This window comes from Vibrio sp. 10N.261.51.A3, from assembly GCF_041471965.1.
In the GTDB taxonomy this organism is placed as follows: Bacteria; Pseudomonadota; Gammaproteobacteria; order Enterobacterales; family Vibrionaceae; genus Vibrio; species Vibrio crassostreae_C.
Window position 1 is genome coordinate 1 of record NZ_JBFRPK010000048.1, and the last position, 57,671, is coordinate 57,671.

Annotated in this window: 31 protein-coding genes; 15 read left to right on the plus strand and 16 right to left on the minus strand. The window is 44.0% G+C overall.

Translation table 11 applies throughout. From position 1 onward, the window contains the following. Nucleotides 1-12,948, plus strand: a 12,948-nt coding sequence (locus AB4371_RS12360) for a cadherin-like domain-containing protein (protein ID WP_372149863.1), incomplete at its 5' end; no start/stop codon positions are given. Nucleotides 12,949-13,023: 75 nt separating this feature from the next. Here the strand turns inward: AB4371_RS12360 and AB4371_RS12365 are convergent. The 5 genes from AB4371_RS12365 to AB4371_RS12385 form a co-directional block, all read right to left on the minus strand. Next, nucleotides 13,024-13,788, minus strand: a complete 765-nt coding sequence (locus AB4371_RS12365) for a transporter substrate-binding domain-containing protein (protein ID WP_017061488.1) — start codon at nt 13,786-13,788, stop codon at nt 13,024-13,026. Between the two features lie 255 nt (nt 13,789-14,043). Then, complete coding sequence (locus tag AB4371_RS12370) at nt 14,044-15,810, minus strand: sodium:solute symporter family protein (RefSeq protein WP_017061487.1); 1,767 nt, start codon at nt 15,808-15,810, stop codon at nt 14,044-14,046. 851 nt (nt 15,811-16,661) lie between these two features. Next, the gene (locus AB4371_RS12375; RefSeq protein ID WP_017069898.1) at nt 16,662-17,288 is read right to left on the minus strand and encodes a bifunctional 4-hydroxy-2-oxoglutarate aldolase/2-dehydro-3-deoxy-phosphogluconate aldolase; all 627 of its coding nucleotides are present in this window, start codon (nt 17,286-17,288) and stop codon (nt 16,662-16,664) included. A gap of 73 nt (nt 17,289-17,361) precedes the next feature. Further along, entirely contained in the window at nt 17,362-18,294 is a 933-nt protein-coding gene (locus AB4371_RS12380; protein WP_017061485.1) for a sugar kinase, read from the minus strand. Between the two features lie 34 nt (nt 18,295-18,328). Further along, the gene (locus AB4371_RS12385) at nt 18,329-18,664 is read right to left on the minus strand and encodes a cupin domain-containing protein (RefSeq protein WP_009846518.1); all 336 of its coding nucleotides are present in this window, start codon (nt 18,662-18,664) and stop codon (nt 18,329-18,331) included. A gap of 333 nt (nt 18,665-18,997) precedes the next feature. Between AB4371_RS12385 and AB4371_RS12390 the strand changes: the two genes are divergently transcribed. The 3 genes from AB4371_RS12390 to AB4371_RS12400 all read left to right on the plus strand — a co-directional run bounded on the left by AB4371_RS12390 (nt 18,998) and on the right by AB4371_RS12400 (nt 24,474). Then, nucleotides 18,998-21,196 (plus strand): heparinase II/III family protein, encoded by a 2,199-nt coding sequence (locus tag AB4371_RS12390; RefSeq protein WP_372149866.1) that lies wholly within the window; start codon nt 18,998-19,000, stop codon nt 21,194-21,196. A 2-nt stretch (nt 21,197-21,198) separates the two neighbouring features. Beyond that, entirely contained in the window at nt 21,199-23,352 is a 2,154-nt protein-coding gene (locus AB4371_RS12395; protein WP_372149868.1) for a heparinase II/III family protein, read from the plus strand. Nucleotides 23,353-23,676: 324 nt separating this feature from the next. Beyond that, complete coding sequence (locus tag AB4371_RS12400; protein ID WP_372104975.1) at nt 23,677-24,474, plus strand: fumarylacetoacetate hydrolase family protein; 798 nt, start codon at nt 23,677-23,679, stop codon at nt 24,472-24,474. 98 nt (nt 24,475-24,572) lie between these two features. Here AB4371_RS12400 and phnE (AB4371_RS12405) read toward each other — a convergent pair whose 3' ends face one another. The 4 genes from phnE (AB4371_RS12405) to phnD all read right to left on the minus strand — a co-directional run bounded on the left by phnE (AB4371_RS12405) (nt 24,573) and on the right by phnD (nt 28,183). Beyond that, nucleotides 24,573-25,403 (minus strand): phosphonate ABC transporter, permease protein PhnE, encoded by an 831-nt coding sequence (gene phnE, locus AB4371_RS12405; RefSeq protein WP_371721129.1) that lies wholly within the window; start codon nt 25,401-25,403, stop codon nt 24,573-24,575. 10 nt (nt 25,404-25,413) lie between these two features. Beyond that, the gene (gene phnE, locus AB4371_RS12410; RefSeq protein WP_052878558.1) at nt 25,414-26,268 is read right to left on the minus strand and encodes a phosphonate ABC transporter, permease protein PhnE; all 855 of its coding nucleotides are present in this window, start codon (nt 26,266-26,268) and stop codon (nt 25,414-25,416) included. Then, the gene (gene phnC / locus AB4371_RS12415; RefSeq protein WP_372149870.1) at nt 26,265-27,083 is read right to left on the minus strand and encodes a phosphonate ABC transporter ATP-binding protein; all 819 of its coding nucleotides are present in this window, start codon (nt 27,081-27,083) and stop codon (nt 26,265-26,267) included. Before phnC ends, phnE (AB4371_RS12410) begins: the two co-directional genes overlap by 4 nt. Nucleotides 27,084-27,226: 143 nt before the next feature. Continuing rightward, nucleotides 27,227-28,183 (minus strand): phosphate/phosphite/phosphonate ABC transporter substrate-binding protein, encoded by a 957-nt coding sequence (gene phnD / locus AB4371_RS12420; protein ID WP_136981711.1) that lies wholly within the window; start codon nt 28,181-28,183, stop codon nt 27,227-27,229. A gap of 266 nt (nt 28,184-28,449) precedes the next feature. Here phnD and AB4371_RS12425 point away from each other — a divergent pair, with 266 nt between their 5' ends. The 7 genes from AB4371_RS12425 to AB4371_RS12455 all read left to right on the plus strand — a co-directional run bounded on the left by AB4371_RS12425 (nt 28,450) and on the right by AB4371_RS12455 (nt 42,308). Beyond that, nucleotides 28,450-29,169: a FadR/GntR family transcriptional regulator gene (locus tag AB4371_RS12425; protein ID WP_017069949.1), complete on the plus strand. Its 720-nt coding sequence runs from the start codon at nt 28,450-28,452 to the stop codon at nt 29,167-29,169. A gap of 726 nt (nt 29,170-29,895) precedes the next feature. Continuing rightward, a complete protein-coding gene (locus AB4371_RS12430) occupies nt 29,896-31,674 on the plus strand; it encodes a sodium:solute symporter family transporter (protein WP_017061477.1) in 1,779 nt (592 codons plus the stop codon). Between the two features lie 218 nt (nt 31,675-31,892). Next, nucleotides 31,893-33,971 (plus strand): DUF4962 domain-containing protein, encoded by a 2,079-nt coding sequence (locus AB4371_RS12435; RefSeq protein WP_102320523.1) that lies wholly within the window; start codon nt 31,893-31,895, stop codon nt 33,969-33,971. 541 nt (nt 33,972-34,512) lie between these two features. Then, a complete protein-coding gene (locus AB4371_RS12440; protein ID WP_048607064.1) occupies nt 34,513-35,394 on the plus strand; it encodes an NAD(P)-dependent oxidoreductase in 882 nt (293 codons plus the stop codon). Between the two features lie 1,067 nt (nt 35,395-36,461). Then, nucleotides 36,462-38,333 (plus strand): methyl-accepting chemotaxis protein, encoded by a 1,872-nt coding sequence (locus tag AB4371_RS12445; RefSeq protein WP_017069950.1) that lies wholly within the window; start codon nt 36,462-36,464, stop codon nt 38,331-38,333. A gap of 237 nt (nt 38,334-38,570) precedes the next feature. Next, complete coding sequence (locus AB4371_RS12450; RefSeq protein WP_136981710.1) at nt 38,571-40,313, plus strand: polysaccharide lyase family 7 protein; 1,743 nt, start codon at nt 38,571-38,573, stop codon at nt 40,311-40,313. A gap of 426 nt (nt 40,314-40,739) precedes the next feature. Beyond that, complete coding sequence (locus tag AB4371_RS12455) at nt 40,740-42,308, plus strand: polysaccharide lyase family 7 protein (protein ID WP_017069952.1); 1,569 nt, start codon at nt 40,740-40,742, stop codon at nt 42,306-42,308. 968 nt (nt 42,309-43,276) lie between these two features. Here the strand turns inward: AB4371_RS12455 and AB4371_RS12460 are convergent. Together AB4371_RS12460 and AB4371_RS12465 are read right to left on the minus strand one after the other, a co-directional pair. Then, the gene (locus tag AB4371_RS12460; protein ID WP_136981709.1) at nt 43,277-45,109 is read right to left on the minus strand and encodes a hypothetical protein; all 1,833 of its coding nucleotides are present in this window, start codon (nt 45,107-45,109) and stop codon (nt 43,277-43,279) included. A 190-nt stretch (nt 45,110-45,299) separates the two neighbouring features. Further along, nucleotides 45,300-46,160 (minus strand): oligogalacturonate-specific porin KdgM family protein, encoded by an 861-nt coding sequence (locus AB4371_RS12465; RefSeq protein WP_017072468.1) that lies wholly within the window; start codon nt 46,158-46,160, stop codon nt 45,300-45,302. Nucleotides 46,161-46,698: 538 nt separating this feature from the next. Between AB4371_RS12465 and AB4371_RS12470 the strand changes: the two genes are divergently transcribed. Continuing rightward, a complete protein-coding gene (locus AB4371_RS12470; protein ID WP_017061470.1) occupies nt 46,699-47,736 on the plus strand; it encodes a polysaccharide lyase family 7 protein in 1,038 nt (345 codons plus the stop codon). Between the two features lie 230 nt (nt 47,737-47,966). On the opposite strand, the gene AB4371_RS12475 is transcribed toward AB4371_RS12470, so the two are convergent. From AB4371_RS12475 to AB4371_RS12485, 3 genes are all read right to left on the minus strand, one after another. Next, nucleotides 47,967-49,334 carry an MATE family efflux transporter gene (locus AB4371_RS12475; RefSeq protein WP_080582237.1) on the minus strand — a complete coding sequence of 456 codons (1,368 nt, stop codon included), beginning with the start codon at nt 49,332-49,334 and terminating at the stop codon, nt 47,967-47,969. 147 nt (nt 49,335-49,481) lie between these two features. Beyond that, entirely contained in the window at nt 49,482-50,204 is a 723-nt protein-coding gene (locus AB4371_RS12480; RefSeq protein ID WP_048613964.1) for a FadR/GntR family transcriptional regulator, read from the minus strand. Between the two features lie 174 nt (nt 50,205-50,378). Further along, nucleotides 50,379-51,155: an SDR family NAD(P)-dependent oxidoreductase gene (locus tag AB4371_RS12485; RefSeq protein ID WP_048607046.1), complete on the minus strand. Its 777-nt coding sequence runs from the start codon at nt 51,153-51,155 to the stop codon at nt 50,379-50,381. Nucleotides 51,156-51,497: 342 nt separating this feature from the next. Here AB4371_RS12485 and AB4371_RS12490 point away from each other — a divergent pair, with 342 nt between their 5' ends. The 3 genes from AB4371_RS12490 to AB4371_RS12500 all read left to right on the plus strand — a co-directional run bounded on the left by AB4371_RS12490 (nt 51,498) and on the right by AB4371_RS12500 (nt 55,079). Further along, nucleotides 51,498-52,217, plus strand: coding sequence for a FadR/GntR family transcriptional regulator (locus AB4371_RS12490; RefSeq protein WP_136981708.1), 720 nt, complete (start codon nt 51,498-51,500; stop codon nt 52,215-52,217). 283 nt (nt 52,218-52,500) lie between these two features. Then, complete coding sequence (locus tag AB4371_RS12495) at nt 52,501-54,363, plus strand: DUF294 nucleotidyltransferase-like domain-containing protein (protein WP_017069961.1); 1,863 nt, start codon at nt 52,501-52,503, stop codon at nt 54,361-54,363. Further along, nucleotides 54,363-55,079 (plus strand): 3'-5' exonuclease, encoded by a 717-nt coding sequence (locus AB4371_RS12500; RefSeq protein ID WP_136981706.1) that lies wholly within the window; start codon nt 54,363-54,365, stop codon nt 55,077-55,079. The genes AB4371_RS12495 and AB4371_RS12500 overlap by 1 nt, the downstream gene beginning before the upstream one ends. Nucleotides 55,080-55,213: 134 nt before the next feature. Here the strand turns inward: AB4371_RS12500 and AB4371_RS12505 are convergent, their stop codons facing one another. Together AB4371_RS12505 and AB4371_RS12510 are read right to left on the minus strand one after the other, a co-directional pair. Further along, nucleotides 55,214-55,963, minus strand: a complete 750-nt coding sequence (locus AB4371_RS12505; RefSeq protein ID WP_017069963.1) for an oligogalacturonate-specific porin KdgM family protein — start codon at nt 55,961-55,963, stop codon at nt 55,214-55,216. A 1,047-nt stretch (nt 55,964-57,010) separates the two neighbouring features. Continuing rightward, a complete protein-coding gene (locus tag AB4371_RS12510) occupies nt 57,011-57,622 on the minus strand; it encodes a toxin-antitoxin system YwqK family antitoxin (RefSeq protein WP_017061462.1) in 612 nt (203 codons plus the stop codon). Nucleotides 57,623-57,671 lie beyond the last annotated feature (49 nt).

The following is a 57,671-nucleotide window of genomic DNA, read 5'->3' on the forward strand; positions in this document are numbered from 1 at the left end:
TCGATTGTGGTGACCTCAAGTGATTTAGATAACGATGTGGTGACGTCAACGGTCACACTGACGATTACCGATGGTGATATCCCAACCATCGATGCCGTGCCAAGCGTTACTCTATCTGAAACTAACCTTAGCGATGGCTCTAGCCCGAGCGGCAGCGCAGTAAGTCAAACCGAGACGATTACTTTCACTAACCAAAGTGATGATGTGACGAGTTTCCGCATTGAACCAACTGAGTTTAATGTCGGTGGTGTACTGAAATCGAATGGGTTTGCGGTCGAGATAAAAGAAGATTCTGCTAATCCGGGCACTTACATAGGCTTTATTACCAACGGTTCGAGCGCTGAAGTCCCCGTGTTTACCATTAGCTTCTCTTCAGCCACGTTAGGTGAATACACTTTCACTCTACTTGAAGCGCTAGACCATGTTGCTGGCCTAGCGAACAATGATCTGAGCTTTGATCTGCCTGTTTATGCGGTAGACAGTGATGGTGATGATTCACTGGTATCGCAGCTTAATGTAACGATTGATGATGATGTTCAAATCATGCAAGGTGGTGCGCTCAATATTACCGAGCCGACCGTCGCTGATTTAGCGGCTGGTACACCGACCACGGCTACTTTTGATGTCATGCCAAACCAAAGTGCTGACGGCGCGACCATCACTCAGTTCACTTATGATGGCGTCGTAAACACCCTCGATCAAAATATTGCAGGCGAACAGCAGTTTATCTTCGCAGAAGGCAAACTGTACATTACCCTCGAAGGTGAAGTTCGCTTTGAGCCTAATCGAGATCTTGACCATACGGCCGGCGATATTGTTAAGTCGATAGTGGTGACCTCAAGCGATTTCGACAAAGACTCAGTCACGTCAACCGTTACGTTAACGATCACCGATGGTGATATTCCAACCATTGATGTTATTCCAACGGTTAGCTTATCTGAAACGAAACTGACGGATGGTTCAGCCCCAAGTGGCAGTGCGGTAAGTCAAACCGAAACCATCACCTTCACTAATCAAAGTGATGATGTGGTCCGCTTCCGCCTTGAACCAACAGAGTTCAATACCAATGATGCACTCACATCGAATGGTTTAGCTGTTGAATTACGTGAAGATCCGCAAGGGTCGGGCAACTACATCGGATTTACAACCAGCTCGTCGAATGCGGTAACCACAGTATTTACGTTGAGTTTTTCTGGGACAACCTTAGGTGAATACACCTTTACCTTAATCGAAGCCTTGGATCATCAAGATGCACGTGGCAACAACGACCTGAGTTTTGATCTGCCTGTGTATGCGGTGGATAGTGACGGCGACGATTCGTTAGTCTCTCAGCTTGGCGTGACTATTGGTGATGATGTGCAGTTGATGCAAGGCGGCACAATAACCAGTCGTGAGCCTGCTGGAGTCGTCGAAACATCGAATACTCTGGACGTGATGCCAAATCAGAGCGCAGATGGAGCAAAAATCACTTCATTTGTGTTTGATGGAAACAGTGCAGAAAGCCTTGATCTCAATGTGAATGGCGAGCAAGAGTTTGTGTTCACTGAAGGTTCTGTATTTATTACCACAGAAGGTGAGATACGATTCGAGCCTGTGCGAAATCAAGATCACACGAGTGGTGATATTACTAAGACGATTGTTGTTACATCTACTGACCTTGATGGTGATATCGTCTCATCTACCGTGACATTGAAGATTACCGATGGTGATCTTCCAACGATCGATTTGGTCCCTGGAATTACGCTCTCAGAAGTGGATCTCGCTGATGGTTCTTCGCCAACCGGCAATCCAGTGGCGATGACTCAAGTTATTACCTACACAGCGGGTAGTGACGACGTAAGCCATTTCAGAATTGACCCTACGCAGTTCAATACTTCAGGGGCTTTGAAATCGAACGGCCTAGATGTCGAAATAAAAGAGCAGCCAGCTAATTCTGGTAATTACATTGGCTTCGTCAAAGACGGTTCTAACGTAGAAACCAACGTCTTCACGATCAGCTTCTCGACGAGCAATTTAGGGCAATACACGTTCACACTGCTTGAAGCGTTAGATCATGTAGATGGATTACAAAACAATATACTAAGCTTCGATGTCCCTGTTTTAGCGGTTGATGCGGATGGTGATGATTCTGCAATGTCGCCAATGACCGTGGTGATCACCGATGATGTACAAGGCGTTCAAGATGGGGCGTTAAGTATCACTGAGCCTTCACTTGCTGATATAGCAGCAGGTACGCCAACCACGCCAACAATCGACGTTATGCCGACACAGAGTGCTGATGGCGCGAAAGTGACTCAGTTTATCTACGATGGTGGCACGGCTGTTACGTTAGACCCAACTGTGTCTACAGAACAAGTTTTTACCGTAACCGATGGCTTACTGTACATCACGATTGAAGGTGAGGTGCGCTTTGAACCAAGTAGAAATCTAGACCATTCATCTGGCGATATCGTGAGAACGATAGTCGTGACGACCAGTGATTTTGATAACGATACCGATACCGCGGATGTCACGTTGACGATCAAAGACGGAATTGATCCGGTTATCGATGTAGTGCCAGATATTAACCTATCGGAAGTTGGTCTTGCTGATGGCTCTATGCCGAGTGGTTCTCCGGTAAGTTCGACTCATACAATCACTTACACCGAAGGAAGTGATGATTTTAGTCACTTTAGAATTGCGACCAACGAATTCAATCCTGGCGATCTGTTGAAATCAAGTGGTCTTGTTGTTCAACTAAAAGAAGATCCTTCTTCTGCTGGTGACTACATTGGTTATACCGATGATGGTATGGGTAACGTTACCGATGTATTTACCATTAGCTTTGATAGTGCAAACAAAGCTCAGTTTACACTTACCTTGATTGAGGCGCTTGATCACCTTGATGGCGTGCTCAACAACGACCTTACTTTCCGCTTACCTATCTATGCTGTTGATACCGATGATTCTGAGTCAACAAAGCGCGATGTGGTGGTTACGATAGAAGATGACATCCAGCAAATGCAAGATGGCTTCTTAACCATTACCGAGCCAAATTCTGGTACTCCAACAACAACTACCGTTGATGTGATGCCAATACCAAGTGCAGACGGCGCGAACATTACGCAGTTCACGTATGACGGTGGTTCTCCAATTACTCTGAATCAGAACATCAGTGGCGAACAAGAGTTTGTTTTCATTGAAGGTTCATTGTTTGTGACATTAGATGGTGATGTAAGGTTTGAGCCAAATCGAAACCTTGATCACTCTGCAGGGAACATTGTTAAGTCAATCGTGTTCACGTCTTCAGACTTTGATAACGATATCTTTTCGTCGACGGTTACGCTCACCATTGTTGATGGTGATGGACCAACAATCGACGTTGTGCCGGGTGTGGTATTGTCAGAAAGCTTACTTGCGGATGGTTCGACACCTAGCGGAACGCCTGTCAGTGTGACTCAGACTATCACCTCGCTAGCGAGCAGTGATGACATTGGAAAAATAGTCGTTGAAGCTGGGCTGTTCAATACCAACGGCGCGTTGAAGTCGGATGGTTTGTCACTGAGTTTACGTGAAGATCCTGCAAACTCTGGCGACTACATTGCCTTTACCACTGATGGAATGGGTGTGGAGAAAACCATATTCACTCTAGATTTTGATGACACGAACCCAAGCCAATATACGTTTACTTTGCTTGAACGTTTAGATCATGTTGATGGTTTAGGAAATAACGATCTGAGCTTTGATCTTTCTGTTTATGCAGAAGATACCGATGGTGATATTTCAGCGTCTAAACCGCTGACTGTCACCATCACCGATGATGTTCAGCTGATGCAATCAGGTGCGCTCAACATCACAGAGCCAAGTACGGGAACACCAACTACAACAGTCTTTGATGTGATGCCTGCACAAAGTGCAGATGGCGCCACAATCACTAAGTTTGTGTATGACAATCAAGCTGAAAAAGCATTGGTACAAACGAATACTGGCGAGCAAGAGTTTGTATTCACTGAAGGGTCTTTGTTTATCAATCTTGAAGGGGATGTGCGTTTCGAGCCTAACAGAAATCTAGACCATTCTGGTGGTGATATAGTCAAGACCATTACGGTGACATCGGAAGACAAAGATGGCGATGTTGTTACTTCGACAGTAACGCTAACCATCGCGGATGGCGCGCCACCAACTATCAATACTTTACCAACCATCGCTTTAGCTGAAGCCAATTTGGTTGATGGCTCTTCACCGGGCTTACCTGTGAGCCAAACTGAAACCATTATTTTCACAGCAGGAAGTGATGATGTGAGCCACTTCCGTATTGATTCGGCTCAATTCAACACATCAGGCGATCTGAAAGCTGATGGCTTGGTGGTTCAGTTAAAAGAAGATCCTCTGAACAGCGATAATTATATTGGTTATGTTGAAAGCGGCGGTGTCCAAACGGATATTTTCACTATCACTTTTGATAGCTCGGTGCTTGGCCGATATACCTTCATATTGTTAGAAGAGTTAGATCATCTGCCGGTACAAGGTAATAACAACCAAATCTTCACCTTGCCAGTGATCGCAGTCGACAAAGACGACACTGATTCAGCGATGAAACCTCTTACGGTGACCATTACCGATGATGTTCCAACCATCACTGATACTACTGTCGCCAGTACGTTTGTGGTTGATGAAGATGATTTAGGAGCTGTTGTGACTCAGGCTACAGGCTCGTTTGTGACCATAGAAGGTGCAGATAAAGTTGAGGCTTATGAGATACGTAATATATCTGACCTAGAAGATGATCTGACATCAGGTAACGAAGCGATTTCGATCACAGAGGTCACCGGGGCTGCGAACACAACCACCTATCAAGGAACCACCACAAGTGGAACACCGATTTTTACTCTTGCTTTGGGTAACGATGGGTCATACACCTTTACCTTGCTTGGTCCTCTAGACCATGAGCCTAGCTCAGAGGCGAGAAATAAGCTGCCTATCTTCTTTGATGTAGTGGCTGTTGATAGTGATGGCGATGATTCCAACCAGTATCAATTACCAATTCAAGTCATTGATGATGTTCCGGAAATGACGCCGCCGACGGGCGAAACGGTTGTCGATGAAGACGATCTTACAGGCATAGGTTCGGATCAATCTGAAGATACCGTTATTAATGGACTGTTCACGGTCGATGAAGGTGCTGATGGTGTTGTTAAGTACGAATTAGTCGATGAAGATTTGGTTCTGACTGGCTTAACTTCCGATGGGGAAAATTTAGAGTGGCTGCCTGTTTCTATCTCAGGAAGCACGTTTACCTATGTTGCTCAAACGGTGACCAGCAATGAGGCCGTGTTCGAGATTATTTTCGATACCTCGGATAACAGCTATCAGTTTGAATTGTTTAAACCTCTTAAACACCCTGATGGTGCCGATGAAAACAACATCGAACTTGGTTTCTCGGTCGTGGCTGAAGATTTTGACCAAGACCAATCAAACGCAATCAATCTGACAATCACAGTGACGGATGATGTTCCATTAGTGACAACTCAGTCGATTACTCGTATTGAAGGTCAGAACTATAATGGTTCTAAAGTCGATATGTTTGCTGATGCGACTGATGTGGGTTCTGATGGCGCAGTACTGAGCAAAATTGAGGCCTTTGACGGAAGTGGAATTGTTTTCCGAGCTGAGAACAGTGGGCCTTACAGTAGTGACTTCGATTTAAACATTGGCAGCCAACAGGTTCGCGTTTACGAGCAAACGGATGATGGTAATGGAGGCGTTGATACTCGACAGCTTGGTCGACTTCGTATTAACTCAAATGGCGAGGTTGAATTCAGAGCTAACGGTTATCTCGATCATGACGGTCTTGACACCATCGACTTCTCGATTAACGTGATTGCGACGGACGGCGATTTAGATACCTCTGAAACACCGTTAGATATCACGATTACAGATAGGGACTCTACAAGAATCGCGCTGAAAGTGACTACCTTCGAGGATGCGGGTAGAGATTTAACGATACCTTACGCAACGGGTGATGAACCGACTCTTGAGAACGTTCAAGATAACCAAAATGGTTTGCCTAATGCACCAGCTCAAGTTGCGCTGCAAGTTAGTCTGTATGACCAAGATAATGCTGAATCTATTGGGCAGTTGACGATTAAAAGCCCGAACGGAGGTGATAGTCACCAAGGTACTTTTTATTACTTTGATGGTGCTGATTACATTGAATTGGTACCTGAGTCAAATGGAAGCATTATATTTGGTTCTCCTGAACTTGAACAAAGCTTTGCTCCAAACCCGAGTGAACCAAGACAAACTATCGCGACGATAGACAACCTGTTCTTTGTTCCGGACCAACACGCTAGTTCGGATGAAACTGGTGGGCGAGTTCGTTATGAGCTTGAAATTGAGAAAAATGGCTCCACGGATCACACCATCAACTCAAACTTCAGAATCGAGATTGAAGCGGTGGCTGATATAGCGACTTGGGATGATTCCAACAGCACTTATCATTATCAAGTGAACGAAGATGAAGACAACGTTACTTTGCAGCTGAACGCAGAGTCGCAAGATAACAGTAATACTGAGACGATTACCTATGAACTTGAGGCTGTTCAAGGTGATGGGAAGTTCGAGCTGCTTGATAAGAACGGCAATGTGCTTACGCTGACGACGGATGGTGTATATGAAATAGCGGCAGAAGACATTAACAGCACCGTAGTTAACCCGATCGATAACTTCTCTGGTCAGATTGAATTCAAAGCAATAGCGGTTACAAAGGAAACACTGAACCCTTATGAAGATACCGCCAATGGCGGAGCAAATGATAAAACTCAAGCTCGTTCTGTAGAGCAAAACATCATTATTGATGTCACTGCTGACGCCGACCCAGGAAAATTCAGTGTGAGTCGTATCAAGATCAACGAAGACAATATCGATGACCCTGATTACATTGGCCCTTTGGACAACAAAGACGCATTCACGTTAGACGAAGTCATTACCATGACAGGGTCGGTGGACACAGATGGCTCTGAAGAACTGTTTGTCCGTATCAGTAATATCACAGAAGGCGCAGTGCTTTACTTTGTAGGTACAACCACGGTAGTTCCTACCGTTAATGGTACCAATTATCAAGAAATCGCATATTCCGATTTGGCTAATGTTGAGGTTGTTCCAACTAAACACAGTAATGTAGATTTCACCTTTGATGTTACCGGTGTAGTCAAAGATACTGCAAACCTGTCAACCAACCCTCAACAAGTTGATGAAGAAATTCTGGGTACTAAGACGGTCAACGTCGAGGTTAAAGGTGTTGCAGATGTTCCGTATGGTGGGACGAATGGTACCGATTGGACCTCAATTACAGATGGTACTGCAAGCGGCGTTCAAACTACGATTCAAGAGAGTCAAAACGGCGACAGCTTTGCAGAGCTTGATTTCACGGTGTTGTCTGGTGAACGTAAACCTGATGATCTCGCGGATTCTCCTTTAACAGGAGATGGGTCTGAAGCAATCACTGTAATCCTTTCGGGTATCCCTGACGGGGTCATCCTCGAAGATGGCGATGGTACAGTGATTGACCTTAATTTTGTTGGTTATGAAACCGGTCCGGGTGGTAGCCCTGATCTGTCTAAACCTATCTACGAAGCTAACATCACTGACGCAGGTAAAACCTCAGGAATTCGCATCAGACCTGTCGATTCTTCAACTGAGAATATTCATATTCAGGGTAAAGTGATCGTGACTGAGAATGACGGTCATACGCTTACGTTTGACCAAGAAGTGCGCGTGCTTGTTATACCTAGAATCGACACATCAGCAACTTATGTCAATACGACTAACGGTGATGAAGATACGGCTATCAACATTGATTGGCACCCCGAAGGTGCAGACTATATTGATTCTGATGAGCATTTCACTTCGATTACGATTTCCGGTATTCCATCGGGTGTCACACCTACCGTAAATGGTGATGTTACTGTTGTAAATGATGGTGCAGGTACGTTAACTATTACTCCTAAAGACGCTAGTCAAACACCGGAGCAATTTACTCAAATTGCATTAGCGAATAACTTCATTCAAATGACGCCCCCGGCTGATTCTAGTGCAGATTTTACGTTGACCACCGAACTTAAAATGGAAGAGCGAGATCATGAGTATACGCCTAGCGGCTTAGAGGATGAAGATGGTGGTTATGTCGAAGCCGATCCAGATATAACCGGAATCATTAACGTTCAAGTGCGACCTGTGGTTGAGCCTGAAGATGCGAGCAACAAGCTTATCGTCGATGATGTGCTGGGTACTGGAGCACTAGCAACCGTAGTTGCTGATGCAAACACTGGCGTGCTTAAGTTCACTACCAATAGCGATAATACATCGGTTACGGATGAGTTCGTCATTCGATATCAAGAAACAGATGCTTCGTCCGTTATCGAAGAAGTGGATCAGTTAGTTATTCAATTAACAAATGTGGACGACTCGGCTCTATCAGATGCTGTACTCAATCAACTGCTCGTTATTGGCGCTGCTTATGAAGGCAATGGGCGCTGGGTTGTAACGAATGAAGACATATTTAGCATAAGTGCACCGAACGGCCTTGTTCTTCCTTCAGGAAACAGCGGGGCTGGAGGGTTCAATGACATCAAGATGGACATCTTTAGTACGGTGATAGACCGAGGTGATGGTGCTGAGGTTGAGTCATCTACGGCCGCTCGTAGGGACGGAGAAGTCACTCTGTCATTTCCTCAAGTGGTGGTTGGGAGTAACAAGGTTGCTGCCGATATTGATATTACACCAAACAGTGTTGTTGATGCGATTGAGGACACCCAGTTAGATCTGGGGACGGCATTGAATGGTCTAATTACGTTCTCGGGCGAAGACGACTCAACTGATCAAGTGACCATCATTATTGATGACAGTGTGACCATTAATCTAGGAGCGGCGAACGAAGTCACCTTCCCAATTAGTTTATCGGGAAGCAGCGACCTCGACTTTGTTAACGGGAAATATGTATTCCAGACTACCGTTGATCAAGGGGTCTCGACTGACTTCTCTGGACTACTACTTAACTTACCAGCCGACTACTCCGGCGACTTTAGGTTGCCGTTGACGATAGTAACTAAAGACGTATTGTCGGGTGATGAGAAAACTTTAGTGACAGAAGTAGTCATTAAAGTTGCTCCTGATGTTGAAGGTAACCCAGATATTGACGTTACTGTCGTTGGTTCGCTTGACGATTCGTTTAACCCTGTCGATACCGACGGTCAAACAGGGCAAGATCCAGTCGGCTACGAAGATACCTATATCCAACTGGATTTCAGCTCGACCATTACAGATCAAGTAAGTGGAGTTGAAGGTGGTGATGAAAAATTCACCTCTATCACACTGACTTTGAATGACACGAGTGTCGGGGCTTTCTATACCAGCGCAGGTGTATCGCTTGGCACATCGGTGACCTTTAATGAAGCTGAAATTAGTGCAGGCGCTCTGGACAACGTCTTGTTCCGTCCTGCACCTAATTACCCGACAGGTAACGACATTAATCAGGTGCAAGTGAATGTCAGCGGCACGATTACCGATACGGCTACTTACAATGACGCCTCGTCTCCAATAGGTACAGCAACAGATACTGATACGTTTAATACCAATGTTAGCTTTGAAGTGATTCCAGTCGTGGACGATGTGCTCGTAACAGGACCAGGTAGCGATCCTGATGTTATCGAGATTACGGGTACTGAAGACCAGCTCATTTCTTTGTCGGGTACAGGGCCTGTTTCGATTGCACTGACTGACCTGGATGGCTCAGAACAGTTTGTGTCGATTAAGTTTACAGACGTACCTGATGGCTTCCAAATGCGTGCAGACGCAACCTCGGCATATACCGTCAAGAATAATGGTGGTGGTGAGTGGAGTGTTCAACTGCCTCAAGCGTCAGGACTGTCATTTGACTTGAGTGAGATTTCGATTTTACCGCCTAAAGACTTCAGTGGTACGGCTGAATTTGGTGTTGCCGTATTTACTCAAGAATCTTTGTTGGGTGTGCCTACTGCAGCATCAAATCTGCCAAGCTTTAAGCTGCATGTGGTACCTGTGGGTGATGATGTTGATACTAATCCAACAGATTCTGTGACAGGTAACGAAGGTCAAAACATTGATATCGAAATCAATGCGACGATTTTGGATAAAGAGCTATCTGCAACGGGCAACGGCACTTATACCGAGAATGCACCAGAGACACTTCGAGTAGAAGTTGCGGGCGTTCCTCAAGATGCCTCTATCTATTATCCAGACGGCACAACCTTGGCTAGTTATGATCCAGTTACGCAGCTTTGGACACTTGATGTTCCTGCACAGTCGCTCGATAAGATCGTATTCAATTCAGGTGAACACAATAGCGATACGGGTAATGTATTAGGCATTAATGGCCCGCTGCAGATTACCGTTCGCTCTGTGGATACTGACGCTGATAACACCGAATATTTGGGGACGCCAACCAGCTTCGATGTTGATCTGGTGATTGATCCTATTAACGATCAACCGATCTTTGTGAACGTAACGAATATTGAAACATCGGAAGACATTAGTGTTGCTATCGACAACTTTAGTATCTACGACGTTGATGCTAACTTTGATAATCCAGACGCTCCGTATGTTCTTACGTTGCAAGTCGATCAAACACTTCCGGGAGCGCAAGGTGTGTTTGAGTTTACGAGCTCACCTGACGTGACGTTTGTATTGCAACCTGGTGGCTCATTGGTGATTACCGGTAAAGAAGCCGACATCAATACCGCATTGACCAATGGAGCAGTGACGTTCAAACCCGATCCAGACCAGAATTACCTCAACCAGAGTGGTTTAGTCACGATCAATGCAACGCTCGATGATGGTGGTAATAACGGCTTGATTGACGCGGGTGATCCGAATACGGCTCAAACTAATCAAACTACGTTCACCATTAAGGTGACGGAAGTGAACGATGCGCCTGTCGCGACAGATGTTGATTTAGGTTCGATTGCCGAGGAAGGCCAGCTTGTTATCGTTGAAGGTGACTTAATTGCAGCAAGCTCTGACCCAGAAAACCACAACTTAACAGTAACTGGTGTAACTCTGACTCAGGGACAAGGCCAACTAACCCGCTTTGAAAATGCAGGTGGCGCCGATGACGCGGCGATTACCGGACCATTCTGGCTATTTGTAGCGGACAACGACTTTAACGGTGACGTTAAGTTCACTTATACCGTAGAAGACGATGGTACAACTAACGGCGTAAATGATTTCTTAACGGATACCGCTGAAATAAGCGTTGCGGTAACGGAAGTGAATGATCAGCCAGTGGCAACGGACATCGACTTGGGCACCATCCTTGAAGAAGGTCAGTTGATCATCAAAGAGGGCGATTTAATTGCTGCGACGAGCGATCCGGAAAACGACACGATTACCGTGACTAATCTGGCGCTCGATGAAGGCCAAGGTCAACTACAACGCTTCGAGAACGTAGGTGGTGCTGATGATGCTACGATCACTGGCCCATACTGGGTATTTACGGCAGCTGATGAATACAACGGCAACGTTAAGTTTACCTATACCGTAGAGGATGATGGTACAACCAACGGCGCTAATGACTTCCTAACGGATACAGCGGAGATCACCGCGATTGTCGATGGAGTGAACGATACACCGGTCGTTAATGGTGACAGTGTCACTACGGTTATTGACGAGGATGCTGGTCAACTGTTGAGTGGTATCAATGTCAGTGACCCTGATTATGTAGATACATTTTCTGATGATCTGATGACCGTCACGCTGACGGTGGATTACGGTACATTGAATGTATCACTTCCAGCAGTGACGACGGTTGTTGTTAACGGCAACAACACGGGTTCAGTCATCTTAGTGGGGACATTGAGTGACCTGAATGCGTTGATTGATACGCCAACCAGTCCAAATGGTGTTTTCCTTGATGCGAGCCTGTCTCCAACCAATAGCATTGGATTAGAAGTTGTTGCCAAAGACAGCGGCAACCCTTCAGGTATTGCGATAGAGACAGCACCTGTGGTTTACAACATCGCGGTGACGCCAGTGGCGAATGCACCAACCCTGTCTATCGATAGTGCGACTAACTACGTGAGAAACATTACTGCGAGTCAGTCTGTGAGTGCGAGTGGCATTCCTTTAGTTGGGATTATCGCAGCCTTAACGGACATTACAGAAGAGCTAACGCTGCATATCAGTGATGTACCTGCTGGCGCTCAAATCACCAGTGCTGCGGGTTCTGTGACGGATCTTGGCGGTGGTGTTTGGGTAGCAACGGCAGATGCAATTGAAAGCTTGCAAGCGGTTGGGCTTTCTCAAACTCCAGGTAACTACACACTGAAAGTCGAGGCGGTTTCTGAAGAGACTGACAACAACGATACAGCAACCTCTGCATCGATTGACCTTAACTTGAACATTGTGTCTAACGCAGTTGATATTAACTTGGCTTCGGAAACCGATGATGTTCAGTTACTGGCTGGTGCTAATGCGACTGACTTAACGGGTGGTTCAGGGAATGATCGACTTGAAGGTGGCGCAGGTGACGATACGCTTGTTGGCGGTGACGGTAACGACACCCTGATTGGCGGCGGAGGCTCAGACATTCTGACTGGTGGTGATGGTATGGACTCGTTCGTATGGCTTAACATCGAAGATGGTGTTGAAGATACGATTACCGACTTTGATTTGTCGGAAGGGGACAGCATTGACTTGAGAGAAGTGTTGCCGGAGCTTAAAAATACATCTCCAGACATGACCGCGTTGCTACAACAAATAGACGCGAAAGTGGACGGGGATGATATTGAGCTTACGATCAACCCGGATGGCTTAGGTACTACGGAACAGGTGATTGTGGTTGAAGACCTTGCGCCACAGCTAACCTTAAGTAGCACCATGCCTTCGGACATTCTGGATGCATTGGTACAGCAGAATGTGATAACTCACGGTTAAAGCGAACCATTGAACCATAACGAAAGAGGCCAGCATTGCTGGCCTCTTTTTTGTTACGGTATAAATTGAAAAGAGTTACTTAAGGGAGTTGTGGATCAGGAACTCTTCTTCAACACCTTTCAATTTCATCTCATCCATAATGAAGTTCACCGTGTTCAACAAACGTTGTTCACCTTTAGGAATCAGGTAGCCGAACTGACTGTTGGTGAACGGGGTTTCGCAGCGGGCCGCTTCAAGACGTTCGTCAGTTACCTGATAGAACAGACCTTCAGGGGTTTCTGTCACCATCACATCAACTTTGCCTTCCGCTACTGCTTTTGGTACGTCGAGGTTGTTCTCGTAGCGTGTGAAGCTTGCGTTCTGCAAGTTCGCGTCGGCAAAGATCTCGTTAGTGCCGCCAATGTTCACGCCCACACGAACAGAAGAGTGGTTCACTTTCTCAATGCTGTCGTACTGTTCTGCGGTGCCTTTCGCAACCAAGAAACACTTACCAAAGGTCATGTAGCCTTGAGTTTGTTCCGCGTTTAACTGACGCTGCATTTTACGCGTAATGCCGCCCATCGCGATGTCGTACTTATCGTCGTCTAGGTCGGTCAGTAGATCTTTCCATGTGGTACGAACAATCTTCAATTCAACGCCTAATTGTTCCGCGATGTGCTGTGCAACATCGATATCGTAGCCAGAGTAGCTTTTACCATCGAAGTAAGAGAAAGGCTTGTAGTCGCCAGTAGTGCCCACACGCAAAGTGCCTGATTTTTGAATGTCTTCTAGCTGGTCAGCTTGTGCGACACCAGAAAGTGCCAGAGCAATGGAGGCAAGTAATAGTGATGTTTTTTTCATTGTAATTGTCTGTTGTGTTTGTGTTGTCATTCAAAGTAACAGAAACAATCAGAGAAAGAGATCAAACCATTGGAAAGGTTGGAAAAGAAGATAAAACGAGGGCAGGAGATAGGTATTTCTACGCTTTATGCGCATTAATCGAGATGCGTTTCATATTCTATTTTGATAAACCGAAGACAAACAAAAAGCCCATGTTATCGAATAACATGGGCTTCATTTTGGTTTAACTTGTTAGCTGCTTATTTAGCTGTTTAGCTATTTGGCAACTGACTCGTTGTTCATCTTAGCCGGAGCTTTAGATGCGTTAACCAGCAGGATACCAACGGTTAGTACCATCGAACCACATAGTAGGAACAATAAGCGTCCTGTTGGTTCGTTTGGAATCAGAGCCATTGCTAGGATACCGAAACCTGCTGTGCTGATAAGCTTACCAAGCATTGAACGCTGTTTAGTATCTAGGTTTTGTTGCTCTTCACCTTCCGCTACAAGCGGCGTGTTCCAGTTAGTGAATAGTTGGTCAACTTCTTTCTCACGCTCTGGCGATAGGCCTTTGTAGAAGCGAGAAGTCATGATGAAGTAACCACCTGTGAACACTACGTGAGCAGCTAAGCTAAGACCTACTTTCAAGTCGCTCCATTCACGGCCTGTAAGCGCTGTTTCTAGACCAAATAGGTTCTCGATGTCTTCTGCTTGCAGAGAGATACCGAAGATGTAAGAAACGAAACCACCAACCACTAGAGTAGACCAACCAGCCCAGTCAGGTGTCTTACGAATCCACATACCTAGTAGGACAGGGATAAGCATTGGGAAGCCAATCAACGCACCTACGTTCATTACGATATCGAACAAGCTTAAGTGACGCAGAGAGTTAATGAATAGACCAATCGCAATGATGAAAATACCCATCATGATAGTCGTTATCTTACTTACAATAACCAGCTCTTTCTGAGTCGCATTTTTACGAAGAATCGGGCTGTAGAAGTTCATTACAAAGATACCAGCGTTACGGTTCAAACCTGAATCCATAGAAGACATCGTTGCAGCGAACATTGCTGACATAAGAAGACCAACCATACCTGCTGGCATTACGTTTTGTACGAATGCTAGGTAAGCAGCATCACCGGCTTTGTCGCCCATTGATGTGTATTGCTCAGCGAACTCAGGCATGAATGCACTAACGTACCAAGGTGGTAGGAACCAAATTAGTGGACCAACAACCATAAGGATACATGCTAGGCCTGCCGCTTTACGTGCGTTTTCACTGTCTTTTGCACATAGGTAACGGTATGCGTTGATGCTGTTGTTCATTACACCGAACTGCTTCACGAAGATGAATACAACCCAAAGGATGAAGATGCTCATGTAGTTTAGGTTGTTACCTAACATGAAGTCGCCGTCGAAGTTAGCAACAATGTTAGTTAAGCCGCCACCGTGGAAGTAAGCTGCTACCGCACAAGTGATTGTCACGGCCATGATTACAAGCATTTGCATGAAGTCAGAAGCAACAACCGCCCAAGAGCCGCCGGTTACTGCCATCAATACTAGAACCATACCCGTTACCACAATGGTAGCTTCCATTGGGATGTTGAATACCGCTGCTACAAAGATAGCTAGACCGTTTAGCCAGATACCTGCAGAGATAAGGCTGTCCGGCATACCTGCCCATGTGAAGAACTGTTCAGACGTTTTACCAAAGCGCTGACGAATAGCTTCGATCGCCGTTACCACACGAAGTTGGCGGAACTTTGGAGCGAAGTACATATAGTTCATGAAGTAGCCAAAAGCATTGGCTAAGAATAGGATTACAATAACGAAACCGTCATTGAATGCGCGTCCTGCGGCACCTGTAAACGTCCATGCTGAAAATTGTGTCATGAAGGCAGTTGCACCAACCATCCACCACAACATTTTGCCGCCCCCTCTGAAGTAATCACTTGTAGAGGTGGTGAACTTACGGAACATCCAACCAATCGCGATTAAAAAGAAGAAGTAGGCGAGAACAACAAAAGTATCAATAGTCATCTTTTCAGCCTTTTAAATATCATAATTAACTGGGCTTAGATTAACGCGTCCCAAGGTTTATTTGTACTACAATATGTCTTTAGTATGATCTAGGTCGCATTGATTTTTCGGTCTCTAACACGTGGTTATATAAGTATTTGTTTTAATTGAATTTAAATGTGAGTGTATTTTGTTTGAGATCTAAAATAAATTGAGGGTTAAATGTTTATATGTATTACAATATAAACAAAAGCGCTTACTTTGCCGTATCTATAAGATTTTAATTATAACCGTAACAAATGTGCTACAAATTGGTGTGTTGTGCGACGACATTCACGTTAATTTGGAACCCTATACTGAAAATTTTTGTATTGAGATTTCAAGTGTAGCTCATTGTTTTCACTTCGCTATTTTCTGTTTATCTGCGGCCATGAAGCCTTTCTATGCTATTTATTCATCATAGAGGTGCGTATTTGGAATTTTTGTCACTGAGTGGGCGTTAAACTCGATGACGGGACACATTTTGCGGCGCACTTTGTCTATTGTGGCCATCAGTGCATGCGATGAGAGATGTTTGACGACGTATCGAAAAGGAACATTGCTGGATAAAGGGCTGGGTAAAAGGGGGTAGATAGGCAGTAGGGACACCAGTAACGCTTCGTTAGATGCATACTGACGTAGATTGAAAGCCTTACATTACTCGTTCTTGCCCGTCTTAGTCGTGGAGCTGTACGAGGCCATAGGGAGAAAGGCGATAGGGTGTGGGGGAAACACAACGTTGATTTAGCGTGTTTACGGTTAGTCAGCGCAATAAACGCCAGATAACAAAAAGCCCCACCGAGGTGAGGCTTCATCACTCAATCTAAAATAGATTAAGCGTTAACGTGATCAACTGCATCACGAACAAGCTTGCCTAGTTCGTCCCACTTACCTTCGTCGATAAGGTTAGTTGGAACCATCCAAGTACCGCCACACGCAAGTACAGAAGGAATCGATAGGTATTCATCAACATTCTTCAAGCTTACGCCACCAGTAGGCATAAATTTAACAGGGTAAACCGCTGTTAGTGCTTTAAGCATACCAGTACCGCCAGAAGGTTCAGCAGGGAAGAACTTCAACGTGCGAAGGCCCATTTCCATTGCTTGTTCAACTAGGCTTGGGTTGTTAACACCCGGTACGATTGCAACGCCTTTATCGATACAGTATTGAACAGTGCGCGGGTTGAAACCTGGGCTTACGATGAAATCAACGCCAGCTTCGATAGATGCGTCAACTTGCTCGTTAGTCAGTACAGTACCTGAACCAATTAGCATGTCTGGGAATTCTTTACGCATGATGCGAATCGCTTCGATTGCACATTCTGTACGTAGCGTGATTTCTGCACATGGCATGCCGTTTTCAACAAGTGCTTTACCTAGAGGGATAGCGTCTTCAGCACGGTTGATAGCGATTACAGGAATTACTTTTAGGTTTGCTAGTTGTTCATTTAATGTAGTCATGAATTCTTTCTCACGTTAAATGTGGGCTTGCTTTCAACTAAGCAAACCCTTGATTAATAGTTAAAGTGCGTAATTATAGAGACAGATCAGGCGTCGCTTCTAGAGGAATGATAGCACCTGGATGCTGAATCACAGTCCCTGCCACAATATGACCTGCTAACGCTGCATCACGTGCATTGCCACCGCTTAAGCGCTTAGCTAGGAAGCCCGCGCTGAACGAGTCGCCAGCCGCTGTAGTATCAACAATGTTGTCTACTGGGTTTGGAGCAACGTACTGAGCGCTTTGGCTTTCAACTACTAAGCAGTCTTTAGCACCACGTTTAATGATGATCTCTTTCACACCAGATTCAGACGTACGTGCAATACACTGTTCAATGCTTTCGTCGCCGTACAACTCTTGCTCGTCATCGAACGTCAGTAGAGCCGTGTCAGTGTACTTAAGCATCTTCAAGTACCAAGAAATCGCTTCTTGTTGACTTTCCCAAAGTTTTGGACGGAAGTTATTGTCGAAGAATACTTGGCCGCCTTGCGCTTTAAATTTGTCTAAGAAGTTGAATAGCTGCGTGCGTCCATTCTCTGTCAAGATAGCAAGCGTAATACCACTTAGGTAAACCGCATCAAAAGAGAATAGCTTATCAAGTAGAGCAGGCGTGTCTTCCTGGTCAAACATGAACTTTGCTGCAGCATCATTACGCCAGTAGTGGAAACTGCGTTCACCAGTTTCATCGGTCTCGATGTAGTAAAGCCCTGGTTGTTTGTGATCAAGCTGAGCAATTAAGCTAGTGTCGATACCTTCCGCTTGCCACTTTTCTAACATGTCGGTACTGAATGGGTCAGTGCCTAGCGCTGTTACGTAGCTCGTGTTGATATCTTGCTCTTTTGTTAAGCGAGACAAGTAAAGTGCAGTATTTAGTGTATCGCCACCGAAACTTTGCTTAAGCCCGTCTTGTTTCTTTTGTAGCTCAACCATGCACTCGCCAATGACCGCGATGTTTAATGATTTCATATGCTTACCTTAGCAACTGAGGTTGCGCTGTTTATTATTTTAGGAAATCTTCACGCGCAGGGTTGAAGATATCAAGAAGGATGCTGTCTTGCTCTAGTGCAACTGCACCGTGCATCATGTGTTTACGAGCGAAGTAAGCATCGCCTTCTTTAAGGACTTTCTTTTCGCCTTCAATCTCAGCTTCGAAGCTACCACGAACTACGTAACCGATTTGGTCATGGATTTCGTGAGTATGAGGGTGGCCAATCGCGCCCTTATCAAAACATAGGTGTACTGCCATTAGATCGTCAGTGTAAGCAACGATTTTACGCTTAATGCCGCCACCAAGTTCTTCCCATGGGTTTTCATCTAGGATAAAGAAAGAGTTCATTGTGTATCTCCTAATCTGTTTAAATCTTTTAAGTGTTACTTAACTTGCATCCATCATAAGGGAATGAGCCTAATTGTAATACAATATATCTAAATTTGTGTGATATTGATCAAGCGATACTTTATATAGCGTAAATAAATCAACAACTTAATAAATGGCTAATATTTACCATTAGCCAGCTACATCAATGACTTATGGCTAATTATGTGACTCTACTCATCATTTAGCGACGAATAGGTATAATTAAAGCTCATATTGTATTACTTTATATGGAGTTTGAAAATTTAATCAAAGTTTAAGCAGATAAACTCTTTATTGAGGGTGACAAAGAATATGACGACTAAACCAGTATTGTTGACTGAAGCAGAAATAGAGCAACTTCACCTTGAAGTGGGCCGTTCTAGCTTAATGGGCAAAACCATTGCAGCGAACGCGAAAGATCTAGAAGCATTCATGCGTTTACCTATTGATGTCCCAGGTCATGGTGAGGCTGGTGGTTACGAACATAACCGCCATAAGCAAAATTACACGTACATGAATCTAGCTGGTCGCATGTTCTTGATCACTAAAGAGCAAAAGTACGCTGACTTTGTTACAGAATTACTAGAAGAGTACGCAGACAAATACCTAACGTTTGATTACCACGTACAGAAAAACACTAACCCTACAGGTCGTTTGTTCCACCAAATCCTGAACGAACACTGCTGGTTAATGTTCTCAAGCTTAGCTTACTCTTGTGTTGCTTCAACCCTGACACAAGAACAACGCGACAATATTGAGTCTCGTATTTTTGAACCAATGTTAGAAATGTTCACGGTTAAATACGCACACGACTTCGACCGAATTCACAATCACGGTATTTGGGCAGTAGCGGCTGTCGGTATTTGTGGTCTTGCTCTTGGCAAGCGTGAGTACCTTGAAATGTCGGTGTACGGCATTGACCGTAACGACACTGGCGGCTTCCTAGCGCAAGTTTCTCAGCTGTTTGCACCGTCTGGCTACTACATGGAAGGTCCTTACTACCACCGTTATGCGATTCGTCCAACGTGTGTGTTCGCTGAAGTGATTCACCGTCATATGCCTGAAGTGGATATCTACAACTACAAAGGCGGCGTGATTGGTAACACAGTACAAGCGATGCTTGCGACGGCTTACCCGAACGGCGAATTCCCAGCTCTGAACGATGCATCTCGCACAATGGGTATTACAGACATGGGTGTTCAGGTTGCAGTGAGCGTTTACAGCAAACATTACTCATCTGAAAACGGCGTTGACCAAAACATTCTTGGTATGGCGAAGATTCAAGACGCAGTTTGGATGCACCCATGTGGTCTTGAGCTATCTAAAGCTTATGAAGCGGCGTCTGCTGAGCAAGAAATCGGCATGCCTTTCTGGCCAAGTGTTGAATTGAACGAAGGCCCTCAAGGTCACAACGGCGCGCAAGGCTTTATCCGTATGCAGGATAAGAAAGGCGACGTTTCTCAGTTAGTGATGAACTACGGCCAACACGGCATGGGTCACGGTAACTTTGATACGCTGGGTATTTCTTTCTTCAACCGTGGTCAAGAAGTACTGCGTGAATACGGCTTCTGTCGTTGGGTGAACGTTGAGCCTAAATTCGGCGGCCGTTACCTAGACGAAAACAAATCTTACGCTCGTCAAACAATTGCACATAACGCAGTAACGATTGATGAAAAATGTCAGAACAACTTTGACGTTGAACGTGCAGATGCAGTACACGGCTTGCCGCACTTCTTCAAAGTAGAAGACGAGCAAATCAATGGCATGAGCGCATTTGCTAACGATCATTACGAAGGTTTTGACATGCAACGCAGCGTGTTCATGCTAAACCTTGAAGAATTAGAATCTCCGCTACTATTAGATCTTTACCGTTTAGATTCTGAGAAAGGCGGTGAAGGTGAGCATCAGTACGACTACTCACACCAATATCAAGGTCAGATTGTTCGCACTAACTTTGAATACCAAGCAAACAAAGAGCTAAACACTCTAGGTGACGATTTCGGTTACCAACACCTATGGAACGTGGCAAGCGGTGAAGTGAAGGGCACAGCACTTGTAAGCTGGCTACAAAACAACACGTACTACACTTGGCTAGGTGCAACGTCTAACGACAATGCTGAAGTGATCTTTACTCGCACTGGCGCTAACGACCCAAGCTTCAACCTACGTTCAGAGCCTGCATTCATTCTACGCAGCAAAGGCGAAACAACACTGTTTGCTTCTGTTGTTGAAACGCACGGTTACTTCAACGAAGAATTCGAGCAATCAGTTAATGCACGTGGTGTTGTGAAAGACATCAAAGTAGTGGCTCACACCAATGTCGGTTCGGTAGTTGAGATCACCACAGAGAAATCAAACGTGACAGTGATGATCAGCAACCAACTTGGCGCGACTGACAGCACTGAACACAAAGTAGAACTGAACGGCAAAGTATACAGCTGGACAGGCTTCTACTCAGTAGAAATAATTTTAAACCCAGAATTAGCAAGCACAGCAGAGCAGGGGAAATAATAATGAGCTATCAACCACTTTTACTTAACTTTGATGAAGCAGCAGAGCTTCGTAAAGAACTTGGCAAGGATAGCCTTTTAGGTAACGCACTGACTCGCGATATTAAACAAACTGACGCTTACATGGTTGAAGTTGGCATTGAAGTTCCAGGTCACGGTGAAGGCGGCGGTTACGAACATAACCGTCACAAGCAAAACTACATCCACATGGATCTAGCCGGCCGTTTGTTCCTTATCACTGAGGAAAAAAAATACCGTGACTACATCGTTGATATGTTAACTGCGTACGCGACGGTATACCCAACGCTTGAAAGCAACGTAAGCCGTGACTCTAACCCTCCGGGTAAGTTGTTCCACCAAACGTTGAACGAGAACATGTGGATGCTTTACGCTTCTTGTGCGTACAGCTGTATTTACCACACGATCTCTGAAGAGCAAAAGCGTCTGATCGAAGACGATCTTCTTAAGCAAATGATCGAAATGTTCGTTGTGACTTACGCACACGACTTCGATATCGTACACAACCACGGCTTATGGGCTGTGGCAGCGGTAGGTATCTGTGGTTACGCAATCAACGATCAAGAGTCTGTAGACAAAGCGCTTTACGGCCTGAAACTAGACAAAGTAAGCGGCGGTTTCTTAGCACAACTTGACCAACTGTTTTCGCCAGACGGCTACTACATGGAAGGTCCTTACTACCACCGTTTCTCGCTACGTCCAATCTACCTGTTCGCAGAAGCAATTGAACGTCGTCAGCCTGAAGTTGGTATCTATGAATTCAACGACTCAGTGATCAAGACAACGTCGTACTCTGTATTCAAAACAGCATTCCCAGACGGTACATTGCCAGCTCTGAACGATTCATCGAAGACAATCTCTATCAACGATGAAGGCGTTATCATGGCAACGTCTGTGTGTTACCACCGTTACGAGCAGACTGAAACTCTGCTTGGCATGGCTGATCACCAACAAAACGTTTGGGTTCATGCTTCGGGTAAAACACTGTCTGACGCGGTTGATGCAGCAGCCGACATCAAAGCATTTAACTGGGGTAGCCTGTTTGTAACGGACGGCCCTGAAGGCGAAAAAGGTGGCGCAAGCATCCTTCGTCACCGTGATGAGCAAGACGACGACACAATGGCGTTGATCTGGTTTGGTCAGCACGGCTCTGATCACCAGTACCACTCTGCGCTAGACCATGGTCACTACGATGGCTTACACCTAAGCGTATTCAACCGTGGCCACGAAGTACTGCACGATTACGGTTTTGGTCGCTGGGTAAACGTTGAGCCTAAGTTTGGCGGTCGCTACATCCCAGAGAACAAGTCTTACTGTAAGCAGACGGTTGCTCACAACACAGTAACGGTTGATCAGAAAACGCAGAACAACTTCAACACAGCATTGGCTGAGTCTAAGTTTGGTCAGAAGCACTTCTTCGTAGCAGACGATCAGTCTCTGCAAGGCATGAGCGGAACCATTTCTGAGTACTACACTGGCGTAGACATGCAACGCAGCGTGATTCTTGCTGAACTTCCTGAGTTCGAGAAGCCACTAGTGATCGATGTATACCGCATTGAAGCTGACGCTGAGCACCAGTACGACCTGCCCGTTCACCACTCAGGCCAGATCATCCGTACTGATTTCGATTACAACATGGAAAAAACGCTTAAGCCATTAGGTGAAGATAATGGTTACCAACACCTATGGAACGTGGCTTCAGGCAAAGTGAACGAAGAAGGTTCTCTAGTAAGCTGGCTACATGACAGCAGCTACTACAGCCTAGTAACCAGTGCTAATGCGGGCAGCGAAGTGATTTTTGCTCGCACTGGTGCTAACGATCCAGACTTCAACCTTAAGAGTGAGCCCGCGTTCATCTTACGTCAGTCTGGTCAAAACCACGTGTTTGCTTCTGTACTAGAAACGCATGGTTACTTTAACGAGTCTATCGAAGCCTCTGTAGGCGCTCGTGGTCTGGTTAAATCAATGTCTGTTGTGGGCCATAACAGTGTCGGGACTGTTGTGCGCATTCAAACGACATCTGGCAACACTTACCACTACGGTATTTCAAACCAAGCTGAAGACACGCAGCAAGCAACTCACACTGTTGAGTTCGCGGGTGAGACATACTCGTGGGAAGGATCATTTGCTCAACTGTAAATGATTAACATACATGCCGTTTAACGATGGCATGTATTGATGTGGTGCTTTGCGGGAACGAAGCATCACATTGAATTCAGTCGTGATTGCAAATCGTTCGTTGATACCAACAACGACTGAATACATCGGGAATAAGTCAAACCGAGTAACTCACTGCGAGTTGCTCGGTTTTTTTATGCGTGCTGCTTTTATAAGAAGGGGGGAAAGAGGATGGGGCAACGGAGCTTCCCTTTTCCTTCGAATCTTACAGAGTGGGCTAAAGTATAGTTTAGGATTTAAAAATAAAGGGATTCAAGGATGAAGTGGTTATTGGCAATAGTTGCGATGTCTGGTGTCGCATTGGCGGCAGAAAATAACAGTGTTGAGGTGAGCAGTGAGCATTTTGTCCGTTTTAAATACCAAGACAAAGTCAGCTATGGAAAGCTAGACAATGACGTTGTGTTACCGGTCAGCGGCGATCTCTTTGGCGAATATTCGGTAGCAAAAAATTCGATCCCGTTAGAGTCGGTTGAGGTGTTACTACCGACAAAACCAGAGAAAGTCTTCGCCGTCGGGATGAACTTCGCTAGCCACTTAGCCTCACCTGCCGATGCACCACCGCCGATGTTTCTTAAACTTCCTTCTTCTTTGATTCTCACGGGCGAAGTGATTCAAGTGCCACCAAAAGCAAGAAATGTTCATTTTGAAGGCGAGCTGGTGGTTGTGATTGGTAGAGAGCTCAGTCAAGCCAGTGAAGAAGAAGCCGAACAAGCGATCTTTGGCGTCACGGTGGGCAACGATATTACTGAAAGAAGTTGGCAAGGCGCCGATTTACAATGGCTCCGAGCGAAAGCTTCCGATGGTTTTGGCCCAGTAGGCAACACAATTGTGCGCGGCATTGATTACAACAATGTTGAGTTAACCACTCGTGTTAACGGTAAAGTGGTTCAACAAGAAAATACTTCGTTCATGATCCACAAGCCAAGAAAAGTCGTGAGCTATTTGAGCCATTATTTTACCCTCAAACCGGGCGATCTAATTTTCATGGGCACGCCAGGTAGAACTTATGCTTTGTCCGACAAGGACCAAGTGAGTGTCACGATTGAAGGGGTAGGGACTGTGGTCAACGAAGTGCGGTTCTGATGGTGAAAAATGTTTATCACGTTGCAACAAACGAAAAGCCTACTCACTGAGTAGGCTTTGATCCTAACTAACCGTCTATTTGACGTTGTTTTTATTATTTAGATAAGGGCTTTTCTTGCTTTGGCTGCCACCCATTCGGAGAAGATGACCGTCACTAGAATCGCACAGAAAATCACAGTCACTTGAGGCCATGCCAGCATCGCCATCGACTCTTGCAGTTTTAAGCCGATACCGCCAGCGCCCACCAAACCTAAGACGGTAGACTCACGAATATTGATATCCCAGCGGAACAAGCTCGTGCCGATGAAACTTGGCATCACTTGCGGAAGAATACCGTAGTTCAATACCTGCAGCGGAGAAGCTCCAGTCGATTGGATTGCAGACATCTGTGTTGCATTCACTTCTTCAATCGCTTCATACATTAACTTCGCCACAAAACCAATTGAACGTAGCGCTATCGCAATGATACCGGCCAACAAGCCTGGGCCGATGATTGCTACCAATAACAATGCCCAAATTAACGAGTTAATTGAACGACTTGCCGCGATGATGAACAGCGCGATAGGTCTGATAAACGTCATGCTTGGCGTTGTATTACGTGCAGCTAAGAACGCGACTGGAAACGCTAGTACTATCCCCAACAGTGTGCCAAGTGTCGCGATGTTAATGGTGTCCCACAACGGACTCCAAAGAGACTCTAAGTAGCTCCATCTTGGTGGCCACATACGTGAAGAGATATCAGTAAATTGGTTGGGTGAGTCAGTCACAAAGTACCAAATCGTATCCTTGTTCATGACTTGCCATGCGAATACTGTCAAAGCAACAAAGCAAAGCCAGCCTAGCCAAAGCATGAGGCTCTGTTTACTGTCGTAACGCTGCCATTGGGTACGATTGATGGCGCTTGTCGGTGTTTCATTTAACGTGCTCATTGGTCGTTCCTTACTGCACATGCTTACGGATGATGGTTGATAGGTATTCACACAACATCACAATCACTATAATAATCAATAGAATAGCGGCTGCTGCGCTGTATTCGTAACGGTCCATTGCTGTGTTTAACGTTGCGCCGATACCACCTGCGCCAACAATGCCAATCACCGCTGACTCACGAAAGTTGATGTCGAGTCGGTACATCGAAAGTCCGATGAAGCGCGGCATTACCTGCGCTTGAATCGCGTAATTCACTTGTTGTAACCAACTTGCGCCCGTTGCACGCATTGCGGTCAGTGGTGCTGGGTCAATGGCTTCAATTTCATCGGCAAACAATTTTGCGAGAAAGCCGATGGTCGCGAAGGTGAGCGTGACAAAACCCGCAAACGTACCAAAGCCAAATAGAGCGACACACAGAATCGCAACGATGATCTCTTGTAAGCTACGAGCAACCGAAATAAACGCACGACAGAATAGGTAAACAGGCGTAGGGGCAAGGTTTTTCGCTGCGCCTAATCCGAATGGGATTGAAAGAAGGACACCCGCCACGGTTGATGTCAGGGTCATGGTTAAACTCTCAATCAAACCTTGTGAGATGTTGTTCCATCGGCCACCAAAATCTGGGTTCATGAAAGCCAAAATGAACTGCCAGCCGCGTTCGCTGCCTTCGTAAATTCGAGTCCAGTTGACGTGTACCGATTGAGTCGCAAGGTACAAGTAAACCGCGACAATGATGATTAAGCTCCAGCGTAACCATGGGCTAGAAATCAGTGGCGGCTTTGTCCACTGTGTCGGGTATTGTTTGGAATTCTGTTTTCCTGACTTTAAATGCTGCTGAACTTGATTTGGATATGGTTGAGTCATATTGTTGCCTCAGATAGGCGAGGGCTTGTGATGATGAGGTCATCGGCCTCTTCTTCTGCTTGTTGACTCCAGTCTTCTTCACCGTAGATTTGCGTTAAAACATCTTCAGTGAGCAGGTTTGGTTTGTCATCAAATACGACACAACCTGCATTCAAGCCGACAACACGGTCAAAAAACTGCTTTGCTAATTGAACATCGTGAATATTGATGATGGCAGGGAGTTGTTGCTCTGAACAAATCTCACTGATCAGTCGCATGATTTGGCGCGCTGTACGTGGATCAAGTGCGGCCGTTGGTTCATCAATCAACAGTAATTTCGGTTTCTGAGCAAGTGCACGTGCAATACCAACACGTTGACGCTGACCACCCGACAGAGCATCGGCCCTTTTATTGGCGTGTTCTAACAATCCAACACGGTCGAGTAGTGCATAAGCGGCTTGGATATCTGATTCAGGGAAACGGCGAGTAAAGCTTTGCCAGAAATTCACGTAACCCAAACGTCCTGAAAGTACGTTTTCCATCACCGTCAAACGCTCAATCAGCGCGTACTCTTGGAAAATCATCCCGATTTCACGGCGTGATTGTCTCAGTTGTCGCTTAGACAGCGTTTCTAGATTGGTATTGGAAAAGATCACTTCGCCGCTGGTGGGTTCGGTGAGCCGATTAATACAACGGATAAGCGTTGATTTACCCGCACCAGATGGACCAATTAAACCAACCACTTCACCGGCATTGACCGACAAGCTAACGTTGGTAAGGGCTTTATCAGAACTGGAGTAGTGCTTGGTAAGCCCTTTAAGGGTAAGAGTAGACATAGAATTCCTATAAGAGCGGTGTACTAAGAGTTCGCCTGAGACAGGCATGGAAAGTAAACCGGAAAGAGTGGTGAATAACTGCAGGCGATTACACCTGCAGTTAGTTTTATCGGTGTGTGATTGGCTTTTTAGTTCGGTTGAACTTAGCTACACGTGTAAGAGACTTTGTTTGCCGTATCGATAGTGCGGATCACTTCCCAGTGCTCTTTGTAAGTAATAGGAACGAACTGCGCTTCGCGGTTACGTTCAAATTCTTCTTGAAGCTTTGTGCCTTCCCAATCGAAAGTGAAGAACGCTTTTTGAATCTTCTCTTGCAGCTCTGGTGTTAGGTTGTGCGCTGTGCCGTAAGCTGTTGTTGGGAAGGTTTGTGACTTGTAGATGCTCTTGATTTGACCTTCTTTCACGACTTCACGTGAAAGCATACGGTTCAATACTGAGTTAGCGACGGCTGCTGCGTCATAATCTTTGTGTGCCACACCCAAAATAGAGTTGTCGTGCGCGCCAGAGAAAGCCGGTTTGAAATCACGTTCAGGTTGAAGCTGGTATTCAGCATCCAGAATCGCAGAAGGGGCTTTGAAACCAGAGTTTGACGTTTGTGATGTGAACGCTAGGTTCTTATCTTTTAGGTCTTCCACTTTCTCAATGCCAGAACCAGGGTAAGTGATGATTTCCATTTCGTAACCGAAAGAGCCATCTTCTGCAGCCATCATTGTGAATGGGGCAAAGCCTGCACAGTTAACCGCTAGTGGTGTAGAACCTGTGTTGAAACCTGCGATATGTAGGCGACCTGAACGCATTGCTTCAATTTGAGCTGCGTTATTTTGAACAGGGAAGAAACGAACCGTCTTTTCCGTTGTTTTTTCAAGGTGGCTCAAAAACTCGCTCCACACATCAGCGTATACTGCAGGATCTTCAACTGGCGTATAAGCAAAAATTAGCGTGTTTGGGTCAACCCATTGCGATTCATCTTGAGGAACATCAGCAACCAAGTTGCCAGAGCGATCTTCGTATCGTGTATCCATTGCTAATGCAGAACCAGAAAAAATCAGCGCAGCAGTAATAGCGCTCTTAAGCGTGAGGTTTGTTTTTGTCGGTTTCATTATTTCAGTCCAATTGAGTGATTTCTTGGGAAGGGAGTATAGAAATCGAGGATGACAGAACCGATGCATTTTGATGACGGATTTATGAATGGTGTAACATAATGTTTCTAGCTGTATGGAGTTAGATGCTTTATAAGTGGTTGATTAATTGAGTAAATTAATAGAGCGCGACTCGTTGCTAATTTACTCAATTGGCGCTAGGTTGAAATCCTGTTATAGTAATCCTTAAATAATACATAAACATAACATATAAAATAAGTGAACTTATGGTTAGCACTTTTAATTCAATCTCGGGCTCGAAGCGCAGCCTGCACGTGCAAGTAGCGCGTGAAATCGCTCGTGGAATCTTGTCTGGTGAACTGCCACAAGGTTCTATTATTCCTGGTGAAATGGCGCTGTGTGAACAGTTTGGTATCAGTCGTACGGCACTTCGTGAAGCAGTTAAACTACTGACTTCTAAAGGCCTGTTAGAGTCCCGCCCGAAAATCGGTACTCGTGTAGTGGATCGCGCATACTGGAACTTTCTTGATCCTCAACTGATTGAATGGATGGATGGTCTAACCGACATAGACCAATTCTGTTCTCAGTTTTTAGGCCTTCGCCGTGCGATTGAACCAGAAGCGTGTGCATTAGCTGCAAAATTTGCGACTGCTGAGCAACGTATCGAGCTTTCAGAGATCTTCCAGAAGATGGTAGAAGTGGATGCTGCTGAAGTATTTGACCAAGAAAGTTGGACAAACATCGACATTCGTTTCCACAGCTTGATCTTCAATGCAACAGGTAACGATTTCTACCTGCCATTCGGCAATATTCTGACGACCATGTTCGTTAACTTCATCGTGCACTCTTCTGAAGAGGGCAGCACATGTATCAATGAACACCGTAGAATCTATGAAGCGATTATGGCTGGCGACAGTGAAAAAGCTCGTACAATGTCAGCGGCTCACTTGCAAGATGCTAACCACCGTTTAGCCACTGCAAGCTAAACACGGTTTTCAACTTCATTTGAACCAGTCAAAAAGGTATGCCAAGTGCATGCTTTTTTGTTTTTAGAAAGCGTGTTGCACCATGTGTGGCACTGTTTTGGTTCATCCTCGCTTAACTCCTTCTTAAGCCAGTTCCTTCTTGTATACGCCTAGCGGTCGTTCTCTTTACCATCATAATAAAAATAATATTACGCTCGATATTCGTTTTTAGACACTCTCGACCCCCAAATAATTATGCGTCATCCATGATTTTTCATTTTTGTATATTTTGAATCTACCATCGTTTGAACTGGATATGCCTCTTCTATATTGATTAATTTAAGTAGAATTCTAATGAAATTATCCACTCTCAATAGATAAAAAACACTGGTTTATTGTGTGATAAATGAGAGTGATTTAGCTCTGATTTGGCTTTTATTATTTTTGAGGATTTTATATTTATATGTGTTTGGTTGTATTTGTTAATAAGTGTGCAAAGTCTCACTTTTTTTTAAGTCTTTGATTTTAATAGGTGTGGTGTTCTTTGTCCTTGGTTTTTTGAGTTTTTACCTCAAACACCAGTAATTGCCTTAATGGATTGGCCATATTCCATCCTATGTCATATATATAATTAACTTAATCAATCAAAATAAGATCGCCATCACTTATTTGGATTATTGTACTACAAATAAAGTTTGAGATTTCCTATAGTCCTCGTAACAAAATACAACGGACAAAGGATACACGATGGAACTCAACACGATTATTGTCGGCATTTATTTCCTATTCTTGATTGCGATAGGTTGGATGTTTAGAACATTTACAAGTACCACCAGTGACTACTTCCGCGGGGGCGGTAACATGTTGTGGTGGATGGTTGGTGCAACCGCCTTTATGACCCAGTTTAGTGCATGGACATTCACCGGTGCGGCAGGTAAAGCGTATAACGATGGTTTTGCAGTAGCGGTCATCTTCGTAGCCAACGCATTTGGTTACTTCATGAACTTCGCATACTTTGCTCCAAAGTTCCGTCAACTACGTGTAGTAACGGTAATCGAAGCAATTCGTATGCGTTTCGGTGCGACTAACGAACAAGTGTTCACTTGGTCTTCAATGCCAAACAGTGTTGTTTCTGCCGGTGTATGGTTAAACGCACTAGCAATCATCGCTTCTGGTATCTTCGGTTTCGACATGACAGCAACTATCTGGATTACCGGTTTGGTTGTATTGGCAATGTCTGTAACGGGCGGCTCATGGGCGGTAATCGCATCTGACTTTATGCAGATGGTTATCATCATGGCAGTAACCGTGACATGTGCAGTTGTTGCTGTTGTTCAAGGTGGCGGTGTTGGTGAAATCGTGAATAACTTCCCTGTAGCGGAAGGCGGTTCTTTCCTTTCTGGTAACAACATTAACTACTTAAGCATCTTCAGCATTTGGGCATTCTTCATCTTCGTGAAGCAGTTCTCTATTACTAACAACATGCTTAACTCTTACCGTTACCTAGCGGCTAAAGACTCAAAGAACGCGAAGAAAGCGGCGCTACTAGCGTGTGTGCTAATGCTTTGTGGTGTATTCATCTGGTTCATGCCTTCTTGGTACATTGCAGGTCAAGGTGTCGACCTAGCAGCAGCTTACCCAGAAGCAGGTAAGAAAGCGGGTGACTTTGCTTACCTATACTTTGTACAAGAATACATGCCAGCAGGTATGGTCGGCCTTCTAGTTGCGGCGATGTTTGCAGCGACAATGTCGTCAATGGATTCTGGTCTAAACCGTAACTCAGGTATCTTTGTTAAGAACTTCTATGAACCAATCGTTCGTAAAGGTACGGCTAGCGAAAAAGAACTAGTAACGGTTTCTAAGATTACTTCTGCCGTGTTTGGTATTGCTATCATCCTTATTGCACAGTTCATCAACTCGCTTAAAGGTTTGAGCCTGTTCGATACCATGATGTATGTAGGCGCACTTATCGGCTTCCCAATGACAATTCCTGCATTCCTTGGCTTCTTTATTAAGAAGACTCCAGACTGGGCTGGTTGGGGTACGCTAGTGGTTGGTGGTTTTGTTTCTTACTACGTGGGTTTCGTTGTTAACGCTGAAATGGTGTCTTCAATCTTCGGTCTAGAAGAGCTAACAAGCCGTGAATGGTCTGATGTTAAGGTTGCTATCGGTCTGATTGCTCACATTACGCTGACAGGTGGTTTCTTCATCCTATCAACTCTGTTCTACAAGCCATTAACTGAGAAGCGTCAAGCAGACGTTGATAAGTTCTTCGGTAACCTGTCTACTCCATTAGTTGCGGAGTCAGCAGAACAGAAAGTACTGGATAACAAACAGCGTGAAATGCTTGGTAAACTGATTGCGGTAGCGGGTGTCGGTATCATGCTAATGGCTCTACTCACTAACCCAATGTGGGGACGTCTAGTCTTCATACTTTGTGGTGTGATTGTTGGTGGTGTTGGTGTGCTATTGGTTAAAGCGGTCGATGACGGCGGCAAGCAAGCGAAAGCAGTAACTGAAAGCTAATACATAGAAAACGATTATAATAGAATGCGACGACTCGAAAGGGCGTCGCATTTTTTGTTCTGCGACACGGAAAAACTGTCAGGTGGAAGATATCTGACCTAAATCACGAAAACTGTACAAAATGGTTCAATCGAATCGAAATATATTCAATTGTCCTACAATAAGACGTATATTGTTGCTAATTCCTTTCAACCAACTTGAAAAATAAGTGAGTTAGAATGAGCGACCAAAAATCTCTTGATGCAATCAGGAAGATGAAGCTGGAGAATGATACTTCAGCAGGTAATCTTGTAGACCTACTCCCTATCGAAGTACAGAAACGTGACTTCGACCTATCATTCCTAGACAACTTGAGCGAAGCACGTCCACGTCTTCTTGTTCAAGCAGATCAGTTAGAAGAATTCAAAGCGAAAGTGAAAGCTGATGAAGCTCACTGCATGTTTGATGATTTCTACAATAACTCGACAGTTAAGTTCGTTGAGACTGCTCCTTTCGAAGAGCCTCAAGCGTACCCAGCTGACACGGTAGGCAAAGCTTCTCTATGGCGTCCTTACTGGCGTCAAATGTACGTTGATTGCCAAATGGCACTAAACGCGACACGTAACCTAGCAATTGCTGGTGTTGTGAAAGAAGACGAAGCGCTAATTGCTAAAGCAAAAGCTTGGACTCTAAAACTGTCTACGTACGATCCAGAAGGCGTGACTTCTCGTGGCTATAACGATGAAGCGGCTTTCCGTGTTATCGCGGCTATGGCTTGGGGTTACGACTGGCTACACGGCTACTTCACAGATGAAGAACGTCAGCAAGTTCAAGATGCTTTGATTGAGCGTCTAGACGAAATCATGCACCACCTGAAAGTGACGGTTGATCTATTGAACAACCCACTGAACAGCCACGGTGTTCGTTCTATCTCTTCTGCTATCATCCCAACGTGTATCGCGCTTTACCACGATCACCCGAAAGCAGGCGAGTACATTGCATACGCACTAGAATACTACGCAGTACACTACCCACCATGGGGCGGTGTAGACGGCGGTTGGGCTGAAGGTCCTGACTACTGGAACACGCAAACTGCATTCCTAGGCGAAGCATTCGATCTATTGAAAGCATACTGTGGCGTAGACATGTTTAACAAAACATTCTACGAAAACACAGGTGATTTCCCGCTTTACTGCATGCCTGTTCACTCTAAGCGCGCGAGCTTCTGTGACCAGTCTTCAATCGGTGATTTCCCAGGTCTAAAACTGGCTTACAACATCAAGCATTACGCAGGTGTTAACCAGAAGCCTGAGTATGTTTGGTACTACAACCAACTGAAAGGCCGTGATACTGAAGCACACACCAAATTCTACAACTTCGGTTGGTGGGACTTCGGTTACGATGATCTTCGCTTTAACTTCCTTTGGGATGCACCTGAAGAGAAAGCACCATCGAATGACCCACTGTTGAAAGTATTCCCAATCACGGGTTGGGCTGCATTCCACAACAAGATGACTGAGCGTGATAACCATATTCACATGGTATTCAAATGTTCTCCGTTTGGCTCAATCAGCCACTCTCACGGTGACCAAAACGCATTCACGTTGCATGCATTCGGTGAAACGCTAGCGTCAATCACTGGCTACTACGGTGGTTTCGGTGTTGATATGCACACGAAATGGCGTCGTCAAACGTTCTCTAAGAACCTTCCACTATTTGGCGGTAAAGGTCAGTATGGCGAGAACAAGAATACAGGCTACGAAAACCATCAAGATCGCTTCTGTATCGAAGCGGGCGGCAACATCTCTGATTTCGACACTGAATCTGATGTGAAGATGGTTGAAGGTGATGCGACAGCGTCTTACAAGTACTTCGTTCCTGAAATTGAATCTTACAAGCGTAAGGTCTGGTTTGTTCAAGGTAAAGTATTCGTAATGCAAGACAAGGCAACGCTTTCTGAAGAGAAAGACATGACTTGGCTAATGCATACAACTTTCGCAAACGACGTGGCAGACAAGTCTTTCACTATCCGTGGCGAAGTTGCACACCTAGACGTAAACTTCATCAACGAATCAGCTGACAACATCACTTCAGTTAAGAATGTTGAAGGTTTTGGCGAAGTTGACCCATACGAGTTCAAAGATCTTGAAATCCACCGTCACGTTGAAGTGGAATTCAAGCCATCGAAAGAGCACAACATCCTGACGCTTCTTGTTCCTAATAAGAACGAAGGCGAGCAAGTTGAAGTGTCTCACAAGCTTGAAGGCAACACGCTAATGCTAAATGTTGACGGTGAAACAGTTTCAATCGAACTGTAATTCGCTGAAGTAACAGAAGCTAGATACTAAAAACTCCGAGTGAAAGCTCGGAGTTTTTTTGTTTGCACAGAACAGGCAGTAGCCTACGAGGTGGGAAGAGGTTGCGTTGGTTAGTTAGAGGCTAAGTAGCAAGAGTGCCAGGCTTAGTAAGTGGCGACAAAACTTGGTTTAAAACCCGTGTTCAGTAAACCTTACTAAGGCTAGGGCAGTGACTGTCTTCCAATAATTTGTCAACTACTGACAGTGGGCAGCCTTAATCTTGTCTGAAAAAAGGGACGGCAGGTTAATAATCGTTATTGGAGTGGCTTATTCTCATTAATCGTATGACATTTAGAGTGCATTATTTCATCAATAGGTTATTTTTTGATTGGGATATCGCTCTTGTAAGTACAAAGCGTGACTATATTTTCTCGTAAAGTGAATCCCCGTCACAACTTGCGTCTAAGCATTGAAGGATTACCCTAAAACTATTGCGTAACGGAAAAGACGTCGTTATTATAATGACCATATAATCATACAATACTATATTTGGAGTTTGAACATGACTAAACCTGTAATCGGTTTCATTGGCCTAGGTCTTATGGGCGGCAACATGGTTGAAAACCTACAAAAGCGCGGCTACCACGTAAACGTAATGGATCTAAGCGCTGAAGCTGTTGCTCGCGTTACAGATCGCGGCAACGCAACTGCATTCACTTCTGCTAAAGAACTAGCTGCTGCAAGTGACATCGTTCAGTTTTGTCTTACAACTTCTGCTGTTGTTGAAAAAATCGTTTACGGCGAAGACGGCGTTCTAGCGGGCATCAAAGAAGGCGCAGTACTAGTAGACTTCGGTACTTCTATCCCTGCTTCTACTAAGCAAATCGGCGCAGCTCTTGCTGAAAAAGGCGCGGGCATGATCGACGCACCTCTAGGTCGTACTCCTGCACACGCTAAAGATGGTCTTCTGAACATCATGGCTGCTGGCGACATGGAAACTTTCAACAAAGTTAAACCTGTTCTTGAAGAGCAAGGCGAAAACGTATTCCACCTAGGCGCTCTAGGTTCTGGTCACGTGACTAAGCTTGTAAACAACTTCATGGGTATGACGACTGTTGCGACTATGTCTCAAGCTTTCGCTGTTGCTCAACGCGCTGGTGTTGATGGCCAACAACTGTTTGACATCATGTCTGCAGGTCCATCTAACTCTCCGTTCATGCAATTCTGTAAGTTCTATGCGGTAGACGGCGAAGAGAAGCTAGGTTTCTCTGTTGCTAACGCAAACAAAGACCTTGGTTACTTCCTTGCTCTTTGTGAAGAGCTAGGTACTGAGTCTCTAATCGCTCAAGGTACTGCAACTAGCCTACAAGCTGCTGTTGACGCAGGAATGGGTAACAACGACGTACCAGTAATCTTCGACTACTTCGCTAAACTAGAGAAGTAATCGACGTACGACCTCGCTAGGGTATTGCCTGTCTTTTTAGGCGGCGATACCTCAGCGAGGTTCGTTTTTATCTGCCATACCCAACCCTTTGTTCCCTCGTTAAACTCTTCTACTTCTACTTCTACTTCTACTTCTACTTCTACTTCCTCAGCTACACCTACTCAAAACTCTGTTCAACTTTGTTACTGCCTCAATTCCTATTTTTGTATCTATATCTATATCTATATCTATTTGTAAATTCAAAGCCTTCTAGCACCAACTCACTCACTTTTCCTCGCAAGCTTAAACCAGTGCACTTAACTGATTGTTGGCGATGGCTTAACACCGCTCGTATATCGGGTCTGAAAAGAAAGTAAAAAAAAACCCACACAGCTGGTGACTGTATGGGCATGTTCGGACGAGCCGTCTGGAAAAACAAATGATCAATAGCAAGTGAAAAAACGAATAACGAGATCCCCCGACAGTTTCTACGTTAAACGCGTTCAATGACCTTAAAGCGGCTGCTTCAATTATCACTTTGAATTGAACAAAAGCATCCAGAAAGAACTTAAGTTATGATTCAAATACACCATAACTTAAGGCTTATTGTATTACAAATAAATTTTAATATTGAATGCCTTTAGTGAATGGTTAGTTGGTAGAAGTGTGAGTTAAGACTCATTTTTGCATACTATTAGGTAGCGTGGGACAGTAAAATCTGGTGATGATAATTATCGACAGAAATATGACTTTTCACTATGAAATTGGACGTTTTACAAATTTATAGTGATTTTATTCAATGAGATGAAAGTCAAAACGCATAAATGATAACTATGTCACAGGGCTATTTTAGCCAGTTTTAATATATCAAGATTGCTCACAGAATGATCGGTCAATTAAACATACAATATTAATTAAATTGATGGTTGTGACGATGGAACGGCATGAACAAGTTTTGCTTCCCGTATCTTCGAATATCTAAAAAATGACCATTTCATTCGGATAAAAATAATAGACATAGGTTGATATGGATTATGAGTTTTATGAATTCAAAATTGTCTCTAGGGTTTAAAGGAAAATTGATTTTAATGGTGGCGATCGTCAGTTCCAGTGCCTTGGCATTTACGAACTGGTTCACGCTTAACTTGGCGACTGATCAAGTAAACCAAACGATTTATAACGAGATTGATCACTCGTTAACGATAGAAATTAATCAGATTGAAAGCACCGTCCAGCGCACCATCGATACGGTCAATTCCGTTGCACAAGAGTTCATGAAATCCCCATACCAAGTACCAAACGAAGCACTCATGCATTATGCTGCAAAGCTGGGTGGCATTGACAAGATTGTGGTGGGTTTTGACGACGGCCGTTCTTATACCTCTCGCCCTTCAGAGTCTTTTCCTAACGGTGTAGGGATAAAAGAAAAATACAATCCAACCGTTCGACCTTGGTATCAACAAGCCAAATTGAAATCAGGCTTATCTTTTAGTGATCTGTTTTTCACTAAGAGTACTCAAGTGCCTATGATCGGTGTGACCTACTCATACCAAGATCGTGTCATCATGGCCGACATACGTTTTGACGATTTGGAAACTCAGCTTAAACAGCTGGACAGTATCTACGAAGCCAAAGGCATTATTATCGACGAGAAAGGGATGGTGGTCGCTTCAACAGTCGAAAACGTACTTCCGCAAAGCAATATATCTTCTGCAGATACTCAGATGAGACTCAATAGTGCCATTGAACAGCCTGACCAATTCATTGAGGGTGTGATTGATGGCAACCAGAGAATTTTGATGGCCAAGAAAGTGGATATTGGCAGCCAGAAAGAATGGTACATGATATCTAGTATCGATCCTGAACTCGCGCTCAATCAGTTGAATGGCGTGATGTCGAGTGCGCGTATCCTTATCGTGGCATGTGTGCTTGGCTCGGTGATATTGATGATTTTACTGCTGAATCGCTTCTACCGCCCAATCGTGTCACTGAGAAAAATCGTCCACGATCTATCTCAAGGTAACGGAGACCTGACTCAAAGGCTTGTTGAGAAGGGGAATGATGACTTAGGGCATATCGCCAAAGACATCAACTTGTTCATCATTGGTCTGCAAGAGATGGTTAAGGACGTCAAATTTAAGAACTCGGATCTCGATACTAAGGTACTGAGTATTCGTGAAGGTTGTAAAGAAACCAGCGATGTACTGAAAGTTCACACTGATGAAACGGTTCAAGTGGTCTCTGCAATTAACGGCTTATCTGAAGCATCAAACGAAGTCGAGAAGAGTTCTCAGTCGGCGGCAGAAGCAGCAAGAGAGGCCGCTGTGTTCAGTGATGAGACGAAACAAATTAACACCGTGACGGAAACCTATATCAGTGATCTTGAGAAGCAAGTCTGCACCACCTCTGATGATATTCGCTCAATGGCGAATGAAACGCAGAGCATCCAGTCTATCGTGTCTGTGATTGGAGGAATTGCGGAACAAACTAATTTGCTGGCATTGAATGCGTCAATTGAAGCGGCGAGAGCGGGTGAGCATGGCCGAGGTTTCGCGGTGGTTGCTGATGAAGTCCGTGCGTTAGCCAACCGAACTCAAATCAGTACTTCTGAAATTGATGAAGCGCTGTCTGGCTTGCAGTCTAAATCAGATGGTTTGGTTAAATCGATTGAGTTGACCAAAAGTAACTGTGAAATGACGCGTGCCCAAGTGGTTCAAGCGGTAAATATGTTGGCCAAGCTAACGGAACAGATGGAAACGGTAAGTCGTTTTAATAACGATATTTCGGGTTCGTCTGTTGAGCAGAACGCCCTTATTCAGAGCATTGCTAAGAACATGCATAAGATTGAAAGCTTTGTTGAGGAGCTTAATAAGCTAAGCCAAGATCAGTTGATTGAATCAGCAGAAATCAAAACACTTAACGGCAGCGTTAGTGACTTGATGAGCAGCTTTAAGGTTTAACTTTTCTAATATTTATATTTAAAAATCAACATACTAAGTTTAGTTGTTGATCTGAGAGCCACTCAATAGCTTGCGAGTTTAGAGTGGCCTTTCTGCGTTTTTCTTGAGTCTAACTCTACGCAATACTCATTCATCCCACTTCATTTGCCGCATCTCACATTCTGATAAATATATAATTGACATAAAATAGTACAAATATACATTGTCACTCTATTCTTATGGATAAGTGAGATAAATGTGAATAAGCCAATCTTCGTCGTAGTACTCGCTTCGCTTACGTATGGCTGCGGTGGAAGCAGCTCCAGTGACAGCAGTGATCCTTCCGATACCAATAACCCAGGAATGCCCGCTGGTGTTGTTGCTCCCTATGATATTACCAAGTATCAAAACATCCTTTCCAGCTCAGATCTTCAGGTCTCTGATCCTAATGGAGAGGAGGGCAATAAAACCTCTGAAGTCAAAGATGGTAACTTCGATGGTTATGTCAGTGATTATTTTTATGCTGATAAAGAGACGGAAAATCTTATCTTCAAAATGACGAACTACAAGATGCGTTCTGAGGTTCGTGAGGGAGAAAACTTCGATATCAATGAAACGGGTGTAAGACGAAGCTTGTATGCGGAAATAAGCTTACCTGATATCGAGCATGCAATGGCGAGTTCACCTGCCGACCATGATGAAGTGACGTTGCTGCAGATACACAATAAGGGGACTGATGAGAGTGGTACGGGTTATATCCCTCATCCGCTATTGCGTGTGGTTTGGGAGCAAGAACGAGATGGCCTCACAGGTCACTACTGGGCAGTCATGAAAAACAATGCCATTGATTGTAGCAGCGCTGCTGACTCTTCGGATTGTTATGCCACGTCATACAATCGCTACGATTTAGGTGAGGCGGAATTGGACAGTTTTACCAAATTTGATCTTTCTGTTTATGAGAACACACTGTCGCTCAAAGTGAATGATGAAGTAAAAGTGAATCAAGACATCGCTTACTGGCAGCATTTATTGAGCTACTTCAAAGCGGGTATCTATAACCAATTTGAGAATGGTGAAGCGATTGCTTACTATCAGGCGTTGAGATACACCACGACTCAAATCGATGGATCAAACGATTGGGACATTAATGATTGGAAGCTGACTATTCCACCGAGTAAGAATGATTGGTATGGAAGCGGTGGTGACAGTGCTGCTGAGTTAGAACCAGAACGTTGTGAATCGAGTAAAGATCTTCTTTCAAATGACAGCGATGTGTACGACAGTGATATTGATCTTTCTTACTTCAATACTGATGAAGGAAGAATGCACTTTAGAGCGGATATGGGATACGGCACCTCTACCCAAAACTCTAGCTATATTCGCTCTGAGCTCAGGGAGTTGTATCAAAGCAGTGTTCAACCGGATTGTAGCACCAGCGATGAAGATACAAGTTGGTATTTGGACGACACTAGAACGAACGCTACCAGTCACGAGTTAACCGCAAGCTTGCGAATTGAAGATTACCCGAACATCAACAATCAAGATCCAAAAGTGGTACTTGGACAAATCCATGGTTGGAAGATCAATCAAGCATTGGTGAAACTATTATGGGAAGGCGAGAGTAAGCCAGTAAGAGTGATACTGAACTCTGATTTTGAGCGCAACAACCAAGACTGTAATCATTGTGACCCGTTCAGTGTCGAGTTAGGGACTTATTCGGCAAGTGAAGAGTGGCGATATACGATTCGTGCCAATCAAGACGGTATCTACTTGGCGACTCATGATTTAGATGGAACCAACACCGTTTCTCATTTAATCCCTTGGGGACAAGATTACACAGATAAAGATGGGGACACGGTTTCGTTAACATCAGATTGGACATCGACAGACATCGCTTTCTATTTCAAAGCGGGCATCTACCCACAATTTAAGCCTGATAGCGACTATGCGGGCGAAGTGTTTGATGTGAGCTTTAGTTCTCTTAGAGCTGAACATTATTGAATTAGCTAACGTTTGAGTAACAACAATGACTGCTTTAAAGACCATATTGATTCCTAACAATGTGGTCTTTTTTTAACTGCTGCGACACTGGTGAATGAGATGTTCTGAACGATAAATGCTCTGCTCGAGTGATGCACATTCTCACCATTACCGCTCGGATTTTTCGCCCTTGATAGCCCATTTCGCATTCTAAATTTTCATATGTTGTCTTTTATCAATAGGAAGTGTGATCCAGTTAAAGTATGGAAAAAGCGAAAAGTGTTCCCAGTCTCATTTATTCAACGAAGTGTTTTATTTGTATTATAAGATTACGTAATATTTTTGTGTTATCGCAAATACTGAGAGAGAAAACGCCTTATAGCTCGTGTTTGCCAATTTATCTTTCACTTACGAACGCTGTCTTTGTATTATAATAATGGATTAGATATGAAACAAATTACTCTAAAAACCTTACTCGCTTCTTCTATTTTACTTGCAGTTGGTTGTGCGAGCACGAGCACACCGACTGTTGATTTCCCAAATAACAAAGAAACTGGTGAAGCGCTTCTGACGCCAGTTGCTGTTGCCGCTAGTAGCCATGATGGTAACGGACCTGATCGTCTCATTGACCAAGACCTAACTACACGTTGGTCTTCAGCGGGTGACGGTGAGTGGGCAATGCTAGATTATGGTTCAGTTCAAGAATTTGATGCGGTTCAAGCATCTTTCAGCAAAGGTAACGAGCGCCAGTCTAAATTTGATATTCAAGTAAGTGTCGATGGTGAAACCTGGACAACCGTACTTGAAAACCAACTGAGCTCAGGTAAAGCGATCGGCCTAGAGCGTTTCCAATTCGAGCCAGCAGTGCAAGCGCGCTACGTAAGATACGTTGGTCACGGTAACACCAAAAATGGTTGGAACAGTGTGACAGGGTTAGCTGCGGTTAACTGTAACATTAACGCATGTCCTGCTAGCCATATCATCACTTCAGACGTGGTAGCAGCAGAAGCAGTTATTATCGCTGAAATGAAAGCAGTGGAAAAAGCACGTAAAGATGCGCGCAAAGATCTTCGTTCAGGTAACTTTGGTGTAGCAGCGGTTTACCCTTGTGAGACCTCAGTTGAATGTGACACACGCAGTGCACTGCCAGTTCCGACAGGCCTGCCAGCGACACCAGTTGCAGGTAACGCGCCAAGCGAAAACTTTGACATGACGCATTGGTACCTATCTCAACCATTCGACCATGACAAAAACGGTAAGCCTGATGATGTTTCTGAGTGGAACCTTGCAAACGGTTACCAACACCCAGAGATCTTCTACACAGCTGACGATGGTGGTCTAGTCTTCAAGTCTTACGTGAAAGGTGTTCGTACCTCTAAAAATACTAAGTATGCGCGTACAGAGCTTCGCGAAATGATGCGCCGTGGTGACCAGTCTATTAGCACTAAAGGTGTTAACAAGAACAACTGGGTATTCTCAAGCGCACCTGAGTCTGACTTAGAAGCTGCTGCTGGTATTGATGGCGTTTTAGAAGCAACGTTGAAAATCGATCACGCAACAACAACAGGTAATGCGAACGAAGTAGGCCGCTTTATCATTGGTCAGATTCACGATCAAAACGATGAACCAATTCGTTTGTACTACCGTAAACTGCCAAACCAAGCAACGGGTGCGGTTTACTTCGCACACGAAAGCCAAGACGCAACTAAAGAGGACTTCTACCCTCTAGTGGGCGACATGACGGCTGAAGTGGGTGACGATGGTATCGCACTTGGCGAAGTGTTCAGCTACCGTATTGACGTTAAAGGCAACACGATGACTGTAACGTTAATGCGTGAAGGCAAAGACGACGTTGTACAAGTGGTTGATATGAGCAACAGCGGCTACGACGTAGGCGGCAAGTACATGTACTTCAAAGCCGGTGTTTACAACCAAAACATCAGCGGCGACCTAGACGATTACTCACAAGCGACTTTCTACCAACTAGACGTATCGCACGATCAATACAAAAAGTAATCTAACCGAATAACACTTAATACTAAAGCTATCGCAATAGCCTCCAGCCTTAGGGTTTGGAGGCTTTTTTGTGCCTGCTGTTGGTTGGGCTTAAGCGTATGATTTAATTGAGTAGGAGAGGGGTAGTTATCAGTTGCACAGAGTTTAAGACATTATCATTAAGCTCATTCAGTATTAACTTTAGTCATTATCAGTTTCAGTCACTATCCTTTCCCCAATCGCCGATCACCATTAACCTCAGTCATGATTAATCTCAGCTGATAACAGGTCATATTGGCTCTCATTCAAAGCTAAACAATGCCAATATTATTTTGGAATCGCCATAGCTAGAAAACTTCGACTTCGTTCTCAAGGTATGTACTAATGCGACGTCTACACATGAACGTATTGTTTTGCCTGGTCTACTAATAAGCGTTAGCTCGGCTGATTACTCCCGTTTTGTTCTTGAAACCGTCACTTTTGGGTTGTTTAGCAAGACTCTTAGCAACAGCCATAAATCGTGCTCTAACTCTTGCATAAATAGAAGGGCGGTTAGCCATCACTTTATTAGCGCCAATGCTTAATGAAATACTCAGGCGGGCTCAAGTCGATGATCAAACGCATCTAGTGCTCAAGGGGATACGCTTGAGGGTTAGTTGCTTGCAGGCCGTAAATACCTTGATTGTATGCTACGGTGATGCTGAATAATAATTTGTGGGTTGAGTGCAGAGCTGAGGGGTTTTGTTTATCTATGATAGATACAGGGCTTTTGAGAGGGTTAAATAAGTTAGAGAGGCAAGGGGGCATTCGTTACTAGCAGCATCGGTGCTTATTCAACGCTGAAGCAAAGTTCCGCTGAGTCAGAGAGCTTAACTGAATCGCCAGTCTGCTTTTTATTCTTGAGCTAACAATAAAAAATCCCTATCAAATTACGTTGATAGGGATTTGTTTTATCTAGCAATCAAGTCAAACAGACTTTCTAGTGAGAACTAGAATAGGTCTGAATCTAGGTTGTCGAAGTAGGTGTATGTCCCTTTTGAACCATTGTCACCATTGTATAGCGCAATAGCGGTCGGGGAACCACCTGCACTTTCAGCTTTTAACCCAGTGTAGTCTATTCCATCAACATTGACGGTAATGTCTGTATCTACCCATGAAATGGTCACATCTACCCATGTGTCTTTTGAGTATGAAGCAAGGTCAACTTGGCTGCCTGATTCGTTGCGGAATTTAATCATACTAGATGTAAATACAACTTCAGTGAAGCGACCACTAGATGATGCATCGTTATTAGAACCTAAGAAAATGTATGATGCTTTTACATAGCCATCGCTAGGGATGTATACAGATGTAGAAACAGAGCCAGTTTCTGCTGCGCCATTAGCAAAGTCGCGGCCAACGATAGCTTTGTTATTATCAGTGGTTGAGTCCGCACCATCTTCAATTCGTAAAGAGTTAGAACCCGACTTGGCAAAGTCACTACTGATCACTGCTGTATTTAAAACCCCATCAACACCTTTTGTCTGGTACGCAGGGTTAGCCACATCGATCTGCGTACCTACAGTATAAGAATCGAAGTTGTCTGTTACTTCGCCGGGCTCTGGATCTGGATCTGGATCTGGTTCAGGTTCTGGCTCAGTATTGCCGCCATCAACAACAACTGTCGCTTCCGCAGTATTGTTGTTGTACGGATTACCTGATAGCGCTTGGCCATTCGGGTAATTGTTAAAGTTATCTTCAAACACTAGCTCATCAGAAGCTGTGTCATTCGAATAAACTTTAAAGTTGTCAGCGTTTAACTCGTAGTGTGTTGTGTTAGAAGTATCACCAAGCTTCAATGACACGATAGTAACGGCAGCTTTGTCGAAAGCCTCAAAACCGTTGCCGCTATTGTCGTATACAGTGTCATTGACTTTGAATGTGTAGTAACCGCTCGCCCAACTGATTTCAACCGCGAGATCTTCACCTAAAGTGTAAGTGCCTACAGGCTCATCAGGAATTTGAGGTTTACCGCTACTATCGGTAACCGTGGAACGGTAGAAAATTTCTCCAGCATTAAAAATAACTTCGCCGTGTAAATTAGTGTTAGAAGTACCAGAAGCGTAGAGACTAATATAAGCGTTGTTACCTGAACCATTCGCTTCTTGCTCGGTGTCTTCATCTACTTGGTAGATTAAGTCAACGGTTACCTTTCCTGATGCGATACTGTCTACTGTTGCCCCTGTGCTGCTGTCAGACAATTTCAAACGTAGTTCACCCACATCATTCTTTACACCACCATTGTTGGTGTCCAAGATTTGAACGTAGCCATTGATACCATTTGCTTCATTGGCTTTACTGATAGCTTCTTGTACGGCGTCAGTCGCAGTTTGGTCTGAACCAGAGTAGTCTATGCCAGTGGTGTTATCTGAAATATTCAGAGCACCAGCGTCATCGAAAGAAAAAACACCATCTAGAATTTCGATCGTTGATGTGCCTGTTTCATAATATGTGAAAGAGACCGTACCGGCTTCTTCATCATAATTATTAGTAGAAGCACTTGCATCTTTAATCGTGTAAGTACCTAAGTCATCATCATCGTCATAGTATTTATGATTGCCATCTTCTTGGAAAACATAAACATTTGGTAGATCAGCGTTTGATGACGCGGATATTGAAGCGGAGTTACCATCACTGATTTGCCAGTAACCCGTAGTTAATGCTGAAGGTTGGTTACCTGGATCAGTAGAACCATCGGTCGGGATAGGTAAACCGTCACTGTTACAACCAAATAATAAACCTGTCGAAAGAGCGACAGCTGTAGCGACTTTAGAAATCTGCATAAAATATTCTCTTTATGATATTAAATCCATATGTAAATCACATAAGAAATAGATAATGAATAGTCGTTAAATATTTATTAGGATGAAACTAACGTTAATTAGAACATCCTATTATTTAAATAAAGTGCTTAAAATATGCCCCAAAAATTTACAAGAGGAGAGGGGTATTTTATAAATTGACTATTTCTAATTAGAATGAGTAAGCAACACCAACACGGTATTTTGCTTCGCGATCTTTAGAAGATGAGCTGATATCAGAAGACCAAATCTCAGCAAAAGGTTTCCAAGAACCGAACTTGTAGTTTACTTTTAAGCCAGCATCCCATTCCCAGTCATCACTATTATAAAGAAGTACGTTATCCAAAGATTTTACATAGTTTGCTTCGTAAGAAAGACCAAGCTTCGGTAGAGACTCAATTTTATATGCACCTGTTAGCGTTATTTTGGATTTTTGAGCTGATTCTAAACGTTCGCCAGTTTCTGAATCCTTATCACCAAACTGTGTATGGTTGCGGAAATCAGCATACTCGTGACGGTAACGAATGGCAGTCGTTAATCCCATATCCGCATTATAACCAACACGGAATTGAGGTTTGTAAGTGACTTTTTTCATCTTCCAGTCACCGCCGTTGTAGTTCGGCTCATCCCAGTCCCAAGCGATCGGCATACCAACTTGTAGATACCAGTTGTTATCGACTTTGTAAGTTGCTGTATTTTCTACTTCCATACCGTAAATATACCAATTGCCGTCATAGAAGCTTCTACTGTTTGCTGATTTAACTTCGCCAGAATCTGCGTCGTAGTAAGAATCGTCAGTATGGAATTTAACTTCAAGGCCCGTTGAGTGCTTCCACTTATCTGACAGTTTAAAGCTTTCACCTAGCTTCACTCGGTGTTGATGGCGAGCGTCTACGTGAGCCGTGTCGCCATTTGTTTTTGTATAATCCGTCGCAGCACGATACTCGTAACGATAATCAAGAGATGCACCAGTAGCTGTGCCCGCTAAAAGAGTACATGCAACAGCTGCAGCAATTTTTGTAACAGAATTCATACCTTTGTCTCACTATTATTTTTTAATTCTGGATACATCCAATGTACCCGTGGCTCACAAACCAATACCTTAAATGGTATTAAATTAATGTATGACAAATATGGTATTTATTATTGAGTCAGATTTCTGTGAGATCTATCAAAAAGTTCTGACTAATGGCCCAAGTATATAGCTAAATGTTATGAATATCTCAATTTAGGGCTTGTGTATTAAATCAATCATGACGTACTTCTCATATTCACAAACCTTAGAAACTCACTTTTTTGCATGTGTTAAAATAATACAAATATTAAGTGTTTCTATATGTTAATAATGATGATTTTAACCATCGTGGCTTAAACATAGGGAGCATGTTGAGAGGCATAAATATAAACCATAGCCAGATGTTTAATAAAAGTTACAAAATGGCTAAATGTAAATTCTATTTATCGGTTGGCTTATTTAAGTCGAAGAGAAAATATTTAGTACTAATTCGTGTTCAAAAGTGGTTTCTGTACTGAGTGTGTACTCGGTATCTGTTAACAATAAAGGATGAGTCATGTTTAAGAAAAACATATTAGCAGTGGCGCTATTAGCGACTGTACCAATGGTTACTTTCGCAAATAACGGTGTTTCTTACCCCGTACCTGCCGATAAATTCGATATGCACAATTGGAAAATAACTATACCTTCAGATATCAATGAAGATGGACGTGTTGACGAAATCGAAGGGGTGGCAATGATGAGCTACTCACACAGCGATTTCTTCCACCTTGATAAAGACGGTAATCTCGTCTTTGAAGTACAAAACCAAGCTATTACCACGAAGAACTCGAAAAACGCACGCTCTGAGTTACGCCAGATGCCACGCGGTGCTGATTTCTCAATCGATACGGCGGACAAAGGAAACCAATGGGCATTGTCTAGCCATCCATCAGCAAGCGAGTACAGTGCCGTTGGCGGCACGCTAGAAGCGACCCTAAAAGTGAATCACGTAGCGATTAACGCTAAGTACCCAGAAAAGTACCCAGCTCACTCGGTGGTTGTTGGTCAGATTCACGCTAAAAAACATAATGAGTTAATCAAAGCTGGAACTGGTTACGGGCATGGTAATGAACCACTAAAGATCTTCTATAAGAAGTTTCCTGGCCAAGAAATGGGTTCAGTATTTTGGAACTATGAGCGTAACCTAGAGAAGAAAGATCCTAACCGTGCCGATATAGCTTACCCTGTTTGGGGTAACACTTGGGAAAACCCAGCGGAACCGGGTGAAGCAGGCATTGCTCTTGGTGAAGAGTTTAGCTACAAAGTGGAAGTGAAAGGCACCATGATGTACCTAACGTTTGAAACAGAACGTCACGATACGGTTAAGTATGAAATCGATCTGAGCAAGGGTATTGATGAGCTTGATTCACCAACGGGTTATGCTGAAGATGATTTCTATTACAAAGCGGGCGCATACGGCCAATGTAGCGTGAGCGATTCTCACCCTGTATGGGGGCCAGGTTGTGGCGGTACTGGCGATTTCGCTGTCGATAAAAAGAATGGCGACTATAACAGTGTGACTTTCTCGGCACTAAAGTTGAACGGCAAATAGTACATAAGGCTAGTTAGAAACAGGCCTTAAGGAATGTTTTCGAAGACCACTGAACCGAATGTTGAGTGGTCTTTTTGTTTTCTATGAGATTTAAGATGAGCCGGGTATCAGCGAGAGTACAATGAAGCTTACCAATGAACGGTACAGCTGAAACAATACAACCTTGTCAAAAGACAAGGTTGTAATCAGAAAGCGTAGGAAGATTTTAGGACGACAACTCGATACGGAGTTTAGTCATACATCAACTCTTTAGCTTTGTCGGCATCAAACTCCTTTAGAGACTTTCGAGCTAAGTGACGGAATGGGAAAGCTTTAACGACTTCTTCGAATGGTTGGATAGCAAAGGCCCAAAAGATAGAGCCATCTAAACCAAAGATGATCAATGCACACAATGGAATTGAAATTACCCATTGACCAGTAAAGTTGATTTTGAAGACTGCGGTCGTTTTTCCTAGGGCTCTTAATACATTCCCATGAACCGTGTTGTAGCCACGGACAATCGGCAAGAAGATGTAGAGTGGGGCGATAACGGCCAATGCTTGATAGGTAGACTCATCCAAGTTCGGGTAAATGTCACCAATGACCAGACTTAATCCTGCGAACAAGATTGCACACACAAAAGAAATGACGACCGCAATATCAATACTGGTATCGACGTTTTTGACTAGGTCATCCATCTTTTTAGAGCCAATCGCTTGGCTGATAGTAATTGCGGAAGAGTGAGCCCAAGCGGTAATAAATTGAGAGACAGCCCTGATCCAAGGCATCACCAAAGTAATCGCTACGTAAGCGTTGATGTTAAGTTGCGAATACAACAATTGATATATCGTTGCGCCAATCAAAAGCATGGTCACGTTCGCTGCTACAGGGAATATTTCGATAAAGTGACGGCGAACGTTGGTAAAGAATTCAGAGCGCTGAGCGTCTAATTTGAGTGAAATCGCTGAGCTTAAATGCACGCACAAAACCAAATACAGCAAGCGGATCGTTATTGCAATAATGCTGCCTAATGCAGCGCCTTGTACTCCAATCCCTTCAAAATTAGAAAAACCATGAATCAGCACATATGAGAGTACAGCATTGATAGGCAGTTCAATTAAGTAACCTTTGAATGGGACTTTAGTTCTGCCTAGCGCATTAAATAAAGCAATGATCACCTGCGTTAACGCGGTAAAAATAACGATGTATTTCGAGATGTCTAGATAGCGGCTGATTTCTAAGTGAAGGGAAGCGTCATCTGTTAAAGCTTGAATCAAGGGTTGTTCGAAAAAAGTAAGTAGAAGCCAAAATAGTGTTGCTACGCCAAGGTTGATAAATAACCCTGCCCAAAATGCTTTAGATAATGATGCGGCGATGCCAGAGCCCACTGCGCGGCTTAATACTAACTGAGTACCGTTTGCCAGCGCCATTTGAATTCCCAGTACAAAGGCAACGATAGTCGTCGCAATCCCCATTGCAGCTAAAGGGATTTCACCAAGAGGAGAGACAAGCAGTGTGTCGATCATCAACATCGACTGCATCAAGATACCGTTTAAGGCGAGGGGCCAGGCGAGAGAGAAATTTTTCCTTACGTACGATTGTGAAGACACAAACAACACCTTATGTGTATAACCGTAAGCTTTCTCTGAGGTGACGGAGTAGAGCGTTTAAAGAAGAAAACACTACGGTAGTTGATGGTTAAAAATGGGTGCTAAAACAAGACTGACTTGTGTCTTTGAAACACAAGCCAGTTTGGTTAATCTCGGTTATGCGATGGCTAATTCAACCCTAGAGAGCTTTTGGTTCTCATCGTCTAGCAGGACTTGAGAAGCAATTCGAGCTTGCTTGGCATCGCCTGACATTATCGCGTCGTAAATCGCTTTGTGTTCTTCTAAACAGAAGCGACCGCCTTCAGCGGAGTGGTCGATAAACTGCTTGAAGATAGTCGACAGAATATTCGCGAATGGAATGTAAAACTGATTACCTGTCGATAAGAAAATCGTTTGGTGAAACAGGTGATCGTTGGTCGTCCACTCTTCATAATCGAAGTTATTTGCCGCGATAGTCATCTTCTGGAAAAGAATCGAAAGCTCTTTGCGTTGCTCAACGGTTGCATTAGTTGCAGCGAGTGCACACGCTTCCGGGTCAATCGCTTTTCTTAAGCCTAAAAATTGAGACAAGAAGGGTTTGGTATCTTCTAAATCTTGGATCCAGTACAGCAATTGCGGGTCCAAGAAGTGCCACTGTGTTCTCGGCTTGATACGAGTGCCCACTTTTGGCTTCGACTCGATTAAACCTTTTGCCGAAAGTAGCTTGGTTGATTCTCGAAGGGCAGTTCTGCTTACTCCAAAGATATCGCACAGCTCCATTTCGCTGGGTAACTTTTGATTTTCTTCTAACTCGCCTGACAAGATCTTGCGAGCAATTTGTCTCGCCACTTGAACATGAATTCGGCGGCTTGAATCTTCCACCAATGTAAATATTGACATTTAAACCACCTGAAATTGAAACTTTGAAAACACTAAAAGCCAGACGAATCTGGCGTTTAGTGTCAGTGTATACGTCGAATTTAGTGTGAGGTTTTCCCTCATCTACTCTGGTCTGTTGACCTTATATAGTGTGGCGAACTTAAATCGCTGAGTGAGCTTATATAAACCAGCTAACTAAGGCGTTATTTGTCCGCCATTAACATCTAGGATTTGACCTGTGATGTAACCGCTGCAAGCGTGCGATGCAAAGAAAGCAAATGAAGGAGCAACTTCATCAATATTGCCAAAGCGTCCCATTGGAATGTTGTTAGCAATGGTCGCTTTCAAATCGTCGCTTTTACCATCGTGAAATGCGGTATCGATAGTGCCTGGTGAAACAATGTTGAAACGGATATTGTCTTGTGCGAACTCTTTCACCCAATTACGGTGAATGTCGTGCAACCAAGCTTTAGACGCGGCATAGATGCCTGCACCAACACCACCGCCTTCGCGAGCGGCAATAGAGCCCGTGCTAATCACACAAGATGTTTGCCCGGACTCAGCAGCAGAGGCGCGTAAGTGCGGGATAGAGAACTTGGTTGTCATCAGCGCAGAGCGAACATTAAGGTTCATTACGCGCTCATAAAACTCATCATCGATATTTTCTAGATTGGCGCGACCACCAAGGCCACCGGCGTTGTTAATCAACACGTCCATGCCACCAAAATGATCAGTGAACTCTTTGACTAACCTTTCGCACTCTAATGTGTCCATTAGGTTTGCAGGAAAAAAGGCAACATCGCCACCCAGTGCGGTAAGTTCAGATAGAACGTCATCGACTTTTGGGCTGAAAGCACGACTATTGATGCCGATTTTTGCGCCGTATTTTGCAAAGACACGTGCGGTAGCTAAACCCATACCAGCAGTAGAGCCAGTAATTAGAATGCGTTTGCCTTTTAAATCGTTAAACATCAGAGCCGCCTATATTGTAGATTATTCACGCCAATAAATCATACAATAACACTTGCTATATTCAAGGGTGTTTATCTAAAAACGGGTTATTACCGACATAAATAGTGAGAGTAAGGGTGGTTTTGTGAGTTCACGCATACATTGAAATAGTAAATGAGAACTATTTGTATGAATTAATAGGTTGAATTGGTTTTATAAACCTAAAGATGAGCAGGTTTGTGAAATATTGCTCCAACCTTTACTGGTAGTGACCTCACGTTATTCTGATGCTGTGTTGGTGAAGATATAAATCAGTGCTATAGTCCGAGTTAAATAATACATATCTAATCGGTAAGTAGACACATGGCTGGCTCTTTCAATTCTATTTCAGGCTCTAAGCGAAGCCTTCATGTGCAAGTTGCACGTGAAATCGCCCGTGGTATTTTGTCGGGCAATTTGCCTCAAGGTTCTATTATCCCTGGTGAAATGGCTCTGTGTGAGCAATTTGGTATCAGTAGAACAGCATTAAGAGAAGCGGTTAAGCTTCTGACTTCAAAAGGTCTATTAGAATCTCGTCCTAAGATTGGTACTCGCGTTGTTAACCGCGCGTTCTGGAACTTCTTAGATCCACAATTGATCGAATGGATGGACGGTTTGGCCGATACAGACCAATTCTGTCATCAGTTTTTGGGTTTACGCCGTGCAATTGAGCCAGAAGCGTGTGCTTTAGCTGCTCAGTTCGCGAGTGCAGAACAACGTATTGAGCTGTCTAGTATTTTCCAACAAATGGTAGAAATCTCTAGCGAAGAAACGCTTGATCAAGAGCGTTGGCTAGATATTGATATGAAATTCCATAGCCTGATCTTCAATGCAACAGGTAACGACTTCTACCTTCCATTTGGTAACATCTTGACGACCATGTTTGTTAACTTTATTTCTCACTCTTCTGAAGAGGGAAGTACTTGTATTAACGAACACCGCCAGATTTATGAAGCAATCATGGCAGGTAATAGTGACAAAGCACGCCACGCGTCAGCAAGTCACCTGTTAGAAACAAATCACAGATTACCAGCCGTTAGTTAATTGTTTTCACTGTTATTTTAGCTTTGATCGTTTTGCATTATCGACGAGAGGTCATTCTCGCAAAACTAGGGTAGTCAAAGTTAAAATTACGGTTGTACAAAAGCTAACTTCAGCAGTGACCTCTAAAAAGCACGTTCCATACGTGCTTTTTTTGCATCCAAATTTGATGAAAACCTGACTGGTGTCCAATATTTAATCTATTATTTGCTGTTTCGTTAAAAGCACTAGTAACCAGTATTTTAAGTTATATAATAATACTAATTAAATTATTGTGAGTGTGATTATGCCCCAGTCTCTACTGCCAAATATTCTTCAATTCATAGGTCAAATCGACCCATTCGATAAGATCCCTAAACAAGCACTTCGCGAACTTGCCTCTAACGTGCAAATTACTTATCTCGGTAAGGGAGATGTGGTCGATTTGTGTGAGTCTGGGAAGGAAAAATCGCTCTATATCATTCGAACGGGCTCTATGGAGCAACGAAAATCGGATGGTGTGCTTCGTGCTCGTCTAGGCAGTGAAGATTTGTTTGGCTTTACGTTCTTAGATTCTGAAGTCAACGACGAAAAAGGCTATAGAGCTGTCGCAATCGAAAACACCTTACTTTATGTGATTCCACACTCGGCACTTCAAACGCTTTTCAAAGCCTTTCCAAGTTGCGCAGAACACTTTGCTTCACAGGCGCAGGTTCGCTTGAAGTCGGCACTGGATGTGGTCTGGTCGAATAAAGAGAAAGGCCTGTTCATTCGTAAAGTTGAGGAAGTGGCAAGCGGGCAGGTGGCAATTGTTAAGTCTGAGCAAACCATCCAGTCGGTTGCGGTTGAAATGCTTCATCAACGCTCACCGTGTGCCGTGATCTATGAAGGTGAAACCATTGTTGGTTTGATCACCGACCGAGACATGACTAAGCGAGTGATTGCCCACGGCGTGAGTACTGATAGCCTGATCTCAGAGGTAATGACGCACTCTCCACTTACTGTAAAACCGGATGATCTGGTGCTGCATGCGGCCTCTATCATGATGCAATTTAATATCCGTAACTTGCCCGTTGTGAAAGAGAATAAGGTCGTTGGTCTTCTTACTACGTCTCATTTGGTTCAAAACCACCGTGTTCAAGCGATATTCTTGATCGAGAAAATCAAATACGCGGGCAGCGTGAAAACCATGTCTTCGTTCACCTCAGAGCGACAAGCTATTTTTGAAGCGCTGGTGGAAGGTAAAGTGGCGCCTGAAACCGTCGGCAAGGTAATGACCATGATTATGGACGCCTACACCCGTCGATTGATTCAAATAGCGATTGATAAGTTAGGCCCACCACCGTGTGATTTCTCTTGGATCGTAGCCGGATCGCACGCACGTAATGAAGTGCACATGTTGTCGGACCAAGACAGCGCGATTGTTCTTGCTGACGATGCAACCGACAGTGACCGTATTTACTTCAAACACTTAGCGATGATGGTGACCAACGGCTTAGCAAGCTGTCACTACCCATTATGTCCAGGTAAATTCATGGCTGCGACGCCAAAATGGTGTCAGCCACTCAGTGTATGGAAGCACTACTACAAGAAGTGGGTGGCTAACCCAGAGTACGAACGCTTGCTTAATATCAGTGTGTTCCTAGAAATTCGTACTATCTACGGCAACAGTGAGTTCGAAGGTATTCTGCGCGATGAGCTGCATAGCAATATTCGCGGTAACCGTGAGTTTTTAAGCACGCTAGTGAAAGACGCGGTCAATACCAACCCGCCACTTGGCATCTTCAATAGCTTAGTGCTAGAGAAGTCAGGTGAGAATAAGAAAACGTTGAACGTGAAGAAGTACGCGATCAACTTGATTATCGACTTAGCGCGTATTTATGGCCTTGCTGTGGAGTGCGATTTGTCGGCGACTGACGAACGTTTCGCTGCTGCCAATGAAAAAGGCATGCTGAGCGACGATGCATTCAAGAACATTCTGGGTGCTTACCAGTTCATTCTCTCTTTCCGTTTTGGCCATCAACTTGAAGCGCTGAAGAACGGGGATGTGCCTGACAACAACATCAACCCAGATAGCTTTGGTAGCTTTGAGCGTAAACACTTGAAAGATGCCTTTAGGATCATTGCTGACCTTCAAGAAGCGGCGAAAATTCGTTTCGGAGCGCGTTAATGAAAGCCTTGTTAAACTATTTTCACCCGCTTGAGCGAATTAAACGTAAACGTAAGCAATATTTGGGAACGGTTAAGTTGCCAGAGGCGTTACATGCTCTCGTAGAGCAGCCTTGTCCTGAAATGACGGATTTGGCCAAAGACAGCGACTATATCGTGTTGGATCTCGAAACCACAGGCTTAGACAGCGAACAAGATCTTATCTTGTCTATGGGATGGGTCGATGTGGTGAAAGGACGAATCGATTTGGCTTCTGCCAAGCATATCTACCTGAACAATGATTCTCAGATTAACGCTGAAACTGCGGTGATTAACCACATCACACCACAGATGCTGGAAGAGGGCGCATCTATTCATGATGCGATGATCGCTTTCTTCGAAGCAGCGAAAGGCAAGATTATCGTCGCGCACGCGTGTGTAGTCGAAGAGAAGTTCATTAGCCAATACCTTCTTCGCTGCTACGGTTTAAGAGCGATTCCTCTGCTTTGGCTTGATACCTTGTGTATTGAGAAAAGCATGGAGAAAGCGATCAGCAATCATGAAGAAGTCGATTTAACCTTGGCAGGGACTCGCGAAAGGTACGGGCTTCCTGAGTACAACAGCCACAATGCATTAGCCGATGCCGTTTCGACAGCGGAATTGTTTTTGGCTCAGCAGAAGCGAGTTGTGCCTAACGATAATGTGACCGTTGCCTTTCTCTATCGGATTAGTCACTAGGAAAAAGAGCTGCAAGTGCGCGGCTCTTATTTTACTGATTTTAAAGGAAAAAAAGCCAGCGATTAAGCTGGCTTTTGTTTAGGTCTTAGAAAATTAGGACAGTAATTATCTTAGATTATTCATGTAGCTATCGATTAGAAGCTGTAAGTTAGACCAACACGGCTACGCAGTTCACGAGTCGCTTTAGTTGATGAAGTGCTCACATCACCAAACTCTACATATGGTGCCCATTGACCCATAATATGGCGAATGCTTGCGTTCAACTCGTAGTTGGTATCGTCGTTGTCGTAGATGTCATAGCCATCCGCTTTGTAGTAGTTACCTTCTAGACCAAAGCGCCAGTTTTCCATTGAGTAGTTAACGTTTGCCGTTAGACGGTGACGACGTTGATTAGAAACGTTTTTATCAACCGTGATTGGAACACCGTCACTATCAACAATAACATCACCATTGTCATCGAATTGATACTCTGAGCTGCTAGTGTTCTGTCTCATATCGTAACGGTAACGAGCACTTAGGCTTAGGCCATCAACGCTATCCACTTTGTATGTTGCACGAACTTGAGGCTTGTATGTAACGCCAGATTCACGAGCTTCAATTGGCATACCGTAAGTCATTGTCCAGTTATCGTTTAGTACATGACGGTAGTTTAGACCAAGCTCCCAACCATTGTTCTTCAAATCTTCCATGAATTTACCGTCTTCTCCCTTGAATTTCGCTTCGATATCTACAAGGAAGTTGCCAATGCTATCGCCAAGTTTTACACGAGTAGCGTGTTGATCTGTATGACTCTTGTATTCGTGTCTCATATCGAAAGACGCAGCAGATACAGAGCCAGCAGCGAGTACAGATGCCACAGCAATCACGATTTTAGTTTTATTCATGGTATTAATTCCATATTTATATGGTTGAGTATTGGCCATAATTACAAGCCAAATAGAGTAGTTCTTGTCTTAAATGCATTTTGTTTTTGAAATTATTTCTTGGTTATTTCAAATTTATTTTGCATTTAAATAATACAAATATGGTAGCGATCCGAGGCGTGATGATCTGTGAACTTGATCGTGTTGTTAGGACAAAACCACTATTTACAAAGGGTTACAAAATCGAGTTGTTTTGTTAAGTTGATGTTTTTTAGTGATTTGTTTGGCTGTTGATAATGGTTTTGAAGAGTTTTGTTCATCAATAAATGTGCGCTACAGCAAAAAATTGAACCTTTAGATATCATTTTTATTTGTAATACATTATTATTTACTAACTTTCTGTAGCAACACATAACTTTGCTGTGTTGATTGCATGAACAGACGGTGTGAAGCCGAATAAGTAAGAGTGGTCTTGAAGCTAAATGGATTAAATCCACCGCTTTAAGAACATGAGACATTTACTTGAGGTGATTTAAAGCTAAATCAGAGAAGGTTTGAAATGTAGTAGGCAAGGTAGTGACATAGCCTGCTATATAAGTATGAACTTGATAGGAATGAACTGGGTTCGAATCGTTACCCGTTGTTCTCATCAGCGACAAAGAAGAAATCGTTGAAGTGCTTGCGAAAGCATTTTGATTATTGCTCCCAACTATTCTAATTATAACTTCTGCTTTCATCTAGAAAGGTAGGAGATGGTAGTCGAAGATCTACCCTTGCGCTCATGTTGATACAGGCAACATGAGCGTTTTTTTATTTGAAATTTGAGTAGAGAGTCGTGTGCGGCTCAATAAGCGTGTAAACCGCGGCTTAAGAACAGGCTTTTAGGTTGATGACAACACGCTCAAGTGAGTCTGTTACAGCATCAAAGCCACGAACATTCACGCTTAATCACATGAATGTTCGTTTCTCTTCTCTTCTCTTGTCTCTTAGTTGCAGACGTGTAGCTGCAAACTTTAACAGCAGGCGTTTAGTTATATCAAAGAGCTCCGTGAGAGCTGTTCTTGAGGCTTAGCTTTCTGTAGGCATCCACACCTGTTTAGAGGTGACTTTGTGATCTTTAAAGGTCAGTTCTTCAACTTTGTCACCGTTAGTATTCCAGCGAGTAAGTTTTCCGTTCGCGACTTCACCTTCATCAAACTTCGCTTGGCTGGCCTTATTTCCGTTCGGGTAGTAGTCCGTTACCAATCCATCTTTTTGTCCGTCGCTGTATTCAGCTGTCAGGCTTTGTTCCCCATTGGGATACCAGCGAGAGGCGGTGCCTGATAGTTCATTGTCTTTATAATTGAGTTCTGCTTTTTTCTGTCCGTTTGGATACCAGGTTTCAGCTTTGCCTTGCAGTTCACCTTTTACGTAATTCACTTTAGAAGCGACTTGGCCATTCGGATACCAGTTAGTTTCTAGCCCAAGTTCTAAGCCATCGGCAAACTGAGCTTGGGTCGCGACTTGGCCGTTATCGAACTTCTCTTCAAATTGACCAGTGAAAGGTTTTGAATGGTTTACTTGGTAAGCCACGCCTTTACGCATCTGTAAGTAGTCAACAGCATCTTCACGCGGTGTTGCTGCATAGCTCATAGAAGATACCGTACTAAGAGCAATTAAGATTGGAACGTATTTCTTCATAATGACACCTTTTTATTGGACGGGGAAAGTGTAACGGGTGTGTTAAAAG

Bases quoted from the DNA above. Each gene is read 5' to 3' on its own strand.
- AB4371_RS12425 (WP_017069949.1), top strand. From the start codon at position 28,450: ATGGTTAGCACTTTTAATTCAATCTCGGGCTCGAAGCGCAGCCTGCAC.
- AB4371_RS12455 (WP_017069952.1), top strand. From the start codon at position 40,740: ATGAAACAAATTACTCTAAAAACCTTACTCGCTTCTTCTATTTTACTT.
- AB4371_RS12505 (WP_017069963.1), bottom strand. From the start codon at position 55,963: ATGAATAAAACTAAAATCGTGATTGCTGTGGCATCTGTACTCGCTGCT.
- AB4371_RS12400 (WP_372104975.1), top strand. From the start codon at position 23,677: ATGTCTGGTGTCGCATTGGCGGCAGAAAATAACAGTGTTGAGGTGAGC.
- AB4371_RS12440 (WP_048607064.1), top strand. From the start codon at position 34,513: ATGACTAAACCTGTAATCGGTTTCATTGGCCTAGGTCTTATGGGCGGC.
- phnE (WP_371721129.1), bottom strand. From the start codon at position 25,403: ATGAGCACGTTAAATGAAACACCGACAAGCGCCATCAATCGTACCCAA.
- phnC (WP_372149870.1), bottom strand. From the start codon at position 27,083: ATGTCTACTCTTACCCTTAAAGGGCTTACCAAGCACTACTCCAGTTCT.
- AB4371_RS12460 (WP_136981709.1), bottom strand. From the start codon at position 45,109: ATGCAGATTTCTAAAGTCGCTACAGCTGTCGCTCTTTCGACAGGTTTA.
- AB4371_RS12465 (WP_017072468.1), bottom strand. From the start codon at position 46,160: ATGAATTCTGTTACAAAAATTGCTGCAGCTGTTGCATGTACTCTTTTA.
- AB4371_RS12500 (WP_136981706.1), top strand. From the start codon at position 54,363: ATGAAAGCCTTGTTAAACTATTTTCACCCGCTTGAGCGAATTAAACGT.
- AB4371_RS12365 (WP_017061488.1), bottom strand. From the start codon at position 13,788: ATGAAAAAAACATCACTATTACTTGCCTCCATTGCTCTGGCACTTTCT.
- AB4371_RS12470 (WP_017061470.1), top strand. From the start codon at position 46,699: ATGTTTAAGAAAAACATATTAGCAGTGGCGCTATTAGCGACTGTACCA.
- AB4371_RS12435 (WP_102320523.1), top strand. From the start codon at position 31,893: ATGAGCGACCAAAAATCTCTTGATGCAATCAGGAAGATGAAGCTGGAG.
- AB4371_RS12395 (WP_372149868.1), top strand. From the start codon at position 21,199: ATGAGCTATCAACCACTTTTACTTAACTTTGATGAAGCAGCAGAGCTT.
- AB4371_RS12485 (WP_048607046.1), bottom strand. From the start codon at position 51,155: ATGTTTAACGATTTAAAAGGCAAACGCATTCTAATTACTGGCTCTACT.
- phnE (WP_052878558.1), bottom strand. From the start codon at position 26,268: ATGACTCAACCATATCCAAATCAAGTTCAGCAGCATTTAAAGTCAGGA.
- AB4371_RS12380 (WP_017061485.1), bottom strand. From the start codon at position 18,294: ATGAAATCATTAAACATCGCGGTCATTGGCGAGTGCATGGTTGAGCTA.
- phnD (WP_136981711.1), bottom strand. From the start codon at position 28,183: ATGAAACCGACAAAAACAAACCTCACGCTTAAGAGCGCTATTACTGCT.
- AB4371_RS12490 (WP_136981708.1), top strand. From the start codon at position 51,498: ATGGCTGGCTCTTTCAATTCTATTTCAGGCTCTAAGCGAAGCCTTCAT.
- AB4371_RS12385 (WP_009846518.1), bottom strand. From the start codon at position 18,664: ATGAACTCTTTCTTTATCCTAGATGAAAACCCATGGGAAGAACTTGGT.
- AB4371_RS12390 (WP_372149866.1), top strand. From the start codon at position 18,998: ATGACGACTAAACCAGTATTGTTGACTGAAGCAGAAATAGAGCAACTT.
- AB4371_RS12430 (WP_017061477.1), top strand. From the start codon at position 29,896: ATGGAACTCAACACGATTATTGTCGGCATTTATTTCCTATTCTTGATT.
- AB4371_RS12480 (WP_048613964.1), bottom strand. From the start codon at position 50,204: ATGTCAATATTTACATTGGTGGAAGATTCAAGCCGCCGAATTCATGTT.
- AB4371_RS12445 (WP_017069950.1), top strand. From the start codon at position 36,462: ATGGTGGCGATCGTCAGTTCCAGTGCCTTGGCATTTACGAACTGGTTC.
- AB4371_RS12370 (WP_017061487.1), bottom strand. From the start codon at position 15,810: ATGACTATTGATACTTTTGTTGTTCTCGCCTACTTCTTCTTTTTAATC.
- AB4371_RS12510 (WP_017061462.1), bottom strand. From the start codon at position 57,622: ATGAAGAAATACGTTCCAATCTTAATTGCTCTTAGTACGGTATCTTCT.
- AB4371_RS12375 (WP_017069898.1), bottom strand. From the start codon at position 17,288: ATGACTACATTAAATGAACAACTAGCAAACCTAAAAGTAATTCCTGTA.
- AB4371_RS12495 (WP_017069961.1), top strand. From the start codon at position 52,501: ATGCCCCAGTCTCTACTGCCAAATATTCTTCAATTCATAGGTCAAATC.